This window comes from Natronospira elongata (genome assembly GCF_034931365.1).
Taxonomy (GTDB): domain Bacteria; phylum Pseudomonadota; class Gammaproteobacteria; order Natronospirales; family Natronospiraceae; genus Natronospira; species Natronospira elongata.
Map to the genome: position 1 here is coordinate 1 of NZ_JAYGII010000005.1, position 57,671 is coordinate 57,671.

51 protein-coding genes and 1 tRNA gene (1 of these 52 running past the window's edge) are annotated in these 57,671 nt (G+C 62.7%); 20 read left to right on the top strand and 32 right to left on the bottom strand.

Going from position 1 to position 57,671, the window contains the following annotated elements:
• The first annotated feature begins 137 nt into the window (after positions 1-137).
• On the top strand, positions 138-278 hold the full coding sequence (lptM, locus tag VCB98_RS03670; RefSeq protein WP_445353989.1) for an LPS translocon maturation chaperone LptM: 141 nt from the start codon (positions 138-140) through the stop codon (positions 276-278).
• Positions 275-2,983, top strand: coding sequence for a DNA polymerase I (gene polA / locus VCB98_RS03675; protein ID WP_346050547.1), 2,709 nt, complete (start codon positions 275-277; stop codon positions 2,981-2,983). The genes lptM and polA overlap by 4 nt, the downstream gene beginning before the upstream one ends.
• Positions 2,984-3,736: 753 nt before the next feature.
• Here the strand turns inward: polA and yihA are convergent.
• Positions 3,737-4,357 (bottom strand): ribosome biogenesis GTP-binding protein YihA/YsxC, encoded by a 621-nt coding sequence (gene yihA, locus VCB98_RS03680; protein WP_406672245.1) that lies wholly within the window; start codon positions 4,355-4,357, stop codon positions 3,737-3,739.
• A 119-nt stretch (positions 4,358-4,476) separates the two neighbouring features.
• Here yihA and VCB98_RS03685 point away from each other — a divergent pair, with 119 nt between their 5' ends.
• The gene (locus VCB98_RS03685; RefSeq protein ID WP_346050548.1) at positions 4,477-5,094 is read left to right on the top strand and encodes a c-type cytochrome; all 618 of its coding nucleotides are present in this window, start codon (positions 4,477-4,479) and stop codon (positions 5,092-5,094) included.
• A gap of 202 nt (positions 5,095-5,296) precedes the next feature.
• Complete coding sequence (locus tag VCB98_RS03690) at positions 5,297-5,911, top strand: thiol:disulfide interchange protein DsbA/DsbL (protein ID WP_346050549.1); 615 nt, start codon at positions 5,297-5,299, stop codon at positions 5,909-5,911.
• A 9-nt stretch (positions 5,912-5,920) separates the two neighbouring features.
• Here VCB98_RS03690 and VCB98_RS03695 read toward each other — a convergent pair whose 3' ends face one another.
• Together VCB98_RS03695 and VCB98_RS03700 are read right to left on the bottom strand one after the other, a co-directional pair.
• Entirely contained in the window at positions 5,921-6,508 is a 588-nt protein-coding gene (locus VCB98_RS03695) for a putative metalloprotease CJM1_0395 family protein (RefSeq protein ID WP_346050550.1), read from the bottom strand.
• A gap of 255 nt (positions 6,509-6,763) precedes the next feature.
• Positions 6,764-6,840: transfer RNA gene (locus VCB98_RS03700), tRNA-Arg, on the bottom strand.
• A 244-nt stretch (positions 6,841-7,084) separates the two neighbouring features.
• Here VCB98_RS03700 and VCB98_RS03705 point away from each other — a divergent pair.
• The gene (locus VCB98_RS03705; RefSeq protein WP_346050551.1) at positions 7,085-7,621 is read left to right on the top strand and encodes a c-type cytochrome; all 537 of its coding nucleotides are present in this window, start codon (positions 7,085-7,087) and stop codon (positions 7,619-7,621) included.
• Between the two features lie 475 nt (positions 7,622-8,096).
• Here the strand turns inward: VCB98_RS03705 and VCB98_RS03710 are convergent, their stop codons facing one another.
• Together VCB98_RS03710 and VCB98_RS03715 are read right to left on the bottom strand one after the other, a co-directional pair.
• Positions 8,097-10,130, bottom strand: a complete 2,034-nt coding sequence (locus tag VCB98_RS03710; RefSeq protein WP_346050552.1) for a UvrD-helicase domain-containing protein — start codon at positions 10,128-10,130, stop codon at positions 8,097-8,099.
• Positions 10,131-10,555: 425 nt separating this feature from the next.
• Complete coding sequence (locus VCB98_RS03715) at positions 10,556-12,196, bottom strand: BCCT family transporter (protein ID WP_346050553.1); 1,641 nt, start codon at positions 12,194-12,196, stop codon at positions 10,556-10,558.
• A 148-nt stretch (positions 12,197-12,344) separates the two neighbouring features.
• On the opposite strand from VCB98_RS03715, the gene VCB98_RS03720 reads away from it, so the two are divergent.
• Positions 12,345-12,668, top strand: a complete 324-nt coding sequence (locus tag VCB98_RS03720; RefSeq protein ID WP_346050554.1) for an ABM domain-containing protein — start codon at positions 12,345-12,347, stop codon at positions 12,666-12,668.
• A gap of 30 nt (positions 12,669-12,698) precedes the next feature.
• Here the strand turns inward: VCB98_RS03720 and VCB98_RS03725 are convergent, their stop codons facing one another.
• From VCB98_RS03725 to ubiK, 5 genes are all read right to left on the bottom strand, one after another.
• Positions 12,699-14,225: a YifB family Mg chelatase-like AAA ATPase gene (locus VCB98_RS03725; protein ID WP_346050555.1), complete on the bottom strand. Its 1,527-nt coding sequence runs from the start codon at positions 14,223-14,225 to the stop codon at positions 12,699-12,701.
• A 136-nt stretch (positions 14,226-14,361) separates the two neighbouring features.
• A complete protein-coding gene (locus VCB98_RS03730) occupies positions 14,362-16,032 on the bottom strand; it encodes a serine hydrolase (protein WP_346050556.1) in 1,671 nt (556 codons plus the stop codon).
• A gap of 26 nt (positions 16,033-16,058) precedes the next feature.
• Positions 16,059-17,009 (bottom strand): DUF4097 family beta strand repeat-containing protein, encoded by a 951-nt coding sequence (locus VCB98_RS03735; protein WP_346050557.1) that lies wholly within the window; start codon positions 17,007-17,009, stop codon positions 16,059-16,061.
• A gap of 130 nt (positions 17,010-17,139) precedes the next feature.
• Positions 17,140-17,907 carry a DUF4168 domain-containing protein gene (locus tag VCB98_RS03740; protein WP_346050558.1) on the bottom strand — a complete coding sequence of 256 codons (768 nt, stop codon included), beginning with the start codon at positions 17,905-17,907 and terminating at the stop codon, positions 17,140-17,142.
• Positions 17,908-17,946: 39 nt separating this feature from the next.
• Entirely contained in the window at positions 17,947-18,204 is a 258-nt protein-coding gene (ubiK, locus tag VCB98_RS03745) for a ubiquinone biosynthesis accessory factor UbiK (RefSeq protein WP_406671893.1), read from the bottom strand.
• A gap of 184 nt (positions 18,205-18,388) precedes the next feature.
• On the opposite strand from ubiK, the gene VCB98_RS03750 reads away from it, so the two are divergent.
• Positions 18,389-18,727 (top strand): P-II family nitrogen regulator, encoded by a 339-nt coding sequence (locus tag VCB98_RS03750; RefSeq protein WP_346050560.1) that lies wholly within the window; start codon positions 18,389-18,391, stop codon positions 18,725-18,727.
• 34 nt (positions 18,728-18,761) lie between these two features.
• Positions 18,762-19,169, top strand: coding sequence for a DUF4124 domain-containing protein (locus VCB98_RS03755; protein ID WP_346050561.1), 408 nt, complete (start codon positions 18,762-18,764; stop codon positions 19,167-19,169).
• Between the two features lie 13 nt (positions 19,170-19,182).
• Here VCB98_RS03755 and speE read toward each other — a convergent pair whose 3' ends face one another.
• Together speE and VCB98_RS03765 are read right to left on the bottom strand one after the other, a co-directional pair.
• The gene (speE, locus tag VCB98_RS03760; protein WP_346050562.1) at positions 19,183-20,061 is read right to left on the bottom strand and encodes a polyamine aminopropyltransferase; all 879 of its coding nucleotides are present in this window, start codon (positions 20,059-20,061) and stop codon (positions 19,183-19,185) included.
• 121 nt (positions 20,062-20,182) lie between these two features.
• Positions 20,183-21,751 carry an AbgT family transporter gene (locus tag VCB98_RS03765; RefSeq protein WP_346050563.1) on the bottom strand — a complete coding sequence of 523 codons (1,569 nt, stop codon included), beginning with the start codon at positions 21,749-21,751 and terminating at the stop codon, positions 20,183-20,185.
• A 223-nt stretch (positions 21,752-21,974) separates the two neighbouring features.
• Between VCB98_RS03765 and VCB98_RS03770 the strand changes: the two genes are divergently transcribed.
• The 5 genes from VCB98_RS03770 (at position 21,975) to VCB98_RS03790 (ending at position 30,992) form a co-directional block, all read left to right on the top strand.
• Positions 21,975-22,994 carry an efflux RND transporter periplasmic adaptor subunit gene (locus VCB98_RS03770; RefSeq protein ID WP_346050670.1) on the top strand — a complete coding sequence of 340 codons (1,020 nt, stop codon included), beginning with the start codon at positions 21,975-21,977 and terminating at the stop codon, positions 22,992-22,994.
• Between the two features lie 178 nt (positions 22,995-23,172).
• Positions 23,173-26,352, top strand: coding sequence for an efflux RND transporter permease subunit (locus tag VCB98_RS03775; RefSeq protein WP_346050564.1), 3,180 nt, complete (start codon positions 23,173-23,175; stop codon positions 26,350-26,352).
• Positions 26,353-26,676: 324 nt separating this feature from the next.
• The gene (locus tag VCB98_RS03780; protein WP_346050565.1) at positions 26,677-27,657 is read left to right on the top strand and encodes a hypothetical protein; all 981 of its coding nucleotides are present in this window, start codon (positions 26,677-26,679) and stop codon (positions 27,655-27,657) included.
• Positions 27,658-27,796: 139 nt separating this feature from the next.
• Complete coding sequence (locus tag VCB98_RS03785) at positions 27,797-29,965, top strand: M3 family metallopeptidase (RefSeq protein WP_346050566.1); 2,169 nt, start codon at positions 27,797-27,799, stop codon at positions 29,963-29,965.
• A gap of 667 nt (positions 29,966-30,632) precedes the next feature.
• On the top strand, positions 30,633-30,992 hold the full coding sequence (locus tag VCB98_RS03790; RefSeq protein ID WP_346050567.1) for a rhomboid family intramembrane serine protease: 360 nt from the start codon (positions 30,633-30,635) through the stop codon (positions 30,990-30,992).
• A gap of 271 nt (positions 30,993-31,263) precedes the next feature.
• Here the strand turns inward: VCB98_RS03790 and VCB98_RS03795 are convergent, their stop codons facing one another.
• Genes VCB98_RS03795 through VCB98_RS03805 form a run of 3 tightly spaced genes read right to left on the bottom strand, consistent with a single transcriptional unit; the run spans position 31,264 to position 33,637 of the window.
• Positions 31,264-32,151: a fructosamine kinase family protein gene (locus tag VCB98_RS03795; RefSeq protein ID WP_346050568.1), complete on the bottom strand. Its 888-nt coding sequence runs from the start codon at positions 32,149-32,151 to the stop codon at positions 31,264-31,266.
• Positions 32,144-33,019: a 5'-3' exonuclease gene (locus VCB98_RS03800; RefSeq protein WP_346050569.1), complete on the bottom strand. Its 876-nt coding sequence runs from the start codon at positions 33,017-33,019 to the stop codon at positions 32,144-32,146. The genes VCB98_RS03795 and VCB98_RS03800 overlap by 8 nt, the downstream gene beginning before the upstream one ends.
• A gap of 9 nt (positions 33,020-33,028) precedes the next feature.
• Positions 33,029-33,637: an HNH endonuclease gene (locus VCB98_RS03805; protein ID WP_346050570.1), complete on the bottom strand. Its 609-nt coding sequence runs from the start codon at positions 33,635-33,637 to the stop codon at positions 33,029-33,031.
• A gap of 226 nt (positions 33,638-33,863) precedes the next feature.
• On the opposite strand from VCB98_RS03805, the gene VCB98_RS03810 reads away from it, so the two are divergent.
• From VCB98_RS03810 to VCB98_RS03830, 5 genes are read left to right on the top strand one after another with little or no spacing between them, the layout of a single operon-like run.
• Positions 33,864-34,994, top strand: coding sequence for a Re/Si-specific NAD(P)(+) transhydrogenase subunit alpha (locus tag VCB98_RS03810; protein WP_346050571.1), 1,131 nt, complete (start codon positions 33,864-33,866; stop codon positions 34,992-34,994).
• Positions 34,991-35,290, top strand: coding sequence for an NAD(P) transhydrogenase subunit alpha part 2 (locus VCB98_RS03815; protein WP_374729188.1), 300 nt, complete (start codon positions 34,991-34,993; stop codon positions 35,288-35,290). Before VCB98_RS03810 ends, VCB98_RS03815 begins: the two co-directional genes overlap by 4 nt.
• Positions 35,287-36,687 carry an NAD(P)(+) transhydrogenase (Re/Si-specific) subunit beta gene (locus VCB98_RS03820; protein WP_406672928.1) on the top strand — a complete coding sequence of 467 codons (1,401 nt, stop codon included), beginning with the start codon at positions 35,287-35,289 and terminating at the stop codon, positions 36,685-36,687. The genes VCB98_RS03815 and VCB98_RS03820 overlap by 4 nt, the downstream gene beginning before the upstream one ends.
• 28 nt (positions 36,688-36,715) lie before the next feature.
• Positions 36,716-37,090 carry an energy transducer TonB gene (locus VCB98_RS03825; protein ID WP_346050572.1) on the top strand — a complete coding sequence of 125 codons (375 nt, stop codon included), beginning with the start codon at positions 36,716-36,718 and terminating at the stop codon, positions 37,088-37,090.
• Positions 37,091-37,113: 23 nt separating this feature from the next.
• The gene (locus VCB98_RS03830) at positions 37,114-39,492 is read left to right on the top strand and encodes a putative bifunctional diguanylate cyclase/phosphodiesterase (RefSeq protein WP_346050573.1); all 2,379 of its coding nucleotides are present in this window, start codon (positions 37,114-37,116) and stop codon (positions 39,490-39,492) included.
• A 134-nt stretch (positions 39,493-39,626) separates the two neighbouring features.
• On the opposite strand, the gene VCB98_RS03835 is transcribed toward VCB98_RS03830, so the two are convergent.
• The 3 genes from VCB98_RS03835 to hemH form a co-directional block, all read right to left on the bottom strand.
• On the bottom strand, positions 39,627-40,907 hold the full coding sequence (locus VCB98_RS03835; RefSeq protein ID WP_346050574.1) for a hypothetical protein: 1,281 nt from the start codon (positions 40,905-40,907) through the stop codon (positions 39,627-39,629).
• A 248-nt stretch (positions 40,908-41,155) separates the two neighbouring features.
• Positions 41,156-41,836, bottom strand: a complete 681-nt coding sequence (locus VCB98_RS03840; protein ID WP_346050575.1) for a VOC family protein — start codon at positions 41,834-41,836, stop codon at positions 41,156-41,158.
• Positions 41,837-41,898: 62 nt separating this feature from the next.
• Positions 41,899-43,008, bottom strand: a complete 1,110-nt coding sequence (hemH, locus tag VCB98_RS03845) for a ferrochelatase (protein ID WP_346050576.1) — start codon at positions 43,006-43,008, stop codon at positions 41,899-41,901.
• A gap of 132 nt (positions 43,009-43,140) precedes the next feature.
• Here hemH and tsaA point away from each other — a divergent pair, with 132 nt between their 5' ends.
• On the top strand, positions 43,141-43,812 hold the full coding sequence (gene tsaA, locus VCB98_RS03850) for a tRNA (N6-threonylcarbamoyladenosine(37)-N6)-methyltransferase TrmO (protein ID WP_346050577.1): 672 nt from the start codon (positions 43,141-43,143) through the stop codon (positions 43,810-43,812).
• Here the strand turns inward: tsaA and VCB98_RS03855 are convergent.
• The 12 genes from VCB98_RS03855 to VCB98_RS03910 all read right to left on the bottom strand — a co-directional run bounded on the left by VCB98_RS03855 (position 43,809) and on the right by VCB98_RS03910 (position 55,856).
• Entirely contained in the window at positions 43,809-44,411 is a 603-nt protein-coding gene (locus VCB98_RS03855) for a hypothetical protein (RefSeq protein ID WP_346050578.1), read from the bottom strand. The two genes, tsaA and VCB98_RS03855, sit on opposite strands and share 4 nt — an antisense overlap.
• Positions 44,412-44,488: 77 nt before the next feature.
• Positions 44,489-45,052 (bottom strand): prepilin-type N-terminal cleavage/methylation domain-containing protein, encoded by a 564-nt coding sequence (locus VCB98_RS03860; RefSeq protein WP_346050579.1) that lies wholly within the window; start codon positions 45,050-45,052, stop codon positions 44,489-44,491.
• 3 nt (positions 45,053-45,055) lie between these two features.
• A complete protein-coding gene (locus tag VCB98_RS03865) occupies positions 45,056-46,270 on the bottom strand; it encodes a type II secretion system F family protein (protein ID WP_346050580.1) in 1,215 nt (404 codons plus the stop codon).
• A gap of 23 nt (positions 46,271-46,293) precedes the next feature.
• Complete coding sequence (locus tag VCB98_RS03870) at positions 46,294-48,045, bottom strand: GspE/PulE family protein (protein ID WP_346050581.1); 1,752 nt, start codon at positions 48,043-48,045, stop codon at positions 46,294-46,296.
• Between the two features lie 26 nt (positions 48,046-48,071).
• Positions 48,072-49,433, bottom strand: a complete 1,362-nt coding sequence (locus VCB98_RS03875) for a tetratricopeptide repeat protein (RefSeq protein WP_346050582.1) — start codon at positions 49,431-49,433, stop codon at positions 48,072-48,074.
• A complete protein-coding gene (locus VCB98_RS03880) occupies positions 49,430-50,347 on the bottom strand; it encodes an ExeA family protein (protein ID WP_406672398.1) in 918 nt (305 codons plus the stop codon). The genes VCB98_RS03875 and VCB98_RS03880 overlap by 4 nt, the downstream gene beginning before the upstream one ends.
• A 2-nt stretch (positions 50,348-50,349) precedes the next feature.
• Positions 50,350-52,077, bottom strand: a complete 1,728-nt coding sequence (gene mshL / locus VCB98_RS03885) for a pilus (MSHA type) biogenesis protein MshL (protein ID WP_346050584.1) — start codon at positions 52,075-52,077, stop codon at positions 50,350-50,352.
• Between the two features lie 17 nt (positions 52,078-52,094).
• Entirely contained in the window at positions 52,095-52,391 is a 297-nt protein-coding gene (locus tag VCB98_RS03890) for a hypothetical protein (protein ID WP_346050585.1), read from the bottom strand.
• 40 nt (positions 52,392-52,431) lie between these two features.
• Positions 52,432-53,082 (bottom strand): type II secretion system protein GspM, encoded by a 651-nt coding sequence (locus tag VCB98_RS03895; RefSeq protein WP_346050586.1) that lies wholly within the window; start codon positions 53,080-53,082, stop codon positions 52,432-52,434.
• Positions 53,079-53,702 (bottom strand): PilN domain-containing protein, encoded by a 624-nt coding sequence (locus VCB98_RS03900; protein WP_346050587.1) that lies wholly within the window; start codon positions 53,700-53,702, stop codon positions 53,079-53,081. Before VCB98_RS03900 ends, VCB98_RS03895 begins: the two co-directional genes overlap by 4 nt.
• Positions 53,699-54,595 (bottom strand): hypothetical protein, encoded by an 897-nt coding sequence (locus tag VCB98_RS03905; protein WP_346050588.1) that lies wholly within the window; start codon positions 54,593-54,595, stop codon positions 53,699-53,701. The genes VCB98_RS03900 and VCB98_RS03905 overlap by 4 nt, the downstream gene beginning before the upstream one ends.
• A 307-nt stretch (positions 54,596-54,902) precedes the next feature.
• The gene (locus VCB98_RS03910) at positions 54,903-55,856 is read right to left on the bottom strand and encodes a dihydroorotate dehydrogenase (RefSeq protein ID WP_346050589.1); all 954 of its coding nucleotides are present in this window, start codon (positions 55,854-55,856) and stop codon (positions 54,903-54,905) included.
• Positions 55,857-55,916: 60 nt separating this feature from the next.
• Here VCB98_RS03910 and VCB98_RS03915 point away from each other — a divergent pair, with 60 nt between their 5' ends.
• A complete protein-coding gene (locus VCB98_RS03915; RefSeq protein WP_346050590.1) occupies positions 55,917-56,372 on the top strand; it encodes a tRNA (cytidine(34)-2'-O)-methyltransferase in 456 nt (151 codons plus the stop codon).
• A 186-nt stretch (positions 56,373-56,558) separates the two neighbouring features.
• On the opposite strand, the gene VCB98_RS03920 is transcribed toward VCB98_RS03915, so the two are convergent.
• A complete protein-coding gene (locus VCB98_RS03920) occupies positions 56,559-57,563 on the bottom strand; it encodes an NAD(P)H-dependent glycerol-3-phosphate dehydrogenase (protein ID WP_346050591.1) in 1,005 nt (334 codons plus the stop codon).
• Between the two features lie 3 nt (positions 57,564-57,566).
• Positions 57,567-57,671 carry the 3' portion of a protein-export chaperone SecB gene (gene secB / locus VCB98_RS03925; protein ID WP_346050592.1) on the bottom strand. It continues 402 nt past the right edge of the window, so only the last 105 of its 507 coding nucleotides appear in the window; the start codon falls outside the window, past its right edge; it ends in the stop codon at positions 57,567-57,569.

Genomic DNA, 57,671 nt, shown 5'->3' on the forward strand with positions numbered 1-57,671 from the left:
CGCGAGGCGCGACGAGCGTAGTGTAGCCGCTGTGCTACATGAGCGAGGAGCAACGAAGACGAGAGGGAAAATCCCGTTGGCTGCGGGTGCGAATGAATTAATCAGAGGTTCCCTAAGTGAACGGATTTTCCATGACCATGCGTATCGCAAGTCTGCTGCTGGTGGCCCTGCTGTTGGCGGGCTGCGGCCAGAAGGGGCCGCTGTTCCTGCCCGAGCCCGAGGAAGAAGAAAGCCAGAACGAGAGCGAGAACAACGACGAGCAGGAGAACGGGCAATGAAACAGCCGGATCTGGTACTGGTGGATGGTTCCTCCTATCTCTATCGGGCCTTTCATGCCCTGCCGCCGCTGACCACCTCCGACGGCCGGCCCACCGGTGCGGTCTATGGTGTGGGAAATATGCTCCGGCGCCTGCGCAAGGACTATGGCGACGCCCATATCGCGGTGGTCTTCGACGCCCCGGGCAAGACCTTCCGGGATGAGCTTTTTGAAGACTACAAGGCCCACCGGCCGCCCATGCCCGATGATCTGCGCGCCCAGATCGACCCTCTGCTGACCATGGTCGAGGCCCTGGGCCTGCCGCTGCTGCGCGAGTCGGGGGTGGAGGCGGATGACGTCATCGGCACCCTGGCCCGGGAAGCGGCCGAACGGGGGGAACAGGTACTGATCTCCACCGGTGACAAGGACATGGCCCAGCTGGTGACCGATAAGGTCACCCTGGTCAACACCATGACCGACAAGCACCTGGACCCGGCCGGGGTGGAAGAGAAGTTCGGGATTCCGCCCGAGCGCATCATCGATTACCTGGCCCTTGTGGGGGACAAGTCCGACAACATCCCCGGGGTACCCAAGGTGGGGCCGAAGACGGCGGTGAAATGGCTGCAGGCGTACGGTGACCTGGACCAACTCATGGAAAGGGCCGATGAGATCAAGGGCAAGGTGGGCGAAAGCCTGCGCGAGAACATTGAACAGCTGAAACTCTCCCGGGAACTGGCCACCATCCGGGTCGATCTTGAACTTGGCGTCAAGGAATCGGAACTCAAGCTGGGCGAGGCCGATGTCGCCACCCTGCGCGAGCTTTACCGCAGTCATGAATTCAATTCCTGGCTGCGGGAGCTGGACGAGAACAACGGCAATGCCGGCACCGGCGCCCAGGCCGAGGACAACAGCCAGGGGGACTATCAGGTCCTGCTGGATGAAAAGGACCTGGACGAGTGGATCAAGCGCCTGAAGCAGGCCGAACTGGTGGCGGTGGATACCGAAACCACCAGCATCCACTACCGCCAGGCCGAGCTGGTGGGCCTGTCCTTCGCGGTCAAGGCCGGCGAGGCCGCCTATCTGCCCCTGGGCCATCACTACGACGGGGCGCCGAAGCAGATCGACCGCCAGCGCGCCCTGGACAAGCTCAAGCCCCTACTGGAAGACGAGAAACTGCCCAAGGTCGGCCATCACATCAAGTACGACATGCATGTACTCTCGGCCGCCGGCATCCGGCTGGCCGGGATACACGATGACAGCATGCTCGCCTCCTATGTGCTCGACTCCACCGCCACCCGCCATGACATGGACTCGGTGGCGCAGAAATATCTCGACATCACGCCCATCAGCTATGAGTCCGTTGCCGGCAAGGGCGCAAAGCAGAAGACCTTCGACCAGATCGAGCTCGACACCGCCGGGTCCTATGCCGCCGAGGACGCCGACATCACCCTGCGTCTGCACCAGGCCCTGTGGCCGAAGCTGCAGGCGATCAAGCCGCTCGCGGGCATCTACCGTGATCTCGAGATCCCGCTGATCCCCGTCCTGCAGCGCATGGAGGCGCGCGGCGTGATGGTGGATGCCGACAAGCTGCGCGAGCAGAGCGCCGAACTCAAGGACAGCATGGATGCCCTTGAACGCCAGGCCCATGATGCGGCCGGGCAGAGCTTCAACCTGGGCTCGCCCAAGCAGCTGCAGAAGATCCTGTTCGAGGATCTGGGCCTGCCGGTGGTGCGCAAGACCCCCAAGGGCCAGCCCTCCACCGCCGAGGACGTGCTCGAGGAACTGGCGATCAGCCATGAGCTGCCGCGCATGATCCTCGAGCACCGCGGCCTGTCCAAGCTGCGCTCCACCTACACCGACAAGCTGCCGGAGATGATCGACCCCAACAGCGGACGGGTACATACCTCCTATCACCAGGCGGTGGCCGCCACCGGACGGCTGTCCTCCTCCGACCCCAACCTGCAGAACATCCCCATCCGCCGCGCCGAGGGCCGGCGCATCCGCAAGGCCTTCATCGCCCCCGAGGGCTATCGACTGGTGGCCGCCGACTACAGCCAGATCGAGCTGCGCATCATGGCCCATCTGTCCGGCGACGAGGGCCTGCTCAAGGCCTTCGAGCAGGATCTGGACATCCACGCCGCCACCGCCGCCGAGGTCTTCGGTGGCCGACCGGAAGAGGTGGAGCCGGACCAGCGCCGGGCCGCCAAGGCGATCAACTTCGGCCTGATCTACGGCATGTCCGCCTGGGGCCTGGCGCGCCAACTGGGGATCGAGCGCCAGAGCGCCCAGGAATACGTGGACCGCTACTTCCAGCGCTATCCCGGCGTGGCCGACTACATGGACCGGACCCGAAAACAGGCCCGCGAGCAGGGCTATGTGGAGACCGTCTTCGGTCGCCGCCTGTATCTGCCCGAGATCAACTCCCGCAACGGCCAGCGCCGCCAGTACGCTGAACGCACCGCGATCAACGCGCCCATGCAGGGCACCGCCGCCGACATCATCAAGCGCGCCATGCTGGATGTGGCCGAGTGGCTGAGCACCGAATGGCCCGGGGTCTGGATGATCATGCAGGTCCACGACGAACTGGTCTTCGAGGTACCCGAGGCCGCTGTGGACCGTTTTCGCCAGGCGGTGGCCGAACGGATGGCAAGGGCCGGAGCAGGCAAGCTGTCCGTGCCCCTGAAGGTGGACGCCGAGGACGGGATCGACTGGGAGGAGGCCCATTGATCGCTGCGGGCAATCGGCGTGATTGAAAAAAATTTTTTCGTACGACTTGGAACTTTCCCCGTTTGGCCGCATCATAGTCAGTGAGCGTCGCAAGGCGCTCGCCCACTCCCCTCCCTGAGTGGGAGACGTTCGGTCACCCCAAGCCGGACGTCGCCTGGCCCGGTGTTTTTCCCCCTTTTGACACCGGGCCCCTTTTTGCCCCGGTCCCCCCAGACCGGGGCATTTTTTTTTGGGCCCCGAGGGTGAAGGGTGACCGCTCACCATCGGTCAGTCAGGGGGCATTCGAAACCACCTTGCCATTCCACGCGTGCAGGAGGCCCTGATCAGCCATCCGGATTCACCCTCCACCCTCGGGGCTTGCGCCGCTCAGGCGGGACCGCTCGGTTTCCTCCAGGCACTCGAACTCCCACCTGACCGGCGGAACTTGGCCCCTCTCGGACCAACCAGGCCAGAAAATCCTTTTGTTGTGGCCCCGGCACCGACAAAGCCGATCGAAGCCCCCCCTGTGGGAGCGGATTCATCCGCGACGAAACCTGCCGGAGGCAGGTTTCGCATGTGGCCAAATCAACCCCCTGTCTTCAAAAGAAGGGTAGAGAGATATCGCGGATAAATCCGCTCCTACAGAAGGGGGCTCCAACCACAACAACTTATAGGGTTTTCCTTGGCGCCTTTGCGCCTTTGCGTGAAACCCGCCCTTGAACTTCTCCGCGCCCTTGGCGCCCTCTGCGCGAGGCCACCTTTTACTAACCCGGGCTAGCCCTCAACCCAGCCCAGCCAGCCGGCAATCACCGCCCGGGCCTCGTCCACGCCCTGGCCGCTTTCGGCCGAGAACAGCTGTACCCCGGCGGCGTCGCCCACGGCGTTGCGGACCAGTTGACGCTGCTTGCCCTGCTGGCCGCGTTTGAGCTTGTCCGCCTTGGTGAGCAGGATGTGCACCGGGCAGTCGATGGCCGCGGCGAATTCCAGCATCTGCTCATCGAAGGGCTTCATGGGGTGGCGGATGTCCATGATGTGGATGATCCCGACCAGGTTGGGGCGCGCCTGGAGGTAGCTCTCGATCAGTCGGGCCCATTTTTCCTTCACCGCCGGTGGCACCTTGGCATAGCCGTAGCCGGGCAGGTCCACCAGCCGGCTGCCGCCGTCCAGTTCGAAGAAATTGATCAGTTGCGTGCGCCCCGGGGTCTTGCTTGTCCGGGCCAGATTGCGCTGGCCGGTGAGGCGGTTCAGGGCGCTGGACTTGCCGGCATTGGAGCGGCCGACAAAGGCCACTTCCGGCAGCTCATCGGCCGGAAACTGGCCCTTCCTGGCGGCGCTGAGGACAAACTGGGCCGACTGCATCAGCCCGCTGATGGATTTTGCTGCCTGCTCACTCATTGACTGGCTCTCGTGGTGATTCCGGTCGGGACGAAAACTTGTGTACAATACCCGACTTTGCGATTTCCAGTTTGTCTAGCCCGGCACCGGCCGGGCGGAATTCAGGAGCCCTGAGAACGATGAGGACACTGCAGCTTCTCGCCGGCATGGCCGCCCTTGCCCTCGGCCTGAGCGTCAATGCCGACCCCCTGGTGGACGGCGACCCGGAGGCGGGTGAGGCCAAGAGCACGGCTTGCGCCGCCTGTCACGGCCCCGACGGCAACAGCACCAACCCGGAATGGCCGAAGCTGGCCGGCCAGCATGCCCGCTACACCCTGAAGCAGCTCCGCGCCTACAAAGACGGCACGCGCAGCGATGCGGTGATGGCGGGTCAGGTCCAGGGCCTGGATGACCAGGACATGAAGGATCTGGCGGTCTTCTACGCCATCCAGACCCCCCAGCCCGGCAGTGCCGACCAGGAGCTGGCTGAAGAGGGCAAGCGGCTTTATCGCGGCGGCAACCTGGAAACCGGCGTCACCGCCTGCATCGCCTGTCACGGGCCCAGCGGCGAAGGCATCCCGACGGCCGACTATCCCATGCTCTCGGGTCAGCACGCCGAGTACACCATCACGGAACTCAAGAAGTACCGCGATGGCGAACGGACCACTGACCGCGCGGCAATGATGCGCGATATCGCCGCCCGCATGACCGACGAGGAAATCCGCGCGGTCGCCGAGTACATCCAGGGCCTCTACTGATAAGGGCTCGACTGAGCCACCAGATCTCGGCAAGCCCGCGGCAGGCATTGAAAGCCCCGACCCAATGGTCGGGGCTTTTTTCTGTGAGCAGGGTTTTGGGGCTTGGCGACCGGGCGGCTTTGTGGGAACCTTTGCCGTCTTGCCGGATTCGAACCGGTAGCAATCAATCTCTCCGTTTCAACACCCGGTCATGGGGGAAAGCATGCGCAAGGCCATTCTGATATCGCTTTTCAGCCTTCTCGCCCTGCCGCTGGCAGCGGCCGGTCAATCCTACAGCGAAGGCTCGGATTATCGCGTCGCCGAACGGGAGCGGACCCTGTCGGACGAGCCCAAGGAAGTGGTGGAATTCTTCTGGTACGGCTGCGGCGGCTGCTATGCCTTCCTGCCGGCCGCCGAAAGCTGGAAGGACAGCCTCCCGGACGATGTCGCCTTCCTTCGCGTCCCGGCGGTCCTCAACCCCCGCTGGCGGGAGCACGGCAAGGCCTTCTATGTGGCCGAGGCCCTGGACATGGTGGAGGACATCCATGGCCCCATGTTTGAGGCCATGCATGAGCAACGCCGGGCGATCAATGATCAGGACAGCATGAGGGAGTTCTTCGTGGAGCAGGGCGCTGACCCCGACGAGTTCGACGCCGCCTACGGCTCCTTTGAAGTGGATGCCAAGCTGCGCCGTGCGGAGAATCTGGCCCGACGCTTCCAGATCCGCTCCACCCCCTCGGTTGTCGTCAACGGCAAGTATGTCACCAACCTGGGCGACGCCGGTGGCGTGGACGGCCTGGTTGACCTGGGAAATTACCTGCTCAACCGCGACGACTGAAGCCTGACTTCAGGCCCGCTGATCCAGGAGCTGGCCGGGTTCGGCCGGCTCCCGGATCGCTCCGCTACGATCCAGTGCATCGAGCAGGCGTTCCCCGGGAGAGCCGGGCAACGCCCCGTCCTCCCGATCATCCCGCATCATTTCCACCCGCGCCTGCTGGGCCATGACGCTGGCACGTGCCGCAATGGCCAGGTCCTCCGGCGAGGGCTGCGCCGGAGCAAGGGCCGCCCGGCGGACGGTCTCCATCTTCTCCAGGGTGGCTTCCGGATCGTTGGGCACCGGACTGGTGTCGATGGAGACGCTGCCGCCGACCGCGAACATTTCCCCATTGGGGCCGCGCACCATCTGTAACTGCGGCGGGCCGGCAAAGCGGCCGCCGACCCGGGCGTGGGCCTGCTCGTGGGCGCGCACCTCCTGATCGATCCGGCGCAGCTCGCGGACCTGGCGCTGTTCTTCGGCCTCCGCAACACCGTCCTTGCGGGCCGCCGGCCCCGCCCCAGGGCTGGTTTCCCTGCCGGCTTCCACGGCCGCGACCGGCCGGTTCTGGGTAGTGATGGCCGGGTTCAGGATTGCAGGTTGTATGGCGTTGATGGTCACCGGGCCAGCCTCCGGATCCGCCATGCCTCTGGGCCTGGTTCGTTAATTTTAGCTCATGGGGCCGAAACAGGATTGACCCTGGGGTGGGTTGGTAGCGTCACTGGTTGAATTTTCCCTTCGGCGGGGACAGGGGGTGAAGTTGACCGCCTGCGAAAGCTGCCGGAGGCAGCTTTCGTCGCGGATGAATCCGCTCCCACAGGGGGGCTTCGAAAACGACGAAGCCCCCTGCAGGTGAGGGGGCTTCGATAGGATACTTGGTGCGCCCGGCAGGATTCGAACCTGCGACCTTCGGCTTCGGAGGCCGACGCTCTATCCAGCTGAGCTACGGGCGCTTTGGCTCCGGTGGTGTCCAGGGCCGGAGAACGGCACAGTTTAGCGTTCCGGGGCCTGTGAGTCCATGCCTGTATGGATTGGAGGGAGACATTTTGGCGGGCCTGGCGGCGAAGCCGCTTCCGCCGGGAGGGGCTTTCAGTTTATAATCCGCCTCTTCCAACCGGCATGTCCGGCGACTGAATTCATTTGTTTCCGGCCCCGACCAGAGTCAAAGGCGGGCCGCCAACTGTGGGGTTAGCGACCGTGTCTGAGCAAGAAGACCGCACATTTTTTGACACCTTCATGATGGTGCTCGCCTTTCTGATCGTGTTCACGGTGGTGATCTTCGCCATCGCCAACATGACCGCGAATCGCACCATTGCCGACCGCCATGTGCAGACGCCCGATGCCCAGGAGCGTCTGGCGGAACGGATTCGCCCCGTGGGCCGGCTGTGTCTGGAGGGCTATGAGGACGACTGCGAAGTCGCCATTGCCCAGGTGGAGCGTCCCGCCGCGGCCGACGATGAAGCGCTCGCTGAAGCCGATGAGGTGGATGGACAGCAGGTCTACAACCAGGCCTGCACGAGCTGTCATGGTCAGGGTGTTGCCGGGGCACCGGCCACCGGTGACCAAGGTGCCTGGTCTGCCCGCCTGGACAAGGGCTACGAGACACTCCTGGAGCATTCCATCGATGGTTTCCAGGGTGATGCCGGCTTCATGCCGGCCCGTGGTGGGAACCCCAACCTGAGCGACGATCAGGTTGCCGCTGCCCTGGACTACATGCTGGAACAGCTCGACTGATCACAGCGAACCAGCTTGATCCCGAAGCCCCGGCCTCCGTGCCGGGGTTTTTTATGCTCTGGGGAATGGGGCCAGAAAAAAGATTGCCTCGCGCAGAGGGCGCCAAGGGCGCAGAGGAATTCAAAGGCTTGCCTCGCGCAAAGGCGCGAAGACGCAAAGGAAAGACAGTGGGTTTGTTGGGGGCGTTTCCCGTAGGAGCGGATTCATCCGCGATAGCAGCCACACCGAAGCCCCAATCGCGGCTAAAGCCGCTCCTACAACAGGCCCCACCCACAAACATAAAGGTTTTCCTCAGCGCCCTTGGCGCCCTCTGCGCGAGGCAAGCCTTCAAGCAGCACCCATCGAAGCCCCACCGCGGCAAGGATGCCGCCCCCACAGCAGAATCCCCCCACCCACAACAAAAAGGTTTTCCTTAGCGTCTTGGCGCCTTTGCGTGAGGCCAATCTTTTGAATCTTCCTTGATCGGTCCTGACTGTCAGGTCTCGGGGGCGAGCAGGCTGCGGAGGCCGGCGACGCGGGCGCGGCCGGTTTCCTTTTTCTTTTCCGGGTCTTCGGGGGTACGACCGCTCCAGTGGAGGTCGTCCTCGGGGAGTTCTTCCAGGAAACGGCTGGGGGTACAGTCCAGGTCTTCGCCGTAGCGGCGGCGCTTGCGGGCGTAGGTGAGGGTGAGGGTCTGCTGGGCCCGGGTGATGCCAACGTAGAACAGGCGGCGCTCTTCCTCCAGGCCCTCGCCCTCCAGGTTATTGCGGTGGGGCAGCAGTTCTTCTTCCATGCCCACCAGGTAGACGTGGTCGAATTCCAGACCCTTGGCGGCGTGCAGGGTCATGAGCGCGACGGTGTCGCCGGGATCGTCGCCACTGCGGTCGAGCATGTCCATCAGGCTCATGTGGTTGAGGATGCCGGTCAGGCCGATGTCGTTGTCGGCACGCTTGGCGATGTTGCCCATCCAGGAAAACAGTTCCTCGATGTTGTCGCGGCGGCGCTCGAAGGCCTTGGGATCGCGGGCGGTCTCTTCCAGCCAATCCATGTAACCGACTTCCTCCACCAGCCGACGGGCGATGGCGACCGGCTCATCACTGTGCTCGGCTTCCTCGCCGAGCTTGCCCATCCATACCGCGAACTCTTCCAGTCGGGTGGCGGTGCGGGCCGGCAGAACATGGTGGAGACCGAACTCCAGACAGGCGGAATAAAGGCCGATATTGCGCTCGCGAGCATAACCGCCAAGCTTTTCCAGGGTCGTGGCGCCCACTTCCCGGCGCGGGACGTTGATGATGCGCAAAAAGGCGGCATCGTCATCCGGGTTGGCCAGAAGACGCAGATAGGCGATTACGTCTTTAACCTCTGCGCGGTCGAAAAAGCTCTGCCCGCCGGAGATGTGATAGGGGATATTGCGCTCGCGCAGCATTTTCTCGAAGGGCTTGGCCTGGTGGTTGCCGCGGTAGAGGATGGCATAGTCGCTCCAGCTGCCGCCCTGCTCCATCTTGTGCTGCAGGATCCTCGCCACCACCTGCTCGGCCTCGCCAAAGCCCTCCTTGCAGGGCACGATGCGGATGCTGTCGCCCTCGCCCTTGCGGCTCCAGAGACGCTTGTCGAAAAGATGCGGGTTGTTGGCGATAAGTGCGTTGGCGACCCGCAGTATGCGGGAAGTGGAGCGGAAATTCTGCTCCAGCTTGACCACCTTGAGGCCGGGATAGTCGCGCTGCAGATTGGCCAGGTTCTCCGGCTGGGCCCCGCGCCAGGCATAGATGCTCTGGTCGTCGTCGCCCACCACGGTGAAGGCGGCGCGCACCCCGGCGAGCTGGCGCAGCAACTCGTACTGGGCGCCGTTGGTGTCCTGGTATTCGTCCACCAGCAGATAGCGAAAACGGTTCTGCCAGCGTTCCCGGGCCTCGGCATCCTCGTCAAAAAGCTGCACCGGCTTGACGATGAGATCATCAAAATCCACGGCGTTATAGGCCAGCAGATGGCGTTCGTACTGGGCATAGATGCGCGCCGCCATCAGTTCCTGGTTGTTTTCCGCCACCAGCACGGCGGCTTCGGCGCCCACCCGGGCGGATTTCCAGCCCGAGATCCGCCACTGGACCACATCGATGACATCCTGGGCGTCGCGGTTGTCGCCCTTGAGCAGCTCGCGGATGAGGTTGCGGCTATCCTCGGCGTCGAAGATGGAGAAACCGCGCTTCAGCCCCAGCGCCCGGTATTCCTCACGCAGGATGCGCAGGCCAAGGGTGTGGAAGGTGCAGACCACGAGGCGCTTGGCGCGCTCGGCGGGAATCAGCTTGCCGACACGCTCCTTCATCTCGCGAGCGGCCTTGTTGGTAAAGGTCACCGCCGCCACCCGCTCCGGCGGGACCTGACACTCGTCCAGCAACCAGCCGATCTTGTGGGTAATCACCCGGGTCTTGCCCGACCCGGCCCCGGCCAGCACCAGCACCGGCCCGTCAATGGCGGTGACTGCGGCGCGCTGTTCCGGGTTGAGGTGATCCAGTTGGCTGATGTTGGCGGACATGGGCGGGCATTTTACGCCCCCACCGACACGGACGGGAGGCTTGAATTTCACGCCCGGCTGTGACCCGGGCTATTCGGGAAATTCGAAGATCCATTCTCGCGCAGAGACGCGGAGACGCAGAGGAAAGATGGATTATGTTGTGGGAGGACCATTCCTGCCCCGACTCTTCCAGAGGATTAGTTGCCAATCGGATAGGAATGAATGTTCCATCCCGCCGTAGGAGCGGCTTTAGCCGCGATAGCCGCCATACCGGAGCCCCAATCGCGGCTAAAGCCGCTCCTACGGCAGATACCCCCAGCGCCAACAACCAAGAAGGTTTTCCTCCGCGTCTCTGCGTCTCCGCGCGAGAAATCTTTTTGATCTCTTCGCGCCCTTGGCGCCCTCTGCGCGAGGCAAGCTTTTAATGCTCCGCCGGGACGTTCAGCCTAGCGGTCTTCCTCCTGTTCCCGGCGGTCTTCCATGAAGGGCTCGGAGCCGCTGTCCGGGGTGTCGGGGCGGTCACCCATGATGTCCATGCGCGGGGTTCGGCCGCCGGCCAGGTCCTTGAGGGAGTAGCCCAGGTGGTCGGCGTGCAGGGCGCGGGTCAGGGAGACGGCCATGAATACCAGCAGGGCACAGAAGGGCAGGCCGAGCACGGTAATCACATTCTGCAGGGCATCCAGGCCGCCGCCGAGCAGCAGGGTGGCCGCCACCCCGCCCAGCAGCAGGGTCCAGAACACCCGCTGACGAACCTGGGAGGGCTGATCATCCCGCCGCGAGAGCAGATCCACCACCAGCGCCGCCGAGTCGGCCGAGGTGGTGAGAAAGACGATGATGATGACCACCCCGGCGAGGGAACTCAGGATCGCCAGGGGGTACTGTTCCAGGAATAAAAAGAGGGCGACCGGCACGTCCTCCTGCACCTTGGCGGCCAGCTCCACGCCGTGCTCGAATTCGAGATTCAGGGCGGCCAGGCCGAAGGTGGAGAACCAGAACACGGTGAACAATGTGGGCGCACCCAGGGCACCGGTGACGAACTGGCGGATGGTGCGGCCGCGGGAGATGCGGGCAATGAAGATGCCCACATAGGGGGCCCAGGCAATGGTCCAGGCCCAGTAAAAGATGGTTGCGCCCCGCTGCCAGTCGCTGTCCTCGAAGGTCTCGGTCCAGAAGGCCAGCCAGGGCAGATCACGCAGATAGTTGCCCACGTTTTCCACCGTGCCCTGGGTGATGAAAAGGGTCGGGCCCACCACCCAGATAAAGACCATCAACATCACCGCGATGACGATATTGAACTGCGACAGGCGGCGGATCCCCCGGTCCAGGCCGAGGGCAACCGAGACCACCGCCAGGGCGGTGACCACCCCGATGATCAGGGCTTCGGAGAGATAATTCGTGGGCAGGCCCACCAGGTAATTGAGGCCGCTGTTGAGCTGCAGGGTGCCGAGGCTGACCGAGACCGCCACCCCGAACAGGGTGCCCAGCAAGGCGACGATGTCGATGAACCAGCCCACCGGGCCGTTGATGCGCTCACCGAAGACCGGATAGAAAATGCTGCTGATGCGCATGGGCAGGCCGTGACGATAGGAGAAATAACCAATGGCCAGGGCCGGGAGGGTGAAGATGGTCCAGGTGTGCAGACCGAAATGATAGAGGGAAACGCTCATGGCCAGAGTGGCGGCCTGCTGACTGCCCGGCTCTACATCGGGCAGGGGCGGATTGGCCAGCCGGGTCATGGGCTCGGCCACCCCCCAGAACATCAGGATGGTGCCGATGCCGGCGGCGAACAGCATGGTGAACCAGGTCAGGGTGGTGTACTCGGGGCGGGCGTCATCGCCGCCAAGTCGGATACTGCCATAGCGACTGGCCGCCACCCAGATCAGGAAGATCAGCAGTCCGGTCACGCTGAGAATGTAGAACCAGCCGAAGTAGGTGGAGATCCACCCCGCCACGTCCGAGAAGAAGGCCGCCACCGGCTCATTGAAGGGGGCGGCAATGGCGACAAAGAGGATGGCCAGGGCGGCGGAGGTGTAGAACACCGCCGGGATCATTCTCAGGCCGAAGCGAGCTTCCAGTTGCTTGAACATGCAAGATTCCCCAGATCAGCGACAGCGGCACAAACGCAGCTTAGGACGTTACCGGAACCGCTACAGGATAGAGCCTCGACCGGGACTTTGCATCCGGACGGGGAATGGTAAGCTGGCAGTTAGACGATCAGCGTGAAGGAGACGAGGCATGATTCTTCGGGAATGGCGTGGTGTCACCCCCACCAGCAAACGCGACGAATACCTGGCCTATATGGAGAAGACCGGGATCAAGGCCCACACCGGACTCAAGGGCAATCACGGGGTGATGGTGATGACCCGGGACCTGCCCAACAACCGCAGCGAGATCGTCATCCTCACCGTCTGGGACAGCCGCGAAGCGATCGAGGCCTTCACCGGTGGCAAGGTCGACCGCGCCCGCTACTACCAGAAGGAACAGGACTTCCTGGTGGAAATGCCCACCGATGTGACCCATTACGACATCCGCCATACCGACGGCCTGCCAGGGGGCTGAGCCAGCACCCGACACGAGCCATTGCTTGGCTCATGCACCCAGCACCTGCCCTTCCCGACTGTCACGCTCAAGACTGCGGTATTGGATGGCCTCGCCCACGTGGGTGGCGGTGATGGCGTCGCTGTCCTCAAGGTCGGCCAGGGTGCGGGCCAGGCGCAGGATGCGGTGGTAGGCGCGACCGGAGAGGGCGAAGCGATCCATGGCGTTTTCCAGCAGACGCCCGCCGGCTTCGTCCGGGCGGCAGTGGGCCGCGATGCCCTTGCTGTCCAGGGCGGCGTTGGTCACACCCTGGCGATGATGCTGGCGCTCGCGGGCGGCCATCACCCGTTGGCGTACGGCGAGACTGGATTCGCCCGGAGGCGCGTCCGGGCGCAGCAGTTTCCGGTCGGGGCGGGGTACGCTCACCTGCAGGTCGATGCGGTCGAGCAGGGGCCCGGATATCTTGTTGCGGTAGCGGATCACCTGCTCCTCGGTGCAGCGGCAGGCCATTTTCGGATCGCCGAGATAGCCACAGGGGCAGGGATTCATGGCCGCCACCAGCTGGAAACGGGCCGGGAAAGTGGCGCGGCGGGCGGCCCGGGAGATGTGGATCTCACCGCTTTCAATGGGCTCGCGCAGCACTTCCAGCACCTTGCGGTCGAACTCCGGCAATTCGTCCAGGAATAGCACCCCATGGTGGGCCAAACTGATCTCACCGGGCCGGGGCGTGGAGCCGCCACCCACCAGGGCCACCCCCGAACAGGTGTGGTGCGGGCAGCGAAAAGGGCGTTGCTTCCAGCGCGCCGGGTCCAGGCCTTCCCCGCTGACCGAGGCCACTGCCGCCGAGGACAGGGCTTCGGCGTCACTCATGGGCGGCAGGATGCCCGGCAGGCGCGAGGCCAGCATGCTCTTGCCGGTGCCGGGCGGGCCGATGAAGAGCAGGGAATGGCCGCCGGCGGCGGCCACTTCCAGGGCGCGGCGGGCCTGGTGCTGGCCGCGGACGTCGGCAAGGTCAGGCAGCCCGGTGCGGGTGACCGTCGAGGCGCGCCGTGCTCGGGGCAGCTCGCTGTCGCGTATCAGGGCATTGCTCACCGTCAGCAGGCTGTCAGCGACACGACTGTCGCTGGCCGCGGCCAGGGCCGCTTCGGGGCCGTTGTCCTCGGGCACGATCAACTGCTGGCCGGCCTCGCCGGCGGCACAGGCGGCGGGCAGGATGCCGCCCACGGGGCGGAGCTCGCCGGACAGGGACAGCTCGCCGAGAAAGCAGCGCTTTTCGATGGCGGCCTCGGGAATCTCGCCCGCCGCGGCGAGGATGCCAAGGGCGATGGCGAGATCAAAGCGGGCCCCTTCCTTGGGCAGATCGGCCGGGGCCAGATTGACAATCACGCGCCGACGCGGGAATTCGAACTCGGCATTGGCAATCGCCGCCCGCACCCGGTCCCGGCTTTCGCGCACCGCGGCCTCCGGCAGCCCCACGATGGACAGGGACGGCAGTCCCCGCGCGATATGTACCTCCACCCGCACTGCCGGCGCCTCGACCCCCACCGAGGCACGGCTGTGTACCGTCGCCAGTCGCATCCTGTCCCCCTTTGTTGTTCTGCGATTCGCGGGGACTCAGCTTGCCAATTCAGCCGCGGCGCTGCCGCCGGAAGTTCTTGGCTTGGTCTGTAAGGTTTTTCTGATCCGGGCCTCGAATGAATGGGTCAGCGCTTCCTCACTCCTCGATTCGCGGGGCCGGAATCTCCTGGCCGGCCTGATGGAGGGTGAGGCTATCGGCGGGGCCGTGTTCGGGCAGATCGAAGACCAGCTCCAGACCGAATTGCTGATTGCGCAGGCGGCTGGGGGTGGTGGCTTCCAAGGGCACCGGCCCCTGACCGGTGGCCTGGGCGTGAAGCCCACCGTCATGAATGAACACACGCAAAGTGAAGCCGGGTTGAATCTGGTAGAGGCCGGTCAGCCGTTCCATCTGCGCCTCGTCCAGTTCAATGGCCTCGGGCTCAAGGATGTCGTCGCTGACCTTTTCCGCCCGCTCATAGTCGGGCGCACCCTGTTGATGGAATCGCAGGGCGACGACCTGGCCGTCTCCATCCCGCTCGACATCGAAATAGCTCAGGCTGGTGGCGAAGACGAAACGATCCGGGCTGACCGCTTCCACCGGGAAGGCGCGGCCGCCCTGGCGTTGACTGATAAGACGGCCCTCCTCGTCCACACGCAGGGTGCGAATCACGCCTTCCTCAATCTCATAGGTGCCCACCAGCTCGTCGAGCCGGTCCGGGTCCACCTGGATTCGTTCCTTCTCTACCGGGTAGGGCTCACCCAGGGCGATGGCGGCCAGTCGCCGAGCCATGATCGCGGGTGCGGGTTCATGGCCGGCATGGTTGCTCAACACCACCACCGACAGTGCCGATTCGGGCAGATACATGGCGTAGGTATTGAAGCCGTGAATCCCACCACCGTGATGGATCAGGTCCTGGTCCCGCCATTCCCCCAGGATCAGGCCGTAGCCGTAGTCATCACCGTTGACCACGCCGGTGGCGATTTCGTCGGCGCGGATCATGGCCTGGTAATGCTCGTCGGAAAGCAGCTCGCCCCCGTGCAGGCGCCGCTGCCAGCGATCGACATCCATGGCCGAGCCATAAAGGGCACCGGCGGCATGGGGCTGGCTCATGCTGATCCAGGGGGCGTTGCTTACCGTCTCACCGGCCTGATAGCCGGGGACCCGGCCCGGCACGATCTCCTCATGACTGAAGTAACCGGTCTCATTGATGCCGGCCGGGCTCAGCAGGGCCTCGCGAATGTACTCATGCCACGGCTTGCCGCTGATCTCCTCGATGATGGCACCGAGGAGGACGTAACCGGAATTGTTGTAGAGCCAGTCTTCGCCGGGCTCGAAGTCCGGCTCACGATCGGCGAAGACCTGGATCAGATCGTGGGTACCCAGGTCCCGACGGATACGCTCATCCATCATGTAACCGGGGATGCTGGTATAGCTGGCAATCCCGGAGCTGTGATTGAGGAGCTGGTGGACGGTGACCTCGCCCTGGGGATAGTCCGGAAGGAAGCGCTCCAGCGGGTCATCCAGGGCCAGCTTGCCCTCATCGGCAAGCTTGAGGATGGCGGCCGCGGTGTATTGCTTGCTAACCGAGGCAAGGCGCAGTCGATGCTCGGCTTCCAGCGGCAACCCCAATTCCATATGGACCAGGCCGGCGGCACCCTGAAAGAGGATTTCCCCCTCGCGGGATACCACGGCCGTCGCCCCCGGCTGGTCCGGGGCATAGGCCTGTTCCATGGCTGCCTGATAGGGCGAGGGCTGATGACCATTGGCGCAGGCCGTTAGCAACAGCAGGAGTGACAGGCAGAGCCCCGGATAAATGACCCTTCTCATCGTTCCCCCTCCCGATCGGTACGCGCTTAGATTCGCTCAACACCGCCGATGCGATCTTCATCGGCGATTTCCAGTTCGACGCGGGCATCCACCCGCACCCGGCCGTCCACGCGACTGTCGGCATCGATCCTGAGTAACGGGGCGTCGCCGTCATAGTCCTCGGGCAATTCGATCACGATGTCGCCATGGATATGGCTGGCTTGCACATGGATGCTGCCGGCATCCCCGTATTGGCGACTGCCGCCAAACCAGAGGAAGCCACCGCGGCGCCCGCCCATGTCTTCGTGGAGATGGATCACCACCTTGCCATGAACTTCGGAGCCGGCGAGGACGTGGATATCACCCCGGGCGCTCACCACATCACTGCCGGCCCGGGCGCCCGCCAGACGGATGCTGCCGTTGCGGGTGCCGAGCTCGCCGTCCACCTGGCTGCCCTCGGCCAGATGAATGCTGCCGTTACGGCTCTGCACTCGACCACCCACATGGGCCGACTCGCGGAGCTGGATCGTACCGTTGCGGGTCTCGGCATTGCGCTCAATCCGCGCACCCTCGTAGAGGGCAATGCCGCCGTTACGGGATTGGGCGTTACGGGCCTTGAAACCGCTCCCAAGAGTAATGGCGCCGTTGCGGGTGGACACGTCCCGAGCCTCGCCATCGGCACCCAGGCCGATGCTGCCGTTACGGGCATCCACGTCCCGGAAGCTGCCGCCTTCTCCGGCGACGATGCTGCCATTGCGGTTGCGCACATCGCGGGCAGTCACCCGCTTGCCCATGTTGATGGCCCCGTTGCGACTTTCCACGTTGCCATCAACGCTGGCGTCGTCGCCGATACGGATGGGGCTGTTGCGTGTCTCCAGATTGCCGGCGTGTTCGCTGCCGTCCGCCAGCTCGACCGGCTCGCTGGCCAGGGCCGACACCGACATTGCCAGGCCCAGACACAGGCCCGCTGCCAAGCAATGAATTTTACTGCGCTGCATGATCCCGACCTCCCAAGTGTCAAACGAGTATATTTACCGTTTTAGTACAGCAAATCACCTAAGTCAAGCATTGCCGCGGCGGAGGGCTTGGGAACGCAGCTTCCTTTGCCAACAGCTTGATCACTGCGCCCTAGTCCTGCATCTCGTGAACCCGCTCGGCCACATAGGCCCGCAGGGTTTCATCGGACTCGATTTCCTCGGCCAGGGCGTTGAATGCGTCCACCCCGAAGCCATGACGTTCAAGCTCTTCCACCAGCTCGGCGTCCATGCGCTCGACCAGTCGGGCCCGCGCCCGCTCATCCACTGCCTCGTCCAGTTTGGGCAGCCAATCCAGGCGAATGACATCGAGGGCCACCTGGGCGCGGGCAAACCGGGCGGCACTGCCATCCACCATGGCATCGGGCAACTGCTCTTCCGGGCTGAACAGGCGATTGATCAGCGCCTCGCTGCGCTCGAGATCACGAAGCCGGCTGAAGGCCCGCTCAAGTTGATTGAGGCTGACCGGTCGTTCCGAGACCCAGATGCCGCCATCCTCCAAGGTCGCCAGGGCATTCGCCTGGGCGATGTCCAGCTCCCCTTCCCCCAGGGAGTTACTCGCCCGCCAGGCCGCATTGGTGCCGCACATGAGATGGGGCAGTCGGGTACCGGCGACCGGCTGGTGCCGACAGACCACCCGGTGTCGGTCTTCCTCTCGATTGCTGCGCGAGGTCTGCAGGGCAACGTAAATGGCGCGAAGCGCAACCTCCTGCGTGACGGAAGGTGGCATCCCCAATGCCTCCACCGCATCCAGCTGCAGAGGCACTTCCTCTCCGTTGCCGCGGTCTTCGTCCGCGATGGATTCAGCGCTGATCACCAGGGTCAGCAGCAGGCCCATGCCAAGACGGCATAAAATACCCATACCCCCCCTTGCTTGATCTGATCAGTCAATATTTCAGCTTCACTCCCGTGGCGCGCTCTGCTCCTTTTCCAGACGCTCCAGCCGTTCGCTGAGGGTCTCCAATTGGGCCCGGGCACGGGCCAGCACCTCGGATTGCGCATCGAATTCCTCGCGGGTCACGAGGTCGAGGCGAGACAGGGCGCCCTGGAGCACCTCGCGGAAATTCTTCTCCGCATCATCGCGCAGATGGCGCAGGCCCTCGGGCAGGCTGTTGGCCAGCTGGCGGGCAATGTCGTCGAGCTTGCGGGGATCGAACACCATGAGCTGGCACTCCCTGTGGCGGTTTTCGGCATCCCAGTATAGGGGCTGAACGGTCCCAGCCACCAGCCCAATGGGCCGGCCCGCAGGGGCCATCGGCTTGCGCATTGGGGCATTCCTTCGCAGAATGGATTGAGCCAGGCTTGCCGGCGACCTGTGAGACCCAAGCGAGGAGTCAATTGGCATGAAAATGGTGGTAGCCATCGTCAAGCCCTTCAAGCTGGATGATGTTCGGGAGGCCCTGTCCGAAGTAGGGGTCCAGGGCATCACCGTCAGCGAGGTGAAGGGCTTTGGACGGCAGAAGGGCCATACCGAGCTCTATCGGGGCGCGGAGTACGTGGTCGATTTCCTGCCCAAGATGAAGATCGAGGTCGCGGTACCCGACGAAATGGCCGATGGCGTGGTTGAAGCGATCACCAACGCGGCCCGCACGGGCAAGATCGGTGACGGCAAGATATTCATTTACGAGCTGGCCCAGGCCATTCGTATCCGAACCGGGGAAACCGACGGCGAGGCGCTCTAGCGTCCAGCCGGACTATCCCAGGGGTGAGAACACCATGAAACATCGTATTCTGCTATTGCTCATGACCCTGCTGCTGACCGCCCTCATTGCCGGCAGCCTGAGCGCGCAACAGGTCTACCGCTGGGTGGACGAGGACGGCAATGTGCATTTCTCGGACACGCCGCCGGATGACGAGGACGAGGCCGAACGGGTCCAGATTCGCTCGGGGCCCAGCGCGCTTGACGAGGATGCCGATGAGGGCGACAACGATGCCGCCGATCGGTCGGGGCCACGGCTGAGCGAGGCCGAATGCGAGGGCATGCGGGAGCGCCTGGCAGAGTACCGGGACGCGGATGTCCTCTACCAGGTGGACGCCGACGGCGAGGAGATCGAGCTCGAGCCTGAAGTCGCCGAGGCGGAGATGAACCGCATCGAGGAGCAGATCGAGCGCTATTGTGACTGAGGGCCTGCCCCCTTCAGAGCGGCTTCTGGCCGGTGGCCCTGAGAAAGAAGGGTGGCATGGCCAGGGCGCCCTGGTGGACCTCGACACTGTAATAGCGGGTCTGGAACGGCCGCGCGGCGGCATCCGCCTCACGAAATCCCTCAAAACCCTCCCCCTTTGAAGCCATGGTGGCGGACCACCAGCCGCTGGGATAGGTGGGCAGGGGAAACTGCAGGCTGTGACAGGCGGTAAACCCACTGTCGATCATGGCCTGACGCATGGACTGAATCAGGTCCATATGCAGCAGCGGTGACTCGCTCTGCTGTACCAGCAGGCCACCCTCATCCAGCACGCGGCAACACTGGGCGTAAAAGGCGCGATTGAACAGCCCCTCCCCAGGCCCCACGGGGTCGGTGCTGTCGACGATGATCACGTCGGCGCTGGCATCCGCGGCGTTGCCCATCCAGGCCACACCGTCGTCGAACAGCAGGCGGGCACGGGGATCATCATTGGCCTCGCAGAGCTCGGGAAAATACTGCTCGGAGAGGCGGGTCACCCGCTCATCGATATCCACCTGAACCACTTCCTCGACCCCCGGGTGGCGCAGCACTTCCCGCAAGGTGCCGCAATCACCCCCGCCGATAATCACCACGCGGCGGGGATTGGGGTGGGTAAAGAGCACGGGGTGACTCATCATTTCGTGATAGACGAAGTTGTCGCGCTCGGTAAGCATGACAAAACCATCAATCACCATCAGATGGCCAAAGGCCTCGGTATCGTAGATCTCGATGCGCTGGTAGTCGCTCTGCTCCTCATGGAGCTTGCCGCGAATGCGAAGTTGCAGCCCCATGCCGGCCTCGTCGGCCCGCTCGGTGAACCACTGGCTGTCATCCCGTTTCACTTCCACAGTCATGTCCTTTGCTCCAGGCATCGGGGATTGGCGATTGATCATCAGCGACCGGGCCCATTGTACGAAAAAGCCCCGCCGAAGGGCACTTCGGCGGGGCCATGCACAGACATCCAAACGGCGTGGCTTAGGGCGCCGGATAGACGTAGTTGGCCTGCAGACCCAGCGGTAGACCAATCAGGTCCCCGATCAGCCAGTAGCCAATCAGGAAGGCGGTCCAGACCACCATGAAGACCACCGAGTAGGGCAGCATCAGTGACACCAGGGTGCCGATGCCGGTGCCCTTCACATAGCGCTGACAGTAGACCACCACCAGCGGGAAGTAGGGCAGCAGCGGAGTGATGATGTTGGACACCGAATCACCCACACGATAGGCCGCCTGGGTCAGATCGGGGCTGAAGCCGACCTGCATCAGCATGGGCACGAAGATGGGGGCCAACAGCGCCCACTTGGCCGAAGCCGAACCCATGAAGATGTTGAGGAAGGCCACCAGCACCACGATGCCGGCCAGAGTCACGGGCCCGGGCAGGGACAGGGCCTGGAGGAAGTTACCCCCCTCAACGGCCAGCAGCACACCCAGGCCGGAACGCCCGAACTCCTCAATGAACAAGGCGCAGAAGAAGGCCATGACAATGTAGTAGGCCATCCCCTCCATGGTCTTGCTCATGGCATTGATCACATCCTTGCTGGTCTTGAATGTGCCGGCGACAAAACCGTAGATCACCCCCGGCAGCAGGAAGAACAGGAAGATCAGGGGCACGATCGACTGCATGAGGGGCGCATCGAAGGCGGCCATTTCCCCATCCGGGTTACGCATGGGGGAATCGGAGGGCCACACCGACCAGATCAGCAGGATCAGACCGCCCAGCATCGCCCAGGAGGCGATGGAGAAGGCGCGACGGTCCTTGCGATCGATTTCCTCGATCACCGGCATGTCATCCTCGTCGCCATCGATCTTGGTATTGGCCAGACGGGGCTCAATGACCCGATCGGTCAACCACCAACCCACGGCGACAATCACCAGGCAGGAGGCGGTGGTGAAAAACCAGTTGTTGAGGGGGTTGAGCTGAATCTCCGGATCCACGATCTGGGCCGCGGATTCGGTGAAGCCCATCAGCAGCGGATCAATGGCCGAGGGCACGAAGTTGGCGGAAAAGCCCCCGGAGACACCGGCGAAGGCCGCGGCGATCCCCGCCAGGGGATGACGGCCGGCGGCATAGAAGATCACACCGCCCAGGGGAATCACCACCACGTAACCCGCATCCACGGCGGTATGACTGATGATCGCCACCAGGATCAGCATGGGGGTGAGCAACAGCTTGGGCGTGGTGTTGAGCAGCATCTTGATGGCGGTATTGATGTACCCGCTGCGCTCGGCCACGCCCACACCCAGCATGGCCACCAGCACCACGCCCAGGGGGGCGAAGCTGGTAAAGGTGGTCACCATGCTGGACAGGAAATGGGCCAGTTCCGGCCCGGCCAGGAGGTTGGTCACCCTCACCGGGTCGTCGGTGCCCGGAATCTTGGTGGTGAATTCGAAGAAGGAGAAGATCAGGGAGAGAATCCAGACAATCGCGAGCAGGGATGCAAACAGCATCGCCGGATCCGGGAGCTTGTTGCCCGCACGCTCGACCTTGTCGAGAATGCGGTCCATCAGCCCGCCATTGTTGGTCCCTGTTACCTGTTGATCACTCATGGAACACCTGTTGCAGTAAAAGCGTGTCTCGGGAACACTCAAGGGCCTCAAAGCGGCCAAGCATAGCAGCCCGCGAAGGAAAGCGGGAACCTGAGGCCTCCGGGGCAGTCGCAATCTGAATGGTCAGCCGGTCCGTACCCGGTCAATTTCCGTCAACCAAGGGGAGTCCTTCGTGCTCTGCCGACCCAAATCCCTCCTCTGCGGTTTTTCCCTCTGCCTGCTGATGCTGAGCGCCTGTGCGGACAACGGCGACAGCAATGGCAATGACGACGACAACCGTCCCGCCGAGCGACAGACGCCCATTGCCGCGGTGGAAGTGACGCCACGGGACTTGTCCCGCCAGATCAGCCTGTCGGCGGCGGTGGAGCCCTACACCCGCATCCGCCTGGCCAGCCGGGCCAGCGGTCTGGTGCAGACCGTTTTTGTCGAGGAAGGGGACCGGGTGGAAGCCGGTGCCCTGCTGGCGCAACTGGATATGTCCGAGGAAGAGGCCGAGCTGGAACGGGCCAGTGCGCGGCGCGAGGAGGCGGAGCTGGAATACGAGCGGACCGCCAGCCTGCTGGAGCGGGGCGATGTCACCGAAGTGGAATACCAGCGAGCCCGAACCGAGCTGCGGGCGGCGCGGAGCGAGGTGCTGCTGTGGGAGACCCGGCTGGAGTTCGGCCGCATCCTGGCCCCGCGCGATGCGGTGATTTCCGATCGCCTGATCGAGCCCGGCGAGGCGGTGAGCGCCCAGGATGCCCTTTTCGAGCTGGTGGACATGACTCGTCTGGTGCTTCGCCCGGGCGTTTCCGAACTGGACGTGGTCCACCTTTCCCAAGGTCAGGCGGTGCCCGTCAGCCTGGATGCCATGCCGGACAATCCCTTTGAAGGCGAGATCCGACGGATCTTCCCCACCGCCGAGAGCGGCAGTCGCCTGATCCGGGTGGAGGTGTCCCTGCCTGAAGAGGCGGCCGATGCCGGCGTCCGGCCGGGATTCCTGGCCCGGATTCGACTGGCGGTGGATCGTCGCCCCGATGCCCTGGCGGTGCCGGCCAGCGCCATCGGCGAGGAGGACGATAAACGTTATGTCTATGTGGTCCGCGACGACCGCCTCCACCATCGGACGGTGGAAACCGGGGTCACCCGGGGCAACTGGACCGAGATCCAGTCTGGCCTGGAGGAAGGCGACATTGTCCTGGCCACCAATCCCATCGAGATGAGCGATGGTCAGGCGGTGAACATCGTCGGCTGGCGGGGGTGATTGGCGGCTTGGTCCCGGCGGAGAGGGGGCGATGCCCCGTTCAGGGACGCTATGGATACATCCCTGTACGCTCTGGGTTCGGCATCCTGCCTCACACAGCCCTGAAAGGGGCACCGCCCCCTCTCCGCCTACCGTGGGTGCCGCCAATCGGGTTTTGTGACTGGAATGAGATGTGGCCATGAGCGAGCAGAAGCTTGAAAAACGCAGTGGCGGGCGGCGCGGGATCACCAATGCCGCGATCCGTCGGCCGGTCGGGACCCTGGCCATTGCCTCGGTGGTGTTCGTGCTGGGCTCCTTCTTTCTGGATCGTCTGCCCATCGACCTCCTGCCCACGATCGAGAACCCGCTGATCCGGGTCACGGTGAACTATCCCGGGGTGGCCCCGGAAGTCATGGAACAGCAGGTGACCCGGGTGGTGGAACGCAATCTGGCGGCCACCGAGGGGGTGACCCGCATCCATAGCCGGGCCTCGGAGGGGCGGACCAACGTCAATCTGGAATTCGAGCACGGCACCAATCTGGATCTCGCCCTGCAGGACGCCTCCCGTTTGCTGGAACTGGCCCGAACCCAGCTGCCCGAGGACATCGACCCGCCCCGGCTTTATCGCTTCGACCCCTCGCAGGATGCCATCTGGGAGGCGGGGTTCAGCTCCACGGTGCGATCGGAAACCGAGGTCCGGGACTGGGTGGAGCATCAACTGGCGCCGCAACTGCTCTCCATTCACGGGGTCTCGGGGGTCGAGGCGGCTGGGGGCCAGGTCCGCGAGATGTCGGTCACGGTGGACCAGGAAAGGCTGCAGTCCTACGGCCTCACCATGCAGCATCTGATCACCGCGCTGGAAGGCGAGAATGTGGACATCGCCGCCGGCTGGGTGACCTCGGACACCTTCGATGTGATGGCCAAGACCGATGGTCTGTTCCGCTCGGCCGAGGATATCCGCAATGTATTGCTGCAACTGCCCGACAATGATCGGCGAATTCGCCTGTCGGAGGTGGCCGAAGTTCGCGACGGCTATGGTGATCAGCGCCTCTTCGTGCGCCTGAACGGGGTGGAGGCGGCCCAGGTCTCGGTCTTCAAGATCCCCGAGGCCAATACCGTGGAAGTAGTGGACGAGATCACCGCGACCATGGACCGACTGGAACGCACCGGCTTCCTGCCCGCCGACATCCAGTACGAATCGACCCGGGACCCCACCTACTTCATCCGCGGCTCCATCAGCTCGGTGGGCGCGGCTGCCATTCTCGGCGGGGTGCTGGCCATGTCCATGGTGCTGCTGTTCCTGGGCAGCCTGCGCAAGAGCTTTGTCATCGGCCTGTCCATTCCCCTGGCCCTGATGGCCACCTTCGCCATGATGGGCGCCAGCGGCCTGACCCTGAACATCATGAGTCTTGGGGGCCTGGCGCTTGGAGTGGGCCTGCTGCTGGACAATGGCATCGTGATGCTGGAGAACATCTTCCGCCACCGGGATGAGCTCGGCAAGGAACCCGAGGATGCGGCCCATGACGGCTCACGGGAAGTGGCCTCGGCGATCACGGCGGGGACATTGACCAATCTGGCCGCGGTGGTCCCGTTCCTGCTCATGACCGGCATGGCCGCCCTGGTTTTCCGGGAGCTGATCCTGACCATTTCCTTTGCCATTCTCGCCACCCTGGCGGCGGCACTGACCCTCATTCCCATGCTGGCCGCGCTGCTGGCTCGGGTGCGTTTTGAGTCCGGCCTGTCGCGGACGCGACTGATTCGCGGCTTCAACGCTGCCGTGGATGGCCTGCGGGATGGCTATCGGGCGATCCTGCCCGGCGTGCTTCGCTGGCGCTGGGGGGTGCTGGGTCTGGCGGTGCTCGGTCTGGCCGGGGCCAGTCATCTCTCCGGACAACTGGGCAATACCTTTCTGCCCCAGGTGGACGACGGCAATGTGGGCGTCTTCATGGGCCTGCCGCCGGGCACGCCGCCCCATGAGAATGATGCCGCTACCCGCCAGATCGAGGCCCTGATCGATGACATGCCCCATGTGGAATCGGTCTTCACCCGGGTCGGCGGCCATCTCAGCGGCGGGGTGATATCGGAGCGGCCCGGCACCTCTCGACTGAGCATTCAACTGGTCCCGGCGGTGGATCGGGAGATGAGCGCCGGTGAATGGGTTCAGGAAGCCCAGTCGCGCCTGGACGAACTGGACATTCCCGGGGCCCGCCTGGTGGCCAGACCGCCGTCCATCCCTGGATTGCGCTTCTCGGTGGCGGGCACGGATCTCTCCATCGGCATCGTCGGCGAGGATCTCGAGGAGCTCAATGTCCTGGCCCGGGAGCTGGTGGCCCAGCTGGACGGCATCGAGGGACTGGAAGGGGTGGAAGTGGGCCGCGAAGATCAAAGTCCCCTGCTCCGGATCCGGGTGGACCGGGAGCGGGCCGCGGACCTGGGCCTGAATGTCTCGGATGTGGGCAATGCCATCCGCCATGCCGTGGACGGCGCAGTGCCGACCCGCTTTGTCACCGGCCAGACCGAATACGATGTTCGCATTCGGCTGCCGGAAAGCGAGCGTAGCAACCCGGAAAGCCTGGGAGGCATGATGCTTTCCCGTCCCGACGGCCAGCCGGTGCTGCTCCGGGATGTGGCCGAGTTCGAGTTTACCGAGGGCCCGGCCCATATCGAGCGGGAGAACCAGAATCGACTCAAGCGGGTCAACGGCGACATCAATACCGAAATACGCGACATTGGCAGCGTGATGGCCGATGTGGAGGCACGGCTGGCGGAGATGGACTTCCCGGATCACATCAGTCTGCTGGTGGGCGGACAATGGGAAACCATTCAGGACACCAACCGGGAGCTGCTCACGGTCATCCTGCTCGCCCTGTTCCTGGTCTTCGTGGTCCTGGCGGTGCAGTACGAGCGCCTTTCCAATCCCCTGGTGATTCTCAGCGCCGCACCGCTCGCGCTGATGGGTGTGGTGGGGATCCTCTGGCTGACGGACAACCCGCTCTCGGCGCCGGTGATGATCGGGGTGATCCTGCTCATCGGGGTGGTGGTGAATAACGCCATTCTGCTGGTCGAATACATCGAGATCGGGCGGCGGGAGCAGCAACTGCCGGTGGACCGGGCCATTGTCGAGGCGGGCGCGGTCCGTCTGCGCCCCATCCTGATGACCACGACCACCACGGTGCTGGGCATGACCCCGCTGGCCATCGGCCTCGGCGAGGGCGCGGAGATCATGCAGGCCCTGGCGCTGTCGGTGATCGGGGGCCTGTTGATGGCCATGCTGCTGACCCTGTTCGTGGTCCCTTGCCTGTATCTGGTGGTAAGCCGCTTCAGCGAACACGCCAAGGCCTGGCTGACCGGGGGGCGGTATGGAGAGGCTGGGGGCTAGTTAGCAAGGCAGAAACGTTTGGCTTCGATTGGGGTGGGACCCTTCGATGACGGTGACGGGGGCGTTCCGGCCTTGGGTCCGACAGGGGTTTCCAAGAACGCCGTAAATACATCCCTTTAGGCTCTGTGGGCGACGTCCTGTCGCCCACAGTCTTGAGCAAGCCCACTAGGACCAAAGCCGGAACGCCCCCGTCACCGCGATCGAAGGGCCCCACCAGGATCGAAGCCACCCACGAAAGCAACCCCCACCAATCTGGCAACTAATCTGGCCCTAAAGCCCCACCCACGCTATATTCGGTGGCTGAGTTTTCGTGGGGGTAGAGGCATGCGTGCAAGCTGGATTCTCATTGTCCTGGCAATCGCCACCCTGGTCTTTGTACTGCTGCAGCGACCGGGGGTGGATTCAGACACCGGGCGGGACCTGGCGCCGGCGCAAGAGCCGGATCGGGCCGTGGCCGAGCGGGAGCCCGCGCCGCCCCGCGAGGCGGCGCGAGAAGGCCGCCAGCCGGAACCCCGCGAAGAGCGGGAGATCGCCGAAACTGAGCTGGAAACCCAGGACGAGTCGGATCGTCCCCAGGGGGGGTATGACAGCCGCGGCCGCGAATTTTATGAGAGCGAGGACTACCACGCCTTTGTCGAGGATGCCCTCCAGGATGCCGCCGATGGCGACCCCTCCGCCCAGTATTACCTGTATCGTGCGCTGTCAGAGTGCGAACTGGCCGTGAGCCAGTTTGATGGCGAGTTCCCGGACGAATTCGAACTTGCCGCGGCGCTGCCGGCGACCATGGCCCCGGGTGTGAATGAACTGATGATGCAGCAGGTGGAGCGCTGCCGCGGTTTCTTCGAACAGGAACCGGCCCAGTATGGCTCCGCGCGGGGCTGGCTCGAGGAGGCCGCGGCACAGGACTACGGCCCGGCGGTGATGCACCAGGGGGTGCGCCAGTATCGCCACTGGATGGCGGGCCGCGACAGTGGCTTCGAGCCGGATCGGATCGTCGATACCTTGCGGGACAGGAATCCGGAGTCCCTCTCCTATGCCAGCCAGCTCAGCGCGGTCAACAATTCCCCCCAGGCCGACGAAAGCGCCTGGCTCATGCTGGCCTGCAAGTACGGGCAGGACTGCTCCGGTGATGCCGACTGGGTCCGTGCCCTCTGCCTGCAGCAGGGCTGCCCGCCGGATTTTGACGGTGCCGAAGACGCCCTTTCCATGTTGCTCAGCCCGGGCGAAATGGACCAGGCCCGCGACCGCATGCAGGAGCTGGAAGAAGCCCTGGACCGGGGCGATTTTGAGTCGCTGTTTCCCTAGGGACCCTCTAGAGGGTCCCTACCCCTCTTTTCGCCGGCAAGCGGGATGCTATGATCCGTCCGGTTGCCGGCATTTGCCCTGGCCGTGAGCCGGCCTCTCCCACTAACCGCCAGAACCATGCTTGTCAGGAGTGATTACCGTGAAGAGCAGACTGATACTGGGCCTCAGTGCCCTGCCCCTGGCGCTTGCTGCCTGCGGCGACAGCCCGGACACCGAGCGCGATCGGAGCGAAGCCCCCGCGGCTGAAGAGGCCGCCGATGAGCGCAACCCCCTGCTGGTTGCCAGCGACCTGCCCTATGGCGCACCGGCCTTTGACCGGATCCGTGCCGAGCATTTCCCCGAGGCCATCGAAAAGGCCATGGCCGAGCACATGGCCGAGGTCGAAGCCATCGCCGACAACCCGGAAGCACCCAGCTTCGAGAACACCATCGTCGAGATGGAACGTTCCGGTCAGCTACTGGCCCGGGTGATGCGGGTTTTCTCGGCCCTGGCCGGCGCCCACACCAATGAAGAGCTGCAGGGCGTTCAGCGCGAGTTCTCGCCCAAGCTGTCCGCGCACCAGGACGCCATCAATCTCAATGCCGCCCTCTTCGAGCGAGTGGACAGTCTCTATCAGGAACGCGAGGAACTGGACCTGGATCCCGAGTCCAAGCGGCTGCTGGAGCGGTACCACACTGACTTTGTCCGCGCCGGCGCCCGGCTGAGCGAATCCGAGCAGGATCGTCTGCGGGAGATCAACACCCGTCTGGCCGAACTGGGCACCGAGTTCAGTCAGAAGGTGCTGGCCGAGGTCAATGACTCGGCCGTGGTGGTCGAAGACCGCGACAAGCTCGACGGCCTCTCCGACAGCCAGATCCGCCGCGCCGCCGAGGAAGCCGAGGATCGCGGCCTGGAAGGCAAGTACGTGATCACCCTGCTCAACACCAGTGGCCAGCCGCCGCTGTCACGGCTGACGAACCGCGATCTTCGGGAACGCGTGCATACCGCCTCCCTCAACCGGGGCAGCCGGGGCAATGAACACGACACGCGCGAAATCGTGGTCGAAACGGTGAAACTGCGCGGCGAGCGCGCCCGCATGCTGGGTTATGACACCCATGCCGATTACATCCTGGAAGAGCAGACCGCCAGTGATCTGCAGACGGTCAACGATCTGCATGACGACATCAATCCCATCGCCATGCGCAATGCCCGCCAGGAAGCCGATGACATCCAGGCCATCATCGACGAGACCGAGGACGAGCCTTTTGAGCTGGCCTCCTGGGACTGGGCCTTCTATGCCGAAAAGGTTCGCCAGGAACGTTATGCCTTTGACGAGTCCGATGTGCGGCCCTACTTCGAATTTGAAAGCGTGATGGAGAATGGCGTTTTCTATTCCGCCGAGAAGCTGTTCGGCATTACCTTCGAAGAGCGCCACGACATTCCCGTCTATCACGACACCGTGCGGGTCTATGAAGTCTTCGAGGAAGACGGCACCCCCCTGGGCCTGATGTACAGCGACATGTACTCCCGCGGCTCCAAGCGGGGCGGGGCCTGGATGAACTCCTACCAGATCCAGTCCGAGCTCTTGGGCGGCCAGCCGATCGTGGGCATTCATCTCAACATCAGCCATCCAGGTGAAGGTGAGCCCACCCTGCTGACCTGGGACGAAACCACCACCCTGTTCCACGAGTTCGGCCATGCCATTCACGGCCTGTTCTCGGATGTGCGCTATCCCCGCTTCTCCGGTACCAGCGTGCCCCGTGACTTCGTGGAATATCCCTCACAGGTTTATGAGATGTGGGCGTCCTGGCCGGAAGTGCTGGCCAACTACGCCCGCCACTACGAGACCGGTGAGCAGATCCCGGAAGAACTGCTGGAGCGGGTCCTGGAAGCCCAGCAGTTCAACCAGGGTTTCCGAACCGCCGAGTACATGGCCGCCTCCACCATCGACCAGGCCTGGCATCAACTGCAGCCGGAAGATGTGCCCCCCGCGGAGGAAGCCATGGACTTCGAGGCCCGGGTACTGGCCGAGCACGACATGGACTTTGCCCCGGTGCCGCCGCGCTATCGCACGCCCTACTTCTCCCACATGATGGGCGGCTATTCCGCCGGCTATTACTCCTATATCTGGAGTGAAGTGCTGGATGCCGACAGCGTGCTCTGGTTCGAGGAAAACGGCGGCCTGACCCGCGAGAATGGTGAGCACTTCCGCAGCACCATCCTCTCCTCGGGCGGCACCATGGATGCCATGGATCTGTACATGGAATTCGCCGGCCGCGAACCCAAGATCGAGGCCCTGCTGGAACGCCGCGGCCTGCTCGACGACTAAGACCGCCGGCAAAAACAAGCGCTATCAAGGCCCCTTCCGGTTTCCGGAAGGGGCTTTTTCGTGGTTCCGGGCGGTAACGCGGAGAACCGTGGGAGCGGATTCATCCGCGATTGGCCATCAGGTGGCACGACGGCTTGCGCGGGCGTCGCGGCAAGGGAGAAGACGTGTCGACCGGGCCATCCTGCTACGATTCGCAAAAGGGAATCCTTGGCGACCCAGATCGAAGCAACAACTGCATTGGTACGAAGTAGTCATGCGTGTGAGTAATCAGCTGCCTCGGCGACCGTGGCGCCTTAACCAAGAATTCTCAAAGCGTCTGAAACGAGAATTGCCGCTCATATTAAACAAACAATGGCGATCGCAGTACTTTTCAAAATTGAGGTGCTCGCTTACTGCCATGGCCATAATGGCCGCAGCTGCCGGACTCATTGGATTCAGCCAGCCTACGCTCGGATCAATTCAGCTAGGTTCATCAATGTCCGGCTGGCATGGGTTTTGGTTGCTTTTGCTTTCAGCGATGCTGGGCCTCGTCGTCGCTGGTAGTCATTCGCACAGATTCAAACAGGAGATTCTGTAGGCCCAACGCTTTCGATCCTGGATCGCTCTAAATTCAACAGCATCTGCCACGACTTATACCGGTTTCATTCTGTTTGCCGGCTGGCTGCTTTTGTTCAGCAGCTTTGCCTATCCCGAACTATCGAGTGTTCTTGTCGAATCACTGCGGCTTGATCAAGCCGCACTGGATGATGGGGCCTACTGGAAGTTTGCGAGCTACGCGCTTCTTCACTTCAGCTGGATCCATATCGCGCTGAATCTCATTGGACTGTTCTTCTTCGGACCCATATTTGAATCCTGGCATGGACGCAAAAACTTCCTTGTCGTACTCATTGGCGGCATCCTGGTCGGTGGCCTGCTCCATTCACTGCTTGATTCGGAAACCGCCGCGGTAGGTGCATCCGGCGGCATCCTGGCGATTCTCGCGTGCCTGGCGGCTCATTCAATCCTTTCTCGCGACGGATCCCGCTAGTATACCGTGCCGAGAGCCTGATCGCCGTTGTTTTGGCCATCTCACTCGGGCACGGAGTTGATGCCGTTGCCCAGACCATCCATCTTGCGGGAGTCGCTTGGGGTGTTTTCGTCGGCATTGTCTTGTGTCTTCTCGGACGCAAAACAGGTTCAGGGGATGTTGGGGAACCTCTGAGTTAATCCATTCGCGCATACAGCCGCAAGCCGACCATCCGAGAACTTTCCGTCTTCCTCCGTTGACTCTGTGTTCCAATCGCCCACCCAAATTCCGGTCAGTCGGCATTCAGCACTGTCTCGACAAGGGACAGGGCGTGGTGGTCGTAGGGGCTGCCGAAGAGGTTGCAGTGGTTGAGGACGTGGTAAAGCTGGTAGAGGGGGCGGCGTAGATGGTGGTAGCCGGGGTCCAGGGGATAGTGGTGCTGGTAGGCCTGGTAGAAGCCCGCGTGGAAGCGGCCGAATAACTCGCTCATGGCAAGGTCGCATTCACGGTCGCCGTAGTGGCAAGCCGGGTCGAAAATGACGGGCTCGTCGGCGCCGATACGGGCGCGGTTGCCAACCCAAAGGTCGCCGTGAAGGAGGGACGGGGCGGGTCTGTGGTCCGCCAGCAGGCGCGGGAGGGCTTCGAGCAAGCGCTCGCCGGCCTCCTGTAAGGCACCGCCCGCGCCCTTGGCGGCTGCCCAATCCAGTTGCGGACGCAAGCGCTGCTCGCGGAAGAACCAGCACCAGTCCTGGCTTTGGCGGTTGGGCTGGGGCGTGAGGCCGATGTAGTTGTCGCGCTCAAGGCCATGGTGTTCGGCCTGATGCCCGTGCAGAGCGGCCAGGGCCTCGCCCAGACGGGTGTCGCTGGCCTCGCTTGGGGCGGACAGTGGCAGGTATTCGCACAACAGCCAGGCGATATGGCGGTCGCGGCCCTGCGCCAGAACCGTGGGGACACGCACCGCGTCGGTCGCCGCCAGCCTGGCCAGGCCGTCGGCCTCGGCTGCCAGCATGGGGTTATTGCTGGCCGGCAGGGTCTTGAGGAAAAACGACTGATCCTCACTGTCCAACTGCCAAGCGTGGCCGATGTCCCCGCCCGACAGCGGCCGGCAGTGGATTCGAGTCTCGGGCAGACCGGCGGCCCGGAAGATGGCCTGGCGCTGTGATTCACTTGGCTCAGGCATGCGCCAGACCCAGCTTCCTGCGGTTGGCTCGACCCAGACCGACAAGGCGGTCCAGCTCGTTCAGGGCCGATGGGTCGACTGGCCCCCGCGGCGGCAGGGCGTCGAAAGGCAGCGGGGCGTCATCCCGCAGGCGGGTTAGGGCGCGGGCCCGGAAAGCCACTTCCCGATGCGCCTGCAGTCGTTCGCGGAGACGGGCGGCGCCGCGCAGCCCGTGCTCGAGGAGGCCGTCGAGATCGGCGTACAGGGCATCCAGGTCGCTGTAGAGCGAGAACAGGCGGGCGGCGGTCTTGGCGCCGATGCCGGGCACGCCGGGAATATTGTCCACCGGGTCGCCCACCAGGGCGAGGTAGTCGGCCATGCGCTCGGGGGGAAAGCCGAAGCGCTCGGCCACCGCATCACGATCGCGGGCCGCCTTGCCCGGCCCCTCCCAGAAATAGTCGCCCGGGCGCAGCAACTGGGCGAGGTCCTTGTCCCGACTGATCAGGGTAATGGGCAGTGCCTGGTCTCGCGCCAGGCGGGCGGCGCTGGCCATCAGGTCATCGGCCTCGAAATAATCGGAAGCGAGCACGGGCAGGCCCAGGGCCTCGGACAGCGTCCGGGCCCAGCGGAACTGACACTCCAGTTCCGGCGGCGGCAACTCGCGGTTGGCCTTGTAGTCCGGGTCGATTTCATTGCGAAAGGAGCTGCTCAGGCTTTCATCGAAGCAAATCAGGAGGGGCTGGCCGCCGGTTTCAGGCAGCAGGTCCACCAGGGTGGTGGCGAAACCGCGAAAGGCATTGGCGGGCTCACCTGCGGCAGTAGTGATGGAATCGGGCAGGGCAAACCAGCCGCGAAAGAGAAAGATGGAGGCATCAAGAAGGTAGAGCACAAAGATCTCTCAATTGCGCTCCAGCAGACTGCTCAGACGCTTGTGCAGGGGACTGGTCCGAGGGAAGTGGGCCAACAGGAATTCCATCTGGTCAGCCAGCACCCGACGACCCTTGAGATAGACGTACTCGGCATGGGTGGGGGTGAAGGGAACGGCCAGAAGCTGCATCCCGGCCTGTTCCGGTGTCCGGTCCGCCTTGTGGTTGTTGCAGCGCTTGCAGGCAGTCACCACATTGTTCCAGTGATCGTGGCCACCCTGGGATACCGGGGTGACATGATCACGGGAAAGCAGATTGCTGGGAAAGCGATCACCGCAATAAAGGCAGAGGCGGGCATCACGCCGGAAGAGAGTGTGGTTGTTCAGTGGCGGCGTGTACTGTCCGCGGGCGCGGTTGACGTACTTGCGGCTGCCGGGGGTGGCGATGATGGAGTGGACAGTGAGGATGCTTTGGCGGCCCGTGCGTGCACAGATGCCACCGTGGAGGTCGTACAAGGGCGAACCAACCTCATAGGCCACTTCGCCCAGATGATAGAGCCTTGCCGCGTCCTGGTAGCCAATCCACTCCAGCGGCATGCCCCCGATGTCGGTTCGCAGCACCTGCTGAGCCAGATTATTCATGGTTCGCTCCGAAGCCCGGTTGCGCGAACGGGGCGCTTGGACTCAGGTCAGAAAACACCGCCCGCATCAGCTTTTGTTGACACTTTTACATCCATTTCCCCTGCCTTGACAAGTTTTTGATCACGGCGGCAACAAAAAATTCACGCCGCCAACGAGGCCTCAGAGGCTGCTACACTCAATCGAGATACTTTCTGCCAGCCCAATAGCCAAGGGAGCGAAGATCACAATGAGCACAGTCATCGCGGTGCCCGCGGAGACACGCGAGGGGGAACGGCGGGTGGCCATGGCGCCGAGTCTGGCGCCAAAGCTGGTCAAGGCCGGGGCCCGGCTACAGATCCAGGCCGGGGCCGGCAAGGCTGCGGGATTCTCGGACCAGGCATTTGCCGACATCGATGGTGTGGAGATCGTCGAGGACGCCGACACCCTCTGGTCTCAGGCAGACCTGGTCTTCGCGGTCAGACGTCCGGAGATAGAGCGCCTTCGGCAAATGAAGCCCGGTGCCGGGCTGGTAGGCTTTCTGGCGCCCTGGGAAAGGGATGAATTTGTCGGCGCCCTGGCCGAGCAGAAACTTTCAGCCTTCGCGGTTGAGTTGATCCCCCGCATCTCCCGGGCCCAGTCCATGGATGCCCTGTCGTCCCAGGCGGCGGTGGCCGGCTACAAGTCCGTGCTCCTTGCGGCTGAACATCTGCCGCGTTTCTTCCCCATGCTCACCACTGCCGCCGGCACCATTCGCCCGGCCAAGGCGCTGGTGGTGGGGGCCGGTGTCGCCGGCCTGCAGGCCATCGCCACGGCACGACGACTGGGGGCAAGGGTGGAAGCCTTCGATGTGCGCTCGGCGGTCGCCGAACAGGTTGAGTCTCTGGGGGCGAAGTTCGTCGATACCGGCGTCAAGGCCGAGGCCGAGGGCGGTTACGCCCGGGAATTGACCGAGGAAGAGAAGGCCCAGCAACAGGCGGTCCTGGCCAAGCATGTGGCTCAGGCCGATGTGGTCATCACCACGGCGGCCATCCCCGGCCGCCCGGCGCCAAAGATCATTACCGAGGCCATGGCCAGGGACATGAAACCCGGCGCCGTCCTGGTGGACCTGGCAGCCGAGACCGGCGGCAACTGCGAGCTGACCGAGGCCGGGCAGGTCAAGCGACTGGGATCTGTCAGTATTGTGGGGCCCACCGATGTGCCCGGCATGATTGCCGAGCACGCCAGCGAAATGTTCGCCCGCAACCTCTGGAATTTCACCCAGCCCTGCGTGGGTGAGGATGGCGGGCTCACCTGGAACATGGATGATGAGGTCTATGCCAAGAGCGTGGTCAGCCACGATGGCGAAATCCGTTTTCCGGCTGCGGAGGAAGGCAAATGATCGAATTGACCGGCTTTATTGCCCTCTACATCGTCATGCTGACGGCCTTCGTCGGCATCGAGATCATCTCCCGAGTCCCGGTCATTCTGCATACCCCATTGATGTCGGGCTCCAACTTCGTGCATGGCATCGTGGTGGTGGGGGCCATGGTGGCCCTGGGCCATGCCGAGACCACCCTGGGGCAGGTCATCGGCTTCATCGGGGTTGCACTGGGCGCAGGCAATGCTGTCGGCGGCTATGTGGTGACCGAGCGCATGCTTGAGATGTTCAAGTCCAGCAAGGGAGAGAAGGCGTGAGTGAAATCATCAGTCGGGATACGCTCGATCATCTGATTCAGGCCAGTTATTTCATCGCCATCCTGCTGTTCATTCTCGGTATCAAGAGGATGTCTTCGCCGGTCACCGCCCGACGCGGTATCCGCCAGGCGGGCCTGGGGATGGTACTGGCCGTGGCCGCCACCTTCTTCCTGCCGAACATGGGCAACTTCTTCCTGATCATCAGCGCCCTGTTTGTGGGCAGCCTGCTGGCCTGGGTCAGTGCCCGCAAGGTGGCCATGACCGGCATGCCGCAGATGGTCGCGCTCTACAACGGCATGGGCGGGGGCGCCGCGGCGACCATCGGGGCCGTGGCCCTTTATGCCGACAGTGACTATGGCGTGGTCATCATGAGCCTGGCCGTGGCCGGTGGCCTGATTGGCTCCATCGCCTTCTCCGGCAGCCTGGTGGCCTATGCCAAGCTGGAAGGGCTGATTTCCAAGACCATGCGCTTCCCCGGTCAGCAGCTCTTCAATGCCCTGGTTTTCCTTGGCGCCATTGGCTGCGGGGCGGCCCTGCTGGTGGTGGAAGGCTACCCCTTCGAGCTGATCACTGTCTTTTTCGTCCTGGCCCTGCTGGCGGGGATCACCATCACCTTGCCCATTGGGGGCGCCGACATGCCGGTGGTGATCTCCCTGTATAACGCCCTGACCGGCCTGGCGGTGGCATTCGAAGGCTTCGTGCTGGATAACGCCGCCATGATCATTGCCGGCACCGTGGTGGGCGCGGCAGGTACCCTGCTGACCCAGTTGATGGCCAAGGCCATGAACCGGCCCCTGTCCAATGTCCTTTTCGCGGGCTTTGGGGATACCGGTGGCGAAGGGGGGGGCGGTCCCGAGGGCAATATGAAGGAAACCGAGGCCTCCGATGCCGCCATCACCATGGCATATGCCGAGAAAGTCATTGTGGTGCCGGGGTACGGCCTGGCGGTGGCCCAGGCCCAGCACAAGCTCTGGGAATTCTGCGAGCGACTGATGGAACGGGGCGTTGACGTCAAGTTTGCCATCCACCCGGTCGCGGGCCGGATGCCCGGTCACATGAACGTCCTGCTGGCTGAAGCCGGCGTCCCCTATGACCTGATCTTCGACCTTGAGGAGATCAATGCCGAGTTTGACGAAGCGGACGTTGCCTTGATCATCGGTGCCAATGACGTGGTCAATCCGGATGCCCGCAACAAGAAGGACAGCCCCATTTTCGGCATGCCCATCCTCAATGCGGATCATGCCGACAATGTCATGGTCGTGAAACGGGGACGGGGCACCGGTTTCTCCGGCGTGGAGAATCCGCTCTTTTTCGCCGACAACACGCAAATGGTGTTCGGCGACGCCCAGGAAGTAGCGAACCACTTCATCCAGGGTCTTAAGTCACTGGCCGAATAGAGCTGTAGGGCCAGGGGAGGTTGCCGTCATGAAGAGAACACTTTGCCTATTGGGGACACTGATTCCCTTACTGGCGATGCTGTTGGTCGCCTGCGCTGGCCCAAGACCCCTGTTCGATACCCAGGAAACGCCGGTGGAGCGCTATTGGGAACTGGTGGAACTGGCAGAACCGGTCTACCCGGACGAGGCCATTGGCCAGGAGGGCCATGTGGTCGTCCGCGCACGGATCGGAAGTGATGGAAAGATTGCCTCTGCCGAGGTGCTGGAGTCTGAGCCGGGGGAGCTGTTTGTTGAAGCCACTCTGGCTGCGCTCTATCACTTTCGCTATGAGGCCACTGAAGACAATCCCGATTCCCGACCCCTGGTGACGGAGTTCCGCTTCGAATTCGAGCCGGATGACTGAATACTGAAGCACGGAGAGGGTGGATGCAGGGAATGCAGGGCTCACATCCAGAGCTAAGGCGCCGCTTGAAGGTCGGTGGGCTGGTGGCTGGCCTGTTCCTGGTCTTCGCTCTGGCCACGGCACTGGTGATCTTTCTGGTTCAGCTTCAGGGTGCTGCCACTGCCTACATGGCGGGTCAGAGCCATTGGTCCCGGGCGCAGCTGGGGTCCGTCTTTGCCCTCTACCGCTATGCCCAGGAGGGAGAAGAGGCTGATCTCGTGGCCGCACGGGAACTGGCCGACATCCCCATTGGCGACATGGAAGCCCGGCTTGCCATGGAAGCGGAGCCGCTGGACCGGGATGCCGCGGTGGATGGCCTGATTCGCGGCCAGAACCATCCCGATGATATTCCCATCATGATCTGGCTCTTTCGTAACTTTGCCGATTTTCCCCATCTGCGGGAGGCCGTGGATGTCTGGCGAGAGTCGGATGAGTATATTCTCTCATTGCTGACATTGGCCGACCGGCTGGAACAAGCCCGATCAGCCGATACGCCGGATGAAGCAGAGCTGAACAAGCTGCTTCTGGAGCTCGAAATAGCCAATGCGCATTCCTATGAACTAACTTCACGCTTTGTCGCGGCTTTTACCGAGGCGACCCGCTGGCTGCGTCATGTCCTCTTGTTCGGAAGCAGCATGGTAATGGCGATGCTGGCCGGTATCGCCACACTCCTCGGTTGGCGATTGATGCGTCTGATCAATCGATCCAGAAGGCGCTTTCAATCCATCTTCGAACAAGCGGCGGTGGGTATGGCGGAGCTTACACCGGCCGGACGCATCCTGAACGTCAATGAAGCGCTCGGCGACATCCTGGTTTGCAAGCGGCAAGCACTGGTCGGTCGCTACTATCAAGATCTTGTCTATGGCGAAGACCGTGACGGTGATGACCGGATCATTCGGGATCTGCTCCAGGGCAGTGATGAAGCCGTGACCCTGGAACGACGGTTCCACCGCCAGGATGGCGGGCTGGTCTGGGGCCGTCTCACCCTGTCTGCAATTCAGGGAAAACGCCGGGAGCCTGAATCGCTGATTGCCATCCTGGAAGATGTATCGGAGTCGCGTCGACTGTCCATCGAGCTGGCCCACCAGGCAGCCCATGACGGCCTGACCGGCCTGATCAACAGGCGCAGTTTCGATCGGGAACTGGCCCAGGCGCTGCGGGAAGTCCGCGAAGAACATGTGGACTTCGTGGTCTGCTTCATTGACCTTGACCAATTCAAGCTGGTCAACGACACCTCGGGACATGTCGCGGGTGACCATATGCTGGTTCAGGTCGCTGAGCTGTTGCGATCTCAGATCAGAGAGGGAGATGTGCTGGCCAGGCTGGGCGGTGATGAGTTCGGTCTGTTGCTTCGAGCCTGTGATCTTGAAAAGGGAGAGCAGGTGGCCTCCAAGATATGCAATGCCCTGGAAGGCCTGGTGTTTGAGTGGGAGGAAAAGACCTTCAACGTGGCCTGCAGTATCGGCGTCGTCCCCATCGAAGCCGACATGCCCAATATAGACAGTGTGCTGCGCTCGGCGGACCTGGCCTGCTATATCGCCAAGGAACAAGGGCGCAATCGTGTTCATGCCAGCAGTACCGCGGATGAGCATGTGGCATTACGTCGAGGGGAGATGGAATGGGTCAACCGGATCCGACAGGCGCTGGAAGACGACAGGCTTTATCTGGATGCGCAGATCATTGAACCGTTGCAATCTGGGAAAGAGTTTCGATATGAATTGCTGCTCCGGTTGCTGGACGAAGACGGTCGATCGGTGCCCCCGGGAGCCTTTATCCCGGCAGCGGAACGCTTTGGCGCTGCCTACCGCCTGGACCGCTGGGTCTTCGAGAATACTTGCCGGAGACTCGCGGACCATCCGGAACACCGGGAAGCCCTGACAGCCTGTCATGTCAATCTCTCCGGGCAGTCATTCGATCGCCCCGAGTTTACCGAGTTTGTGGTCGACACCCTATCTTATTACGGCATCGAGCCCGACTGCATCTGCTTTGAGATTACCGAGACCGCCGCCATCCGCCATCTCGCGGACGCCACCAGCTTCATGAAGGTGCTTCGCTCCAAGGGCTGCCAGTTCGCCCTGGATGATTTTGGTGCCGGCCTGTCTTCCTTTGGCTATCTGCGCCGTCTTCCCGTGGATTATCTCAAGATCGACGGGGCCTTTGTCCGCAACATCCTGGTCGACGAGGCAGACCTTGCCATGGTCAAGGCCATCAAGGAAATCGGTCATACCATGAACAAGCAGATCATTGCCGAGTTCGTTGAAACCCAGGAACTGCAGGAGCGTCTCCAGACAATGGGCATCGATTACGGCCAGGGCTTTGGCATCCACCGCCCGGAACGCTGGCGCAATTTGCTGGATGGCTAAACACGGGTGAAAAATTCGATAGGGTCGCAGATGCCCGAATCAGTATGAAAACCCCGAGTCAATGAGACACAGGAAAGGGCCGCCATGGGGCGGCCCTTTTATGCTTCGCATCCATCATTGCCGGCGCCAGCCTTTTAATTATGGAGATTGTCGCAGGACGTGCGGAAGCTCCCGCGGTAACGCATTGGCCCACCATCGACGCCCTGATACAAATCAACCGTACACAGGCCGGTATGGATTCCGGGCCCCTCCGGGAAGGGACTGTCGCTGCCGCTCCAACCTTCCGGCGGGACGACCACGCCGGTACTGCGCTCTATCCACTGAAAATAGTGGCTTTCACCGGCCTGGAGCAGTCGCTCCACGGCACATTCATTCTCGATCTCTTGATTACTGGTTCCATACTCGCTGAGCATGCCCGTCACGCCGAGAACACGGCTATTCGAGTAATCGATTGATAGATTCATTGGAATCGGATTCCCATTGGTCGCCCAGGTTAGGTCGGCGCTTACAACGATAAAATCCGGATTGAGAAGCCCTGCGGTACCGGCTTCGTTGGTACGGAAAAATGCCTGGTAGCTATCGTGGACGGGCAGTGTGGGGGTTTCTCCACTCTGCCACTCAGCCGCATTGCCAGCGGCAATCTTGAAGGTGCCACGACGTCCCTGAGTGTGTTCGCGGAGCATTTGCTTTGCAGTCTGCTGGATTGCTTGCCATGCACGTTCTTTTAGTCGGCCTTTGTTTTCGTCATCATTGAGGGTATTGATTGCCGTATGCTCCGGCACACCCTCGCAGGCGCTCTCCGCATCGTCCGAACCGTCATCGCCACCCGCTGCGCCGCCAGCTTCACCCCCGCCGATGAGTCCCGGGTCAAAGCTCGACGGTTTGCCATTAATGGCTTCAGGGGCCTCAGCGCCGAAACCCTCATTGTTGGCGATCTCTGTCAATTCCTCATTGACGTGCTCAATGAGGTCATGCCAGGCATTCAGCTCCTCCATCAGGATTCGATAATTGGTCTTGGCCTGTGGAGAAAGCGTGATGCTCTCGGCCACCGGCTCGAGTGCGACACCCTGCCCGGGCCGGCTTACCTCGAAAGCGAATACCTGCATGGTGTTTGGGTTGAGCAAGGCAATTCGACGCTTTTCGGGCTCCGCCCAGCATTCAAGTTGAAATTCCGGATCATCGGGTATCAGTGGATCAGGGCTGCCCGGATCGGTATTGCAAAGCAATTCAGGTGCGTAATCCAGAGCAAGCTGTTGGGCGGATACCGGATCCTCACAATCATGGCTGCAGAAGAATGCCTCTTCCTGCTGTGGTATGGGATAGCCGATGTCCGAATTCCCAAGCACAGGCTCGGGATTGAGAAAGAAACACAAGGAAAAAATGAAAGACGTTGAATATAGACAATAGCTTCTCATTGTTATTCCCCCTCCTTTTTTCGACTAGCTGAGCAGTAAGCGCTGTCCCGGGAATGTTTTTGCCAGGATTATGCTCAGTGGCTAAAAAATTATAAAAGATTTGGGAATATTTCAACTCGTAGGCGGTAAGGACAGGGTGACGGAAGGGGTAAGGGAAATCCGACAGTGCTGTCACGGTCCGCTGTCGCCGCAGGACTGTCCAGGCTTTAGTCGTTCAAGGTGGTGCCGAAAGGGTATTTGCCGAGAGATCAAGGGCTACACAGGCGAAGGTTCAAGCCATCGGGTGCCTGAATCTCGGCTTCTTGACCCATGCGCCGGAGGGGGTGGCCATCGTACTCCAGCTTGGCGAGGCGGGCTTCCAGCTCGGGGGTTTCGAAGACCAGGCTGACTTCGGGGCCGCTGCGGCTGAATTGCAGGTTGAAGCCCTCGGCACAGACCTCGGTGATGCCCTCGGCGTCGGGGGAAGGAATCAGGCCCAGGTCCTCCCAGAAGATGGCGGCCTTCTCAGGATCCCGTGTACGGCGGCGCAGGGCGCGGAAATGGCCGGGCAGGCTGAAACTCTCCTGTCGAAATGGCGGCGGCGAGAAGGTGCGTGCCTCCAATAGACAGACCGTCTGGCCGCTGGGGTCGAAAAAACCGGCTTCGTTGAACTGGTTGGGGCCGAGTTTGATGAAGGCGAAGTCGATGCCCGATTGTTCCAGCTGCCTGACCTGCTCCGGCAGGTCTGGGGTAACGAATGTCAGGGAGGGCGAGGGAAAGCGATAGTCATGGAGACCGAGACACAGGCGTCCATCGCTCATGACGCCGTAGCGGTGGGGCCAGACATCACCCACCGGGATGCTCTCGAAGCCCAGGCCCTGCCAGAAATGCAGGGAATCCAGCACCGCTTCGCAATCCAGGCTCAGTTCCAGCAACCGTCCCAGTTTCATGGCGCCTCCCGACAATCCCGGTTCAGTACATTCGCCATCGAGGACGGCGAGACCACAGCAAGCTAGCGCTCGGCGCCCATCTGCAATGCGCGCGCCTGGCTGTCCTCGGCGGCCTGAACGGCCTGTTCACGACTTTGCCTGGAGACTTCGGGCCAGCCGGCTGCGTGCCTGGCAACGAGCTCCTGGAGCATATGAATGTGGTCCTCGCTGGCATTGAGGGCGGGAACATAACGGAGCTTGCCGCCACCGGCCTCCTGGAACAGCTCGGCATTCTCGAAGGCAATTTCATCCAGGGTTTCCAGGCAGTCCGCGGGGAAACCCGGACAAACCACATCGATATCCCCAACACCTTCCCCACCCCAGGCTTCCAGGGTTTCATCGGTATAGGGCTTGAGCCACTCGGCCTTGCCGAAACGGGACTGGAAAGTGACAAACCACTCACCCTCCTTCAATCCCAAGCGATGGGCCACCAGCCGGGCGGTCTTGTGGCAATGACAGTGATAAGGATCACCGGCGAGAAAGGTGAACTTGGGGATGCCGTGGAAGGAGAACATCAGGCGTTCGCCACGTCCCCGCTGATACCAGTGCTCACGGATACTATTGGCCAGGGCCTGCACATAACCGGCATCGTCATGGTAGCTGGTGACCATGCGAAATTCCGGCATCCACCGCCAGCGGGAAAGGATCCCGGTGATCTTTTCAAAGGTGGAGCCGGTGGTGGATGATGCGTACTGGGGATACAGGGGCAGTACCAGCAGCCGCCTGACACCACGGGCCTGCAGGGACTCCAGTGCCGATTCGATGGAGGGCTTGCCGTAGCGCATACCCAGAACCAGTTCCACACGACCGCTGAATCGGCTCTTCAGCTTTTTCTCCAAGGCCTCCACCATGTCCTCGCAGTTGCTGAGCAGGGGTGAGCCGCGCCCGGTCCACACCCGGGCGTAGGCTTCGGCTGACTTGGCCGGCCGGGTACGCAGAACAATCCCGTTCAGAATCAGCCACCAGAGGGGGCGGGGTATCTCCACCACGCGGGGATCGCTGAGGAATTCCTTCAGATAGCGACGCAGGGCCGGCGGAGTCGGCTCATCGGGTGTGCCCAGATTGGTGACGAGGATACCCAGGCTGGCGGGCTCATCATGGCGGAAATCGGCGCGGCCTTGGAAACGTGTCATGGGACTGGCTTGCCTCGGGTCATCAAAAACAGGGTCGGCGACGGTGCGCTCGGGACCGATATTGTACCAGCCGTCCACGCCAGCGGGGTGGGTGCTTCTGACCCGGCGTCACGGCTGGCATACTCGGCAACCATGGACATCATCGCTGACCTGTTTACCGACTTTCCGGAAAAATTCGGCATTCCTCGCCAAGCGGGGCAGGCGCCCTCGTCCCAGGGGCGGGTGGTCCTCCGCCCCGCCTTTGCCCGTCCCGAGGCGGTGCGCGGCCTGGAGGGCTACAGCCACATCTGGCTGCTTTTCCAGTTCCATCAAGCGCAGGGCTGGAGACCGACGGTACGACCGCCGCGGCTGGGAGGCAACCGCCGCCTGGGGGTATTCGCCAGCCGATCGCCCTTCCGGCCCAACCCCATCGGGCTTTCCGTATTCAGGCTGGAGGGAATTGATTGCGACGACGGCGTCTGTCTTCACGTCAGCGGAGTGGACATTCTGGACGGCACGCCGGTACTGGACATCAAGCCCTATCTGCCCTGGGCGGATTGTGTCTCGGCGCAGGGGGGCTTTGCCGATGAGGTTCCAGCCACCCTCACCGTGAGTCTTAGCCGGCAAGCCGAGTCCTCTCTGGCGCAAATGGCGGAGGGAAATCGCCTTCGTTCACTGCTTGCCCAGACCCTTGGCCTGGACCCGAGGCCGGCCTATCACGAGGATCCCGAGCGAATCTATTTCAGCAATTTGGCCGGTCTGGAAGTGCAATGGCGGATTTGCGAGGACGTGGTTGAGGTCCTCTCAGTTGATGCCGCTGACTAGCTGGGCGCACCACCGGTGCCCAGGATGACCCCGAAACTGACCATCAGGAAGACCCCGGCCAGGACCAGGATGAAGCCGGTGGCACGGTGATGACGACGGGCGAAGTCATCAAAACGATTGTCGGATTCTTCCATCTTGCGCGTCGCCTGCCGGACTGAGACCCAATGATTGGCGATCTTTTCCAGGGGCTTGAGGGCGCTCGGGCGAAGCAGGATGACCAGGGCAATGACCGCGGCCGCGGCATTGGCCACGATCAGGAACCAGAAAAGCGCCTCCCATATCCAGGGGATTCCGGGTAGTGCCCCTGCTGCCTCCGCAGGAGACAAGTGGAGCACAAAACCAAAGAAGAACCACAGGGCGGCGAGCAGAATCAGACCACCCGCCCAGCGATGATGGCGGTAGAAGAAGCGCTCGTAGTAACGCGGGAGTTCCAGTTCCCGCATGGCGCGCCGGGTGGACCATTGCCGGTTAAAACCTTCAGCCATGCGCTGGAATCCGTCCGGTGCCAACATCAGGATCAAACCCAGTGCTGCAGCGAGCAGCCCGACAATGATAAAAAACAGTACCGCCGCTTCAAGCAGCATCGTCCCCGTATCCATATTATCTCCCTATGTTTTTCCCGCCCCACCTGCATTGTGGATACAGCCTTTGCCCGGGGCAAGTCCTCGTTTGCTGCTTACCTGCCTGCGTCCCCGGCCAGGATCCATCGAGCCAGCTCTGATCCATCGGTATCCCAGCGATAGCTATGAGCGCTTTCCAGGCGCAAGGTGAAGAAGCGTTCTCCCCCTTCCCGGACCAGTCGATAGCGGATATGGGGCGGATCGCCTGAGTCACTGTCGAAATAACGGCCATGGCGAACCCGGTAGATCAGCCACTCCCCTTCCGGATCCCAATACCAATGTCCCGGTGGCACGATGTCAGGGGTGGCGCCCGGTTTCTCACCCAGATAGTTGGACGGCGGCCGCTCCAGCAGACTGACAGGGTTCTGCCCTTCCAATGCCCTGACTCCATCGCGGCCCTGACTGAGCAGACGCTCTGCGGCGGCGTGGCGGAGACTGGTATCGATGGCGACTCGGTTTCGTTCCACGGCCACCCGTTCGGCCTCGCCAGTCAGGGGCAGCAGGTTCTCCATCGCAGTGAGGACCAAAACCACCACAAGGGTCATCACCACCAGCAGCTCGATCAGGGTAAATCCCCGATCACGGCTGTGGTTTTGATGCCTTGCTACGGCCCAGAGCATCCGCTACATGGCCACCCGGGCCAGGTCCCACATCGGCAGGAAGATACCCAGTGCCAGCAGCAACACCAGGATGCCCACGAAGATGATGAGGATTGGCTCGATGATGGCGGAGAGATTCTGAATATCGTAGTCCACCTCACGCTCGTAGAAATCCGCCGCCTCTTCCAGCATTTCATCGACGGCGCCGGTTTCTTCACCCACCTGAATCATCTGCAGCACCAGAGGAGTGAATATGCCGGCCGCGCGAGCGGTTCGGTGGAGGCTTTCACCGCGTTCCACGCCATTGCGCATGCCGGCGACACGGTCACCCAGCCAGGCATTGTCGATGGCCCGAGAGACCAGTGTAAGCGCCTGGACCAGGGGGACGCCGGCCTTGAAGCAGATCGCAAAGGTTCGGGCGAAACGGGCCAGGGTGGCGCGCAAGATTATGCTGCCCACGGCGGGTATTCCGAGCTTCCAGCGATCCCAGTGACGACTGCCCTTGTCGGTCCTGGACCACCAGCGAAACCAGGCGATGAACAGGGCGATTGCCACCAACAATACATGCCACCAGGACTGGGCGAAATCAGAGACCGCGATGATACCGCGGGTGGCCAGGGGTAGTTCGGCGTCAAAGCTGGCGAACATGCGCGAGAAGGCAGGAATCACCCAAACAGTCACCACGCCGATGGCAATCACGATGGCAGCAATGACCATGGTCGGATACATCAGCGCGCTCTTGACCCGGCGACGGGTGTCACGGTCAAGCTGCAGGTACTGCGCCAGGCGCCGAAAGGATTCTTCCAGATTGCCTGAGTTCTCGCCCACTCTGACGATATTGATATACAGCGGCCCAAAGATATTGGCATGGCGCGCCAGGCTGCTGGAGAGATCCCGCCCTGACTCCAGGGCATCCACCACATCTTCCAGGGCCTCCTGGAGAATCTCGTTACGGGTGGACTCAATGAGTCCTCGCAAACCTCGGATCAAGGGGACCCCTGCCTTGGTCAGAGAGTACATCTGCCGGGTAAAGAGAATCAGGTCATCAATCTTGGGATGGGGGCGGAACAGTTGCAGTTGGTGGCCGCGTTCACTGCGGTCCGGGGCCGCTTCTATTTCAATGGGGGTAATGCCGGTATTGAACAGTTGGCGTGCAACTGCATCCGGGTCATCGGCCTCGAGGTTGCCGCGCACAGCCTCGCCACGGCCGGTGCGCCCCTTGTACTTGTAGACAGGCATGCTTGCTCCGCTCCCGCTAACGCCTAGGCGTCACTCATGTTCAATTCCAGATCCGGCACACTGGGTTCACCTTCCATGCCGCCCGCCAGGCGGATGACTTCAGAAAGAGAAGTGACGCCCTGTTCAGCATAATCCAGGGCACACATGACCAGGGGCTTGAAATTGCTTCGCCGCTCGGCCTGGGACGCAAATTCATCCAGGTCTTCCCGTCGGAGCGCATCAGTTAGAGCGCCATCCAGTTCCAGCAATTCGTAAACCCCTACGCGCCCGCGATAGCCGCTGTTACCGCAATAGGGACAGCCGCGCCCTTCCCGAAAACGCTTGCCATCGGCACGCCCGGGGCCAAGACGGGCCCGCAGCCAGGCGAGCTGATGAACATCCGGCTCCTTGTCCCGCCCGCAGCTATCGCAGACCCGGCGTACCAGTCGCTGGGCGATCACGGCATCGAGGGACGCCGCCAACATGTAGCCAGGGGCGCCCATGTCCAATAGGCGATTGATAGTGGCCACAGCGCTGTTCGTATGCAGGGTGGAGAGGACCATATGGCCAGTCATGGCGGCCCTTAAGCCAATATCCACGGTTTCCTTGTCACGCATCTCCCCCACGAGAATAATGTCCGGATCCTGACGCAGGGCGGTCCGCAATACGCGGGAGAAATCCAGGCCGATTCTGGGGTGGACCTGAACCTGGTTGATGCGGGAGAGTCGGTATTCCACCGGATCTTCCACGGTAATGATCTTGTTGTCGGGTCGGTTAACGTAATTCAAGGCGGCATAAAGGGTGGTGGTCTTGCCGCTGCCGGTGGGACCGGTAACCAGGACCATGCCCTGGGGCTTGCTGACCAGACGCTTGATGCGCGGCAACATATCGTCCGGGATCCCCAGCTGTTCCAGTTCCATCACGCCGGCGGACTGATCCAGCAAGCGCATGACCACGGATTCACCATGGGCGATGGGCATGGTAGACAGACGCACATCGATGGTGCGGCCCTTGACGTTGATGGAAAAACGGCCGTCCTGGGGCAGGCGCTTTTCCGAGATATCCAACTGCGACATCAGTTTCAGGCGGGTCACCAGGGCAGAGGCGATTCGCTTGCCCTCAATGACCTGTTCCTGAAGCACACCATCCACACGCTGACGGATTCGCAGGACCTGATCGTCCGGCTCGATATGAATGTCCGAGGCGTTGACCTGGACGGCATCTTCAAACATGGATTGCAGCAATCGGATAACCGGGGCGTCATTGACCTCTTCGGCTTCCAATAACTCATCCAGGTCATAATCACCTTCGGATAGTTCCTCACCCAGCTCCTCGGCCAGGCTGCTGATTTCCTCGGTACGCCGGTAGACCAGATCAATGGTGCGCAGCAAGTCCGCCTCACGGACAATGCCGACCCGAACATTCACGCCCAGCAATCGCTGGATCTCGTCAAAGGCAAAGATATCCGTGGGATCGGCCATGGCCACGAGCACACTGCCATCTTCCTCGGCAGACAGGGGCAGGGCCCGATAACGACGGGAATGGGTCTCGGGCAGACGACGAGCCACTTCCGGATCGAAGCGAAAATGGCGAATGTCGATATGAGGAATGTCCAACTGGCGGGACAGCAGTTCAAGAATCTGATCCTCGGTGACATAGCCAAGGTCGATAAGGACACGCCCCAGCTTGCGCCCGCTGGTTTTCTGCTCGGCCAGGGCCTGTTCCAGCTGGCTTTCCGAAATCACCTTGTGCTGGACCAGAAGGTCGCCAATGCGGATTTTCTGCTTGCGATTCATGCGCGCCTGTCTCCTGTTGCCTCGCCTTAAGGCGACCCTGTCAGAACATCGATACGTTCCGCCAGATACTCTCTAACCGCTGCTCTGAGCTGATCGTCGCTGAGTGCCGCCTCGTAAGCGGCGATGGCCGCGGTGGGCTCGCCCAGGGCCTCCCGAGCCAGGCCCAGTCCCATCCACCATGCCCCGCGTTGGGAAAAGCGGGACAGCAAGTTCTCGTAGAGCTCAGCGGCTTGTTCATATTCACTGGCCTGATAGTACAGACCGGCCAGCAAGGCGCCAGTGTCGCTGCTGTCACAGACTTCCAGCCACACCGCCTCCAGCACTGCCACGGCCTGTTCAGGATCCCCCCGTCCCAGCCACAACCGCGCCCGCTGGCGAGCGAAGAAGCCCTGGTCCGAAGCGGGTAATGCGGCCACGGCCAGGGCCTCTGCCAATAGCTGCTCGGCCTCCCCAAGACGGCCCTGATCAACCAGGAGATCGGCCAGCGCCTCGCGTCCGGCTACATGCTCGGGCTGGATATCGAGCAAGCGCTGCAGCGCGCTCTCGGCCTGTCGCGATCGGCCCTGATCTATGGCTTTCCGCGCCCCGGACCAGGCTTCGGCAGCACGCTCTGCATCGCTACGCTGTCGTCGTTCGCGGCGCATCTCACTGTCATCGGGCTCCTGGGCCTCGGCGACCATTGGCTCTGCCGGCTCTTCTTCTCGGGTCTCGGTGGGGGCCGGCAGATCATGGGTCGAATCTTCGACGGCTTCCGTCGCGGAGACGACGGCGCCTGATGACTCGGCGGTCGCCGGCTCTTCGGGGGCGCCGATTGGTTCATCAAGAACCAACAACAGGCGTTCGCCACCGTCCCGAATGGTTTCGGCATAGAGAGGGCCAGACTGAAGTTCGCTGAAGCGGATTTCCAGGCGCTGCTGATCCTCGGCGATCGCTTCCCAGTCAATTCCGTCCACCCCGGGCGGCAGATCCGCATCGATATCCGCCGGGATCTCAGCGCGCAGCTCAAGCACCAGTCGGTCGGGCGCCGAGCTGCGGCGGCGGTAATCACTGTCGCCATCCAGCTCAAGGCGGAGAATAGGGCCGTCACGGGTCTCCACCCGTTCGATGGCGTGCAGGCGCGGCAGTGGCGGCTCCGGTGCGGGCGCCAGGTCGATCAGACTGGTCTCCAGAGGCAGGACGAGCTGCTCTTCCATGACGGGCGCCGGCTCCTGAGGGCCGAGCCAGAACCAGGCCAGGACACCAATGGGGATGATCAGCGCCAGGCCAATGGCAAGTGACAGGGCAAGATAGCGGGGCCGCTGACCGGCAACGGCATGCACATCGCCGCGCTCAGCGGCGGTATCTCGCTGCTGCTCCAGGTCCCGCAACATCTGGTTGATGAGACTCATGGGCGCACCCCCTGAAGGCCGAACCAGCCGGCCAGCAGGGCGACCGTCGCCATAACGCCCACCGCACAGGCAGCAAGGACATAAGGACGCGCCAGCGTACGCTGTCGGGCACCTTCCGTATCATCGATGGCGCGACGTACATGCCGTCGAGTCACCTGATCCTCTCCCTCACCCCAGGCGGCCATCAAGGCCTTGTGGGCGAGGACGTTGACCAGTCGCGGGGTTCCAAAACTGCCCTGGTAGAGGGCCTTGAGGGCGGGACGGGCGAACAGGGGTGCCCCGCGGTAACCCGCGACACGCAGGCGATGGCGCACATAGGCGGCAATGGCGTCGGCATCGAGCTGGCGCAGGCGATAGCTGAAGGTAATCCGCTGCCGCAACTGACGCACGGATGGTCGAGCCAGGCGCTCGTCCAATTCTGGCTGACCGAAGAGGACGACCTGTATCAGCTTGCGTTTTTCCGTTTCCAGATTGGTCAGCAAGCGGACAGCTTCAAGGGTCGCCTCCGGGAGCTGCTGTGCCTCATCAAGGCAGAGCACCACCGGGCGTTCTTCCCGGGCCAGCAGGAGCAGGCGATCCTGAATGCGCTGGAGCAACTGCTCCTGACTGAGCTCGTCGTCAGGGTTGAGACCCAGCTCCCGAGCCAGTGCCAGGCGCATGGAGGCGGGAGACAGATGAGGATTGGGGATATAGGCCGTGACCGCTTCATCCTCCAATGCTTCCAGGAGCATGCGACAGAGCAGGGTCTTGCCCAGCCCCACTTCGCCGGTCACCTTGAGAAAACCTTCGCCTGAACGCAGCGCCACCAGGAGCACATTGAGCGCTTCCTGGTGGGGCTGGCTGTGGTAATAGAAGTCGGTATCCGGCGTCAGCGAGAAGGGATACTCCTGCAGGCCGAAATGCGACAGGTACAGACTCATCGACGTCCCGGACGGCGCATGTCTCGAATCTGATCCCGGTAATCCCGGGTCATTTCATTCCACTGCTCGTCGTTCTCCACCACCACCGGCCGCAGCAGGATCACCAGCTCGGTCTTGGCTTCCCGCTGGCGGGTCTGGCGGAAGAGATTACCCAGCACGGGGATGCTGCCCAGTACCGGGGTAGAGAAGGTCTCATCCCGCATCTGATTCTGCATCAAACCGCCAATGACCACGATCTGTCCACTCCGGGCTCGGACGATGCTATCCGATTCGCGGACTTCGCTGAAGGCCAGAGGCAGACTGTCGGTCTCTCCTCCCACGGTAAGGTCCTTGCGCTGATCGGTAACCTGACTGACCGTGGGGTGAATATGCAGGGTGACTTCATTGCTTTCACTGATCTGGGGCGTCACATCCAGGGCAATACCGGAGAAGAACGGGGTCAACTCCACATTGCGCTGGGTGGAGGCGCCCGCGGCACCGAAAGCACCACCGGTCTGGATGCCGGTGACAAAGAATTCATCACTGCCGACCTTGATCACGGCCTTCTGATTATTGACCGTGGAGACCCGCGGGCTGGATAGCACCCGGGTTTCTCCCTGCCGCGACAGCAGCTCGACAAAGGCACGGAAATCATTACCGATATTCAGGGTGGCGGCGAAACTGCCGCCAATGGCCTCGGTACTCAGACCCGACAGTTCGCTGCCCGGCATCAGGCTTTGCTGGCTGCCGGCAATGGAGGAGAGGCCTTCATTGAAGACGTCGGGACCACCCACCTGACCAATGAAGGCGCCATCATCGCCGTCGGTATAGAGCCCGCCCCAATTGATTCCGGAGCGAAACTCATCGCGCAGTTCCACCTCGAGAATCTTGGCCTCCAGCACGACCTGACGACCAATATTGCGCTGAATGGTACCCAGATACTCCTCAATCTCACGTAGCTCGGAGGGCATGGCGCGAACAGCCACGGTGCCGGATTGGGGGTTGAGAATCACGCGACCGCCGTCGCTGTCGGCGACAATGGCCTCTAGGGTGCTCTCTATGTCGGCCCAGAAATCCGACTTGGTTTCGGTCTCAATGCGCGTACCGACAATCCGATCCTCACCACCCGTTCGGCTTGGGGTTCCGCCAAAGCCCCGGGTGCCCATTGTGCCCCGGCTGCCACCATGACCATCGCTGACGGATCCGGAGCTGACTCGGGTACTGGACTGGCCTTCGCGAGTAATGGTGAGGGCATCGATATTGAACACACGAGTCTGCAGCCCCGCCGGGCGAACCAGGTAGCCTCCGGCCAGCTCGCGGTATTCGAATCCATAAACCTCGCGCACCGCCTCCATCACTTCCGGGATGGTGACATTGCGCAGGTTGAGACTGATCCGACCCTCCACCGCCTCATCAACGATCATGTTGTAGTCGGTATCCTCAACCAGCCCCATGAAAAAGGTCTCGGCCGGGACATTTCGTACCGACACGTCGAAGCGTTCCTCGCCCCGATCACGAGCGGCCGGCTCGGTACGATCCCGCTCTCCGGGAATCAGTGCTTCCGAGACTTCCGGCGGTGGCCTGTCGTTTTCCAGGGCCCGGAGGCTGTCGGCCAGCACCTGATCCATGCGCTCTCTGGTGTCATCGCCGAAGGGCTGGGTGGCACAGGCCGCCATCAGGAATCCGGCGGCTAACCCAGGAATCACCCGCAGTGCTCTGCGGCTTTCCACTGGCTTGTGGCTCATGCTGTTCGCCCCTGCATTCATTGCTCACTGCTCCGGCTAATGGAAAGACCGGCCCGCAGGCTCAGTCGCTGTTCGCCGCCGGCATGTCGAATCACAACGTGGTCTGCCTCAATGCGTACCACGCGGGCACCATCCACGTTCGCGCCTGCCCGTACCAACTGGTCATTGATGACCGCCAGGCGCCGCCGCTCCGAAATCAGTACCGAGGTCAGGTCCCAACTCGGGGCCGCCGCCGTGGCAGGCTGCTCGCCGCGGTCGGTGGGCGGCCGCATGGGGTCGTCCTCCTCCGCCGTGGCAGGCATCGCCCAGATCATTGCCGCCATCACGAGGCCGGCCACTATTCTGGCTTTTTGTTCAAACACCAATCCAACCCTCCCGGAGGCTCAAGGTGTGGACAATCAGGACGATTCGATTGTTTGGATAGGTTTCCATCTGAACGTCCAGCAGCCCCCAGTAGAAATCGGAGTCCATCGCTTCCAGGGCACGCAAGTAACGCAGGATGGCAGTGAAACTCCCTTCCAGCTCCATGCGCACACCGTGGCGATAGATATTCCCGACCCCTTCCAGGCCTTCATCATCCATCAGCGGTCGAGGGGACAGGGATTGCATGCTGAGCAACTCCAGGCCTTCCTGACGTTCCAGCATGGTTTCAAGCACCAGGGCCATCTGGCCCGGCTCGATCAAATCGCCGGTGCGCGCCGCCAGATTCTCGTCCAGTGCCTGAATTCGCTCTTCGAGCTCCGCAAGACGGGCCCGGCGGTCGGCATCCGGGTCGGCTTCCCGCGCACGGATGATCTCACCCACCGCCGCATTGGCCTCGGCGACCCGCTCACGCAGATCGCTGATCTGCTGCTGTGCCGTTTCCTGCCGGGAAGAAAGCGGCGCCATGAAGAAGGTGTGCCAGATGAAGGCCACCACGGCTGCGGCGGCGAGGAAAACCAGCACCCGTTCGCGCAGGCTGAGAGCATCAATCCGCTCGCGCAATAGCTGGATACGAGCCATCATTGCGCGTCCTCCTCACCGTCTTCCGGACGAGTGGAAAGTCGGAATTCCAGCACCCGCTGCCCACTGTCCAGCTCCCGCCGGTCAATACGCATGGTGTGGAAGTCGGTCCCGCGATAGACCGCTTCCTCGGACAGACGCTGCAGATAGACCGGCACCTGGCTGGCGCGCTGAGTGCGCCCGTCCAGGCGCAGGTGACGGCTGTCGCCCTCAATCCTGATGCGGGTCAACCACACCGGCTCCAGCCGCTGACGAGCCAATGCCGCCAGCTGTTCGGAGAAGCCGTCCATGCGCCCGATTTCGCCGTTGTCCAGCACCGACAGGGCCCGTTCCTTGAGGGCCAATTCCTGTTCCGAGGCTTCCACGGCCCGGCGCAGGGCCGGACTGGGCTCACGTGGCGGCAGAGTCTCCTGCAACTGGCTCAGGCGCTCCAGGGCCTGAGCCTCCTGTTGCTCCAATTGCTCGATGCGATCTTGCAGGCTGGCATAACGCCACTGACTCCAGGTGGAGATCAGAACCAGCCCCAGCACCAGAAGGCCCAACATCATGAGCATGGTCTCGGCGGAGAAAATCTTTCTCTGGCGCCGGAAAATCGGATGGTAGAGATTGATGTTCTGGTTCACAGAACCACCTCCTCCCGACGCAGAGCGGCGCCCAGGGCCAGCAGACAACGTGCCTGGAGGCGTGGATCCATGATTTCATCGCTATCCAGCAAGTCGTTGAGATCGACTTGTTGCACATTGACCCCGAGACTGGATTCCAGATGCTCACCCAGAAAGGGCAATTCCACCGCAGTGGGCATCAAGGCAATGCTGCCGATGGGGGGCTGCTGAAAATGACTGTCGTAGTAGTCCATTGAGCGCTGCATCTCCAGCGCCACGGTCTCCAGCAAGCGCTGGCGTTCGGTCTCGTCGGCAGCCGCAAGCCGGTCTTCACCCACATCCAGACTTCTCGCCAGAAACAGGGTGCCCTGTCGACTGATGACAATGAAGCCACGGTCGACGCCGAGATACAGGGAAGCCATGCCACGCACATCCCCGTCCATGAGCGCGGCGATATTGCGTATGGCAAGCTCCGGAAGATCAATCACCTCAAGCTTCAGGCCGGTCGCCTCCACACCCTTGATGATTTCCTTCAGGCGCGGGGTCTTGGCGGCCACGGCATACATCAAGCGGCCCGACTGGCGCTTCTGATCGGGAATTTCGAAGACGTCAATGGTGGCATCGTCGACGTGGAACTGGATCAGGTCCTTGATCCGCCAGCGAATGGCCGAGCGCAATTCTTCGGGAGGAACATCAGGGGCTTCCACCAGCAAGAGCTGGTAGTTCTCACCCGCAACCAGGGCCGAGGCGCGGGCACCGGCAAGACCGTGGCGGGAGACGAGCTTTTCAATATCATCCCAGCCGTTGGCCGGGCTGGCGCTTTGCCCCAGAGCCAGCACACGGGGAACGTCCCCCGGTCCCCGTTCAATACAGGCGAGGCTGGCACCGGAGGCTGACACCGTCAGGCCGGTCAATCGATGCTCGTTCTTGCGACTGCGGAAAAGGGACAGCAGGGCCGACCTCCTGGGCTCTCTCTGGCTTTGATCATGTCCCGAGGCCGGGTAGGGTTGGCACAGGGCTAGCGGCCCGTGCCGAGCCGATCCACTCCATCACCACATACCGGGTGCCATCGGCACCCGAACGCTTCCTTGCGCCGCCCCCCTCGGATGTCGCTAATTTAACTTAATACCGATGTTTCTTAGCCAATAATAAACCACCGTTGTCAAGAGTGTAAATGATCAGCACGAATTTTGCGGGCGATTTGTCACGTTTTTCAGCGCCTCAGCCAAGCTGGAGACTGCCTACCAGCTCCGTGATCGAGGCCATGCCGTGACGATCCAGGTAATCGGCAATCCCCGCATTCAGGCGGCGGCAGGCGAGGGGCTCGTAGAACAGGGTCGTGCCCACGCCCACGGCACTGGCGCCGGCAATGATGAATTCCAGGGCATCCTCGACGCTCTGGATGCCACCCTGGCCGATGATCGGGACCTTGTGAGGGCCGGCAACCTGGTGCACCTGGTGGACCTTGAGCAGGGCGATCGGCTTGATCGCCGGGCCGGACAGCCCGCCCTGGACATTGCCAATCACCGGCCGGCGTGCCTCGGCATTGATGGCCATGCCGGAGACGGTGTTGATCACCGCAAAGGCATCGCTGCCGGCCTCGATGCAGAGGCGGGCGTTTTCCTGAATATCGGTCTGGTTCGGGGACAGCTTGGTAATCAGCGGCTTGTCGGTCTCGCGACGACAGGCCTCCACCACTCGGGCGGACATTTCCGGGACATTGCCAAACTGGACGCCACCTTCCTTGACGTTGGGGCAGGAGATGTTGATCTCCATGGCATCGATGGGCGAGTCATCAAAACGCAGTGCGACCCGGGCATACTCCTCGATGGTCGAACCGCAGACGTTGGCGATGAAGCGGGTTTCCTCGAAATCCAGCGCCGGCAGGATATTGTCCACCACATGATCCACCCCCGGGTTCTGGAGCCCGATGGCATTGAGCATGCCGCCGGGGGTTTCGTAGATCCGGTGCGGCGGATTGCCCAGGCGGGCCTCGCCGGTGGTTCCCTTCAGGCAGATTGCCCCCACGTCCCGATTGGAGAAACCCGCGACCCGGGTATATTCCTCGCCGAATCCGACACAGCCGGACAACAGCACCAGGGGGGAGTTGAAGCGGAGACCGCAGAAGTCCAGTTTCAGGGCGTCGGGTACCCGCTGCTCAGCCGTTTCGCTCATCAATTACACTCTCGTCTGCAGGCGGCCCACGGGGGCCGAGGCCATCATTGGGGATGAATTGTGTTTCATATTGTACTTTATGAACCGGAGATTCCGCCCAACACAGGCAATGTCATGCGCCTGGCGGTCAACACCGGCTGCCGGCTGCACCTGATTCATCCGCTGGGTTTCGAGCTCTCCGACAAGCAGATGCGGCGGGCGGGGCTGGATTACCGGGAGCGGGCGGTGGTGGAGGCCCACGATGACCTGGAATCCTTTCTCGACAGCGTGGCCCCGGCGCGACTGTTTGCCCTGTCGAGCAAGGTGAGTCAGCCTTTCCACGACACCCGCTTTCAAAGCGGGGATGCCTTCCTGTTCGGCCCGGAAAGTCGCGGCCTGCCCGCTCAGGTGCTTGACCACCCAGCCCTTTCCGACCGACTGCGACTGCCCATGCGGCCGGGCAACCGCTCCCTCAACCTCTCCAACGCCGTTGCGGTCTGCGTTTACGAAGCCTGGCGGCAGGTGGGTTTTGTCTGATGCCTGGGATTATGGGTGGTCGCCTGGGTTGGGGGTAGTGGCCTTCGATTCGGCCAGAGGGTTGGGTTCAGGCTTGTGCCCTGGTGCCATCCGGTGGCTCTTAATCGCGAATGAATTCGCTCCCACGGTGCCTATAGCGTATGCCGAAGCCGCCGTAGGAGCGGATTTATCCGCGATCTCCCCCAGCTAGGACAACTCCGGCTTCATATCCCGAGAGAGCAGCGCCTCGGCCGCCTCACGAGGAGAGACACCGTCATAGACCAGGGCATGGATCTGTTCACTGATGGGAGTTTCAATGGCGAGTTGGCCAGCCACGCGAAGCACTTCGGCAACGGCCACGGCCCCTTCCACCAGCCCGATCTCTTCCCGCGCCTGTTCAATGGTCTTGCCACCGGCCAGGGCGAGGCCGAAGCGGCGGTTGCGGGATTGATCGTCGGTGCAGGTCAAGACCAGGTCGCCCATGCCGGCAAGCCCGGTCAGGGTCTCCGCCTTGCCGCCCAGGGCCGCGCCCACGCGCATGATTTCCGCCAGCCCGCGGGTAATCAAGGCAACTCGGGCATTGGCACCAAAACCCAGGCCATCGGAGACGCCCGCGCCAATGGCGATGACATTCTTCATGGCCCCGCCGACCTCGGCGCCGATCAGGTCATCAGAGACGTAGGCACGGAAGCGGGGCCCATGCAGGCTGGTGGCGAGGTCCTCGGCAAAGGTCGGGTTATCGGCCGCCACGGTCATGGCGGTGGGCAGGCCGCGGCCCACTTCGGCGGCGAAGGTGGGGCCGGTGAGGACGGCCATGGGCAGATCCTCTCCGAGGATTTCTCCCACCACGGCTTCCATCAGGCGCCCGCTGCCCGGCTCAAAGCCCTTGGTGGCCCAGGCCAGCCGCAAGCCGGCCGGCCGCTGCGCGGCCAGGTGCTCGAGCATTTCCCGAAAGGCCTTGCTGGGTACGGCCACCAGCACATCACGAACGCCGTCGAGGGCCTGGTCGAAGGCAGTGACCGCCTCGACACTGGCAGGAAAGGCGGCGCCAGGGAGGCGCCGGCGGTTCTCACCCTCGGCCTGCATTTCCTCGACGTGGCCGCGGTCGCGGCCCCACAAACGGACCTCACGGCCGCTGCGTGCCAACTGAATCGCCAGCGCCGTTCCCCAGGCGCCAGCGCCAAGCACCGCAATGGCTTCGCCGCGGGGCATGCTTCAGGCCTGTCCGCCCTGCTGGGCCTCGTTTCCGGCCTGCTGTTCGCGCTGACGCTGATACAGCTGATCAAAATTGACCGGCTGCAGTTGCGGGGCCGGGAAACC

Coding starts and splice junctions, on each gene's coding strand:
- VCB98_RS03815 (WP_374729188.1), top strand. CDS start 34,991: ATGATCGAATTGACCGGCTTTATTGCCCTCTACATCGTCATGCTGACG.
- VCB98_RS03875 (WP_346050582.1), bottom strand. CDS start 49,433: ATGAGTCTCATCAACCAGATGTTGCGGGACCTGGAGCAGCAGCGAGAT.
- lptM (WP_445353989.1), top strand. CDS start 138: ATGCGTATCGCAAGTCTGCTGCTGGTGGCCCTGCTGTTGGCGGGCTGC.
- VCB98_RS03855 (WP_346050578.1), bottom strand. CDS start 44,411: ATGGATACGGGGACGATGCTGCTTGAAGCGGCGGTACTGTTTTTTATC.
- VCB98_RS03750 (WP_346050560.1), top strand. CDS start 18,389: ATGAAAATGGTGGTAGCCATCGTCAAGCCCTTCAAGCTGGATGATGTT.
- VCB98_RS03690 (WP_346050549.1), top strand. CDS start 5,297: ATGCGCAAGGCCATTCTGATATCGCTTTTCAGCCTTCTCGCCCTGCCG.
- VCB98_RS03715 (WP_346050553.1), bottom strand. CDS start 12,196: ATGTTCAAGCAACTGGAAGCTCGCTTCGGCCTGAGAATGATCCCGGCG.
- polA (WP_346050547.1), top strand. CDS start 275: ATGAAACAGCCGGATCTGGTACTGGTGGATGGTTCCTCCTATCTCTAT.
- VCB98_RS03765 (WP_346050563.1), bottom strand. CDS start 21,751: ATGAGTGATCAACAGGTAACAGGGACCAACAATGGCGGGCTGATGGAC.
- VCB98_RS03740 (WP_346050558.1), bottom strand. CDS start 17,907: ATGGGTATTTTATGCCGTCTTGGCATGGGCCTGCTGCTGACCCTGGTG.
- speE (WP_346050562.1), bottom strand. CDS start 20,061: ATGACTGTGGAAGTGAAACGGGATGACAGCCAGTGGTTCACCGAGCGG.
- VCB98_RS03780 (WP_346050565.1), top strand. CDS start 26,677: ATGCGTGCAAGCTGGATTCTCATTGTCCTGGCAATCGCCACCCTGGTC.
- VCB98_RS03895 (WP_346050586.1), bottom strand. CDS start 53,082: ATGATGGCTCGTATCCAGCTATTGCGCGAGCGGATTGATGCTCTCAGC.
- VCB98_RS03805 (WP_346050570.1), bottom strand. CDS start 33,637: ATGAATAATCTGGCTCAGCAGGTGCTGCGAACCGACATCGGGGGCATG.
- VCB98_RS03890 (WP_346050585.1), bottom strand. CDS start 52,391: ATGATCTGGGCGATGCCTGCCACGGCGGAGGAGGACGACCCCATGCGG.
- VCB98_RS03870 (WP_346050581.1), bottom strand. CDS start 48,045: ATGAATCGCAAGCAGAAAATCCGCATTGGCGACCTTCTGGTCCAGCAC.
- VCB98_RS03795 (WP_346050568.1), bottom strand. CDS start 32,151: ATGCCTGAGCCAAGTGAATCACAGCGCCAGGCCATCTTCCGGGCCGCC.
- mshL (WP_346050584.1), bottom strand. CDS start 52,077: ATGAGCCACAAGCCAGTGGAAAGCCGCAGAGCACTGCGGGTGATTCCT.
- VCB98_RS03730 (WP_346050556.1), bottom strand. CDS start 16,032: ATGAGAAGGGTCATTTATCCGGGGCTCTGCCTGTCACTCCTGCTGTTG.
- VCB98_RS03840 (WP_346050575.1), bottom strand. CDS start 41,836: ATGAAACTGGGACGGTTGCTGGAACTGAGCCTGGATTGCGAAGCGGTG.
- VCB98_RS03685 (WP_346050548.1), top strand. CDS start 4,477: ATGAGGACACTGCAGCTTCTCGCCGGCATGGCCGCCCTTGCCCTCGGC.
- VCB98_RS03720 (WP_346050554.1), top strand. CDS start 12,345: ATGATTCTTCGGGAATGGCGTGGTGTCACCCCCACCAGCAAACGCGAC.
- tsaA (WP_346050577.1), top strand. CDS start 43,141: ATGGACATCATCGCTGACCTGTTTACCGACTTTCCGGAAAAATTCGGC.
- VCB98_RS03770 (WP_346050670.1), top strand. CDS start 21,975: ATGCTGAGCGCCTGTGCGGACAACGGCGACAGCAATGGCAATGACGAC.
- VCB98_RS03910 (WP_346050589.1), bottom strand. CDS start 55,856: ATGAGCGAAACGGCTGAGCAGCGGGTACCCGACGCCCTGAAACTGGAC.
- yihA (WP_406672245.1), bottom strand. CDS start 4,357: ATGAGTGAGCAGGCAGCAAAATCCATCAGCGGGCTGATGCAGTCGGCC.
- VCB98_RS03725 (WP_346050555.1), bottom strand. CDS start 14,225: ATGCGACTGGCGACGGTACACAGCCGTGCCTCGGTGGGGGTCGAGGCG.
- hemH (WP_346050576.1), bottom strand. CDS start 43,008: ATGACACGTTTCCAAGGCCGCGCCGATTTCCGCCATGATGAGCCCGCC.
- VCB98_RS03865 (WP_346050580.1), bottom strand. CDS start 46,270: ATGCCTGTCTACAAGTACAAGGGGCGCACCGGCCGTGGCGAGGCTGTG.
- VCB98_RS03755 (WP_346050561.1), top strand. CDS start 18,762: ATGAAACATCGTATTCTGCTATTGCTCATGACCCTGCTGCTGACCGCC.
- VCB98_RS03830 (WP_346050573.1), top strand. CDS start 37,114: ATGCAGGGAATGCAGGGCTCACATCCAGAGCTAAGGCGCCGCTTGAAG.
- VCB98_RS03835 (WP_346050574.1), bottom strand. CDS start 40,907: ATGAGAAGCTATTGTCTATATTCAACGTCTTTCATTTTTTCCTTGTGT.
- VCB98_RS03735 (WP_346050557.1), bottom strand. CDS start 17,009: ATGCAGCGCAGTAAAATTCATTGCTTGGCAGCGGGCCTGTGTCTGGGC.
- VCB98_RS03810 (WP_346050571.1), top strand. CDS start 33,864: ATGAGCACAGTCATCGCGGTGCCCGCGGAGACACGCGAGGGGGAACGG.
- VCB98_RS03710 (WP_346050552.1), bottom strand. CDS start 10,130: ATGTCCGCCAACATCAGCCAACTGGATCACCTCAACCCGGAACAGCGC.
- VCB98_RS03775 (WP_346050564.1), top strand. CDS start 23,173: ATGAGCGAGCAGAAGCTTGAAAAACGCAGTGGCGGGCGGCGCGGGATC.
- VCB98_RS03920 (WP_346050591.1), bottom strand. CDS start 57,563: ATGCCCCGCGGCGAAGCCATTGCGGTGCTTGGCGCTGGCGCCTGGGGA.
- VCB98_RS03860 (WP_346050579.1), bottom strand. CDS start 45,052: ATGCTCTGGGCCGTAGCAAGGCATCAAAACCACAGCCGTGATCGGGGA.
- VCB98_RS03825 (WP_346050572.1), top strand. CDS start 36,716: ATGAAGAGAACACTTTGCCTATTGGGGACACTGATTCCCTTACTGGCG.